General features: G+C 47.7%; 45 protein-coding genes and 1 pseudogene (1 of these 46 only partly in view). 40 read left to right on the top strand and 6 right to left on the bottom strand.

The window, feature by feature from the left end:
- The 10 genes from PSHG_RS02095 to PSHG_RS02050 all read left to right on the top strand — a co-directional run.
- Nucleotides 1–553: the 3' portion of an ABC transporter ATP-binding protein gene (locus PSHG_RS02095; protein ID WP_010268733.1), read on the top strand. It extends 74 nt beyond the left edge of the window; only the last 553 of its 627 coding nucleotides appear in the window; its start codon lies beyond the left edge, outside the window; its stop codon occupies nt 551–553.
- A gap of 94 nt (nt 554–647) precedes the next feature.
- Nucleotides 648–2,060, top strand: a complete 1,413-nt coding sequence (locus tag PSHG_RS02090; RefSeq protein WP_010268731.1) for an extracellular solute-binding protein — start codon at nt 648–650, stop codon at nt 2,058–2,060.
- A 455-nt stretch (nt 2,061–2,515) separates the two neighbouring features.
- Nucleotides 2,516–4,171 carry an extracellular solute-binding protein gene (locus tag PSHG_RS02085; RefSeq protein WP_010268728.1) on the top strand — a complete coding sequence of 552 codons (1,656 nt, stop codon included), beginning with the start codon at nt 2,516–2,518 and terminating at the stop codon, nt 4,169–4,171.
- Between the two features lie 97 nt (nt 4,172–4,268).
- Nucleotides 4,269–5,237 (top strand): ABC transporter permease, encoded by a 969-nt coding sequence (locus tag PSHG_RS02080; RefSeq protein WP_010268725.1) that lies wholly within the window; start codon nt 4,269–4,271, stop codon nt 5,235–5,237.
- Nucleotides 5,238–5,252: 15 nt separating this feature from the next.
- Entirely contained in the window at nt 5,253–6,131 is an 879-nt protein-coding gene (locus PSHG_RS02075; RefSeq protein ID WP_010268723.1) for a carbohydrate ABC transporter permease, read from the top strand.
- A gap of 129 nt (nt 6,132–6,260) precedes the next feature.
- Nucleotides 6,261–7,316: a zinc-dependent alcohol dehydrogenase gene (locus tag PSHG_RS02070; protein WP_010268721.1), complete on the top strand. Its 1,056-nt coding sequence runs from the start codon at nt 6,261–6,263 to the stop codon at nt 7,314–7,316.
- A 7-nt stretch (nt 7,317–7,323) separates the two neighbouring features.
- Complete coding sequence (locus tag PSHG_RS02065) at nt 7,324–9,237, top strand: WD40 repeat domain-containing protein (RefSeq protein WP_010268720.1); 1,914 nt, start codon at nt 7,324–7,326, stop codon at nt 9,235–9,237.
- 244 nt (nt 9,238–9,481) lie between these two features.
- Nucleotides 9,482–10,639 (top strand): mandelate racemase/muconate lactonizing enzyme family protein, encoded by a 1,158-nt coding sequence (locus PSHG_RS02060; protein ID WP_010268718.1) that lies wholly within the window; start codon nt 9,482–9,484, stop codon nt 10,637–10,639.
- 623 nt (nt 10,640–11,262) lie between these two features.
- On the top strand, nt 11,263–12,213 hold the full coding sequence (locus tag PSHG_RS02055) for a coiled-coil domain-containing protein (protein ID WP_010268717.1): 951 nt from the start codon (nt 11,263–11,265) through the stop codon (nt 12,211–12,213).
- Between the two features lie 167 nt (nt 12,214–12,380).
- A complete protein-coding gene (locus PSHG_RS02050) occupies nt 12,381–13,157 on the top strand; it encodes a WecB/TagA/CpsF family glycosyltransferase (protein ID WP_010268715.1) in 777 nt (258 codons plus the stop codon).
- 332 nt (nt 13,158–13,489) lie between these two features.
- Here PSHG_RS02050 and PSHG_RS02045 read toward each other — a convergent pair whose 3' ends face one another.
- A complete protein-coding gene (locus PSHG_RS02045; RefSeq protein WP_010268713.1) occupies nt 13,490–13,894 on the bottom strand; it encodes a VOC family protein in 405 nt (134 codons plus the stop codon).
- A gap of 522 nt (nt 13,895–14,416) precedes the next feature.
- Between PSHG_RS02045 and PSHG_RS26380 the strand changes: the two are divergent.
- The 3 genes and pseudogenes from PSHG_RS26380 to hisA form a co-directional block, all read left to right on the top strand.
- Nucleotides 14,417–15,273, top strand: a pseudogene (locus PSHG_RS26380) (cation diffusion facilitator family transporter); the annotation flags it as partial.
- A gap of 393 nt (nt 15,274–15,666) precedes the next feature.
- Complete coding sequence (locus PSHG_RS02035; protein ID WP_010268705.1) at nt 15,667–17,463, top strand: hypothetical protein; 1,797 nt, start codon at nt 15,667–15,669, stop codon at nt 17,461–17,463.
- A gap of 102 nt (nt 17,464–17,565) precedes the next feature.
- On the top strand, nt 17,566–18,327 hold the full coding sequence (gene hisA, locus PSHG_RS02030) for a phosphoribosylformimino-5-aminoimidazole carboxamide ribotide isomerase (protein ID WP_026021140.1): 762 nt from the start codon (nt 17,566–17,568) through the stop codon (nt 18,325–18,327).
- Between the two features lie 156 nt (nt 18,328–18,483).
- Here hisA and PSHG_RS02025 read toward each other — a convergent pair whose 3' ends face one another.
- Nucleotides 18,484–20,661 (bottom strand): heavy metal translocating P-type ATPase, encoded by a 2,178-nt coding sequence (locus PSHG_RS02025; RefSeq protein ID WP_010268698.1) that lies wholly within the window; start codon nt 20,659–20,661, stop codon nt 18,484–18,486.
- 248 nt (nt 20,662–20,909) lie between these two features.
- Nucleotides 20,910–21,275, bottom strand: coding sequence for an ArsR/SmtB family transcription factor (locus PSHG_RS02020; RefSeq protein ID WP_010268694.1), 366 nt, complete (start codon nt 21,273–21,275; stop codon nt 20,910–20,912).
- A gap of 303 nt (nt 21,276–21,578) precedes the next feature.
- On the opposite strand from PSHG_RS02020, the gene PSHG_RS02015 reads away from it, so the two are divergent.
- From PSHG_RS02015 to PSHG_RS01990, 6 genes are all read left to right on the top strand, one after another.
- A complete protein-coding gene (locus PSHG_RS02015) occupies nt 21,579–22,400 on the top strand; it encodes an NUDIX domain-containing protein (RefSeq protein WP_010268692.1) in 822 nt (273 codons plus the stop codon).
- Nucleotides 22,401–22,447: 47 nt separating this feature from the next.
- On the top strand, nt 22,448–22,993 hold the full coding sequence (locus PSHG_RS02010; RefSeq protein WP_010268689.1) for a cysteine hydrolase family protein: 546 nt from the start codon (nt 22,448–22,450) through the stop codon (nt 22,991–22,993).
- Nucleotides 22,994–23,030: 37 nt separating this feature from the next.
- Nucleotides 23,031–24,716 (top strand): nicotinate phosphoribosyltransferase, encoded by a 1,686-nt coding sequence (locus PSHG_RS02005; protein WP_010268685.1) that lies wholly within the window; start codon nt 23,031–23,033, stop codon nt 24,714–24,716.
- Between the two features lie 288 nt (nt 24,717–25,004).
- On the top strand, nt 25,005–25,838 hold the full coding sequence (nadE, locus tag PSHG_RS02000; protein ID WP_010268679.1) for an ammonia-dependent NAD(+) synthetase: 834 nt from the start codon (nt 25,005–25,007) through the stop codon (nt 25,836–25,838).
- 26 nt (nt 25,839–25,864) lie between these two features.
- Nucleotides 25,865–26,647, top strand: coding sequence for an alpha/beta hydrolase (locus PSHG_RS01995; protein WP_010268676.1), 783 nt, complete (start codon nt 25,865–25,867; stop codon nt 26,645–26,647).
- The gene (locus PSHG_RS01990) at nt 26,634–27,245 is read left to right on the top strand and encodes an NUDIX domain-containing protein (RefSeq protein WP_010268673.1); all 612 of its coding nucleotides are present in this window, start codon (nt 26,634–26,636) and stop codon (nt 27,243–27,245) included. The genes PSHG_RS01995 and PSHG_RS01990 overlap by 14 nt, the downstream gene beginning before the upstream one ends.
- A gap of 292 nt (nt 27,246–27,537) precedes the next feature.
- Here the strand turns inward: PSHG_RS01990 and PSHG_RS01985 are convergent, their stop codons facing one another.
- On the bottom strand, nt 27,538–29,103 hold the full coding sequence (locus PSHG_RS01985) for a family 10 glycosylhydrolase (RefSeq protein ID WP_010268669.1): 1,566 nt from the start codon (nt 29,101–29,103) through the stop codon (nt 27,538–27,540).
- A 1,027-nt stretch (nt 29,104–30,130) separates the two neighbouring features.
- On the opposite strand from PSHG_RS01985, the gene nrdI reads away from it, so the two are divergent.
- From nrdI to PSHG_RS01955, 6 genes are all read left to right on the top strand, one after another.
- Entirely contained in the window at nt 30,131–30,490 is a 360-nt protein-coding gene (nrdI, locus tag PSHG_RS01980; RefSeq protein WP_010268667.1) for a class Ib ribonucleoside-diphosphate reductase assembly flavoprotein NrdI, read from the top strand.
- Entirely contained in the window at nt 30,477–32,561 is a 2,085-nt protein-coding gene (gene nrdE, locus PSHG_RS01975; RefSeq protein WP_010268665.1) for a class 1b ribonucleoside-diphosphate reductase subunit alpha, read from the top strand. Before nrdI ends, nrdE begins: the two co-directional genes overlap by 14 nt.
- Before the next feature lie 173 nt (nt 32,562–32,734).
- Entirely contained in the window at nt 32,735–33,712 is a 978-nt protein-coding gene (nrdF, locus tag PSHG_RS01970; RefSeq protein WP_026021139.1) for a class 1b ribonucleoside-diphosphate reductase subunit beta, read from the top strand.
- Between the two features lie 238 nt (nt 33,713–33,950).
- Nucleotides 33,951–34,160: a hypothetical protein gene (locus tag PSHG_RS01965; protein ID WP_026021138.1), complete on the top strand. Its 210-nt coding sequence runs from the start codon at nt 33,951–33,953 to the stop codon at nt 34,158–34,160.
- A gap of 226 nt (nt 34,161–34,386) precedes the next feature.
- Nucleotides 34,387–35,313 carry a bifunctional helix-turn-helix transcriptional regulator/GNAT family N-acetyltransferase gene (locus tag PSHG_RS01960; protein ID WP_010268658.1) on the top strand — a complete coding sequence of 309 codons (927 nt, stop codon included), beginning with the start codon at nt 34,387–34,389 and terminating at the stop codon, nt 35,311–35,313.
- Nucleotides 35,314–35,491: 178 nt separating this feature from the next.
- Nucleotides 35,492–36,064, top strand: a complete 573-nt coding sequence (locus tag PSHG_RS01955) for a GrpB family protein (protein ID WP_026021137.1) — start codon at nt 35,492–35,494, stop codon at nt 36,062–36,064.
- Nucleotides 36,065–36,108: 44 nt separating this feature from the next.
- On the opposite strand, the gene PSHG_RS01950 is transcribed toward PSHG_RS01955, so the two are convergent.
- Together PSHG_RS01950 and PSHG_RS01945 are read right to left on the bottom strand one after the other, a co-directional pair.
- Nucleotides 36,109–37,248: an AI-2E family transporter gene (locus PSHG_RS01950; protein ID WP_010268650.1), complete on the bottom strand. Its 1,140-nt coding sequence runs from the start codon at nt 37,246–37,248 to the stop codon at nt 36,109–36,111.
- A gap of 259 nt (nt 37,249–37,507) precedes the next feature.
- Nucleotides 37,508–38,689 carry a MalY/PatB family protein gene (locus PSHG_RS01945; RefSeq protein ID WP_010268646.1) on the bottom strand — a complete coding sequence of 394 codons (1,182 nt, stop codon included), beginning with the start codon at nt 38,687–38,689 and terminating at the stop codon, nt 37,508–37,510.
- Between the two features lie 187 nt (nt 38,690–38,876).
- Between PSHG_RS01945 and PSHG_RS29130 the strand changes: the two genes are divergently transcribed.
- The 15 genes from PSHG_RS29130 to PSHG_RS01870 all read left to right on the top strand — a co-directional run bounded on the left by PSHG_RS29130 (nt 38,877) and on the right by PSHG_RS01870 (nt 57,291).
- Nucleotides 38,877–40,085 carry a sensor histidine kinase gene (locus tag PSHG_RS29130; RefSeq protein WP_010268644.1) on the top strand — a complete coding sequence of 403 codons (1,209 nt, stop codon included), beginning with the start codon at nt 38,877–38,879 and terminating at the stop codon, nt 40,083–40,085.
- Nucleotides 40,021–40,659, top strand: coding sequence for a response regulator transcription factor (locus PSHG_RS01935; protein ID WP_010268642.1), 639 nt, complete (start codon nt 40,021–40,023; stop codon nt 40,657–40,659). The genes PSHG_RS29130 and PSHG_RS01935 overlap by 65 nt, the downstream gene beginning before the upstream one ends.
- 154 nt (nt 40,660–40,813) lie before the next feature.
- A complete protein-coding gene (locus PSHG_RS01930) occupies nt 40,814–41,746 on the top strand; it encodes an ABC transporter ATP-binding protein (RefSeq protein WP_010268641.1) in 933 nt (310 codons plus the stop codon).
- Nucleotides 41,747–41,757: 11 nt separating this feature from the next.
- Nucleotides 41,758–43,074 (top strand): ABC transporter permease, encoded by a 1,317-nt coding sequence (locus PSHG_RS01925; protein WP_010268639.1) that lies wholly within the window; start codon nt 41,758–41,760, stop codon nt 43,072–43,074.
- Nucleotide 43,075: 1 nt separating this feature from the next.
- A complete protein-coding gene (locus PSHG_RS01920; RefSeq protein WP_010268636.1) occupies nt 43,076–44,179 on the top strand; it encodes an ABC transporter permease in 1,104 nt (367 codons plus the stop codon).
- A gap of 344 nt (nt 44,180–44,523) precedes the next feature.
- Nucleotides 44,524–46,131 (top strand): MDR family MFS transporter, encoded by a 1,608-nt coding sequence (locus PSHG_RS26370; protein ID WP_042121060.1) that lies wholly within the window; start codon nt 44,524–44,526, stop codon nt 46,129–46,131.
- A 138-nt stretch (nt 46,132–46,269) separates the two neighbouring features.
- Complete coding sequence (locus PSHG_RS01910; protein ID WP_026021136.1) at nt 46,270–47,148, top strand: YitT family protein; 879 nt, start codon at nt 46,270–46,272, stop codon at nt 47,146–47,148.
- A gap of 79 nt (nt 47,149–47,227) precedes the next feature.
- On the top strand, nt 47,228–48,043 hold the full coding sequence (locus tag PSHG_RS01905) for a helix-turn-helix domain-containing protein (RefSeq protein WP_010268628.1): 816 nt from the start codon (nt 47,228–47,230) through the stop codon (nt 48,041–48,043).
- A 322-nt stretch (nt 48,044–48,365) separates the two neighbouring features.
- Entirely contained in the window at nt 48,366–49,337 is a 972-nt protein-coding gene (locus tag PSHG_RS01900) for a Gfo/Idh/MocA family protein (protein ID WP_010268625.1), read from the top strand.
- A 16-nt stretch (nt 49,338–49,353) separates the two neighbouring features.
- Entirely contained in the window at nt 49,354–50,172 is an 819-nt protein-coding gene (locus PSHG_RS01895) for a sugar phosphate isomerase/epimerase family protein (RefSeq protein ID WP_010268623.1), read from the top strand.
- A gap of 184 nt (nt 50,173–50,356) precedes the next feature.
- Nucleotides 50,357–51,778 carry an MFS transporter gene (locus PSHG_RS26365; RefSeq protein WP_010268621.1) on the top strand — a complete coding sequence of 474 codons (1,422 nt, stop codon included), beginning with the start codon at nt 50,357–50,359 and terminating at the stop codon, nt 51,776–51,778.
- Nucleotides 51,779–52,008: 230 nt separating this feature from the next.
- A complete protein-coding gene (locus tag PSHG_RS01885) occupies nt 52,009–52,722 on the top strand; it encodes an HAD family hydrolase (RefSeq protein ID WP_010268619.1) in 714 nt (237 codons plus the stop codon).
- 92 nt (nt 52,723–52,814) lie between these two features.
- Nucleotides 52,815–53,474: a carbohydrate-binding family 9-like protein gene (locus tag PSHG_RS01880; protein ID WP_010268618.1), complete on the top strand. Its 660-nt coding sequence runs from the start codon at nt 52,815–52,817 to the stop codon at nt 53,472–53,474.
- 256 nt (nt 53,475–53,730) lie between these two features.
- Nucleotides 53,731–54,777, top strand: coding sequence for an aldo/keto reductase (locus tag PSHG_RS01875; protein WP_010268616.1), 1,047 nt, complete (start codon nt 53,731–53,733; stop codon nt 54,775–54,777).
- A gap of 282 nt (nt 54,778–55,059) precedes the next feature.
- A complete protein-coding gene (locus tag PSHG_RS01870; RefSeq protein WP_010268614.1) occupies nt 55,060–57,291 on the top strand; it encodes a helix-turn-helix domain-containing protein in 2,232 nt (743 codons plus the stop codon).
- Nucleotides 57,292–57,671 lie beyond the last annotated feature (380 nt).

Genomic DNA, 57,671 nt, shown 5'->3' with positions numbered 1-57,671 from the left:
GCGGCGGGGACAAATCTTAGGACTTACAGGACCTAGCGGAACGGGAAAAACTACACTGGCCCGACTGCTGGCCGGCTACGGCCACCCTCATGAAGGGGAGGTTCTGCTGAATGGCCAAAGCTTGCCCGCGGGGGGATATCATCCGGTCCAGCTTGTTTTTCAGCACCCGGAAACAACACTTAATCCGCGCTGGCTTTTGTCTCAATCGGCAAGTGAGGGCCATGCGATGGATGAATCTCTCCTCGATGCGCTCGGAATTGAAAGAGAGTGGCTGCGGCGCTGGCCCAGCGAGCTTTCGGGAGGGGAATTGCAGCGAATTGCGATCTTGAGGGCCCTAGGTCCCGAGACCCGATTTCTCATTGCAGATGAAATGACTGCTATGCTGGATGCCTTGTCTCAAGCGCAGATTTGGCATGCGGTGCTTACTCTGGCCGAACAGCGCAAGCTGGGTCTGCTCGTGATCAGCCATGACCATGCATTGCTGCACCGGATTTGTCATCAGGTCATTCACCTTGAGCCAATCAATGCTTCCCGCCATAAAGTGGAAAAATAAGAATTAAGTGCCTTGATTAAGTTGACAGGGGAGAACGTATCGTGGAAAATAGAGATGCTGATGTAAATCGACTTAATAATTAGGGGTTTTGTACATGAATAATAAATCAGGGCGACGATCGTTCCAGGAACGTCTCGAGAGCTTTGTCAGTAAAATACGTACCGATATTTTAAACGGGTCGCGTCAAGCGGGCAGCTATCTGCCGTCCGAAAGCACGCTGGCCAAGCAGTTTCAGCTTAGCAACAAATCTGTCCGGAAAGGGCTGGAACAGCTGGTGGAGGAAGGGCTAATCGTTAAAATAGACCGTGTAGGCAGCATGGTCACAGATGCGGTGCAAGAGAAAATCCGCATCAACTTCGGCTGCAACCCGACTTTAAGCAGCGATTTTTTGCTTGATGATCTGCTGACTGAGTTCCATAGGTTAAATCCGGGCATCCATGTTAATCCGATCTCGCTAAACAATTTTGAGCATGTACAGTCTGCTTTGGAAATGATGGAGAGCGGGTTTCTCGACGTTGTAACTTTTAACAGTCTGCAATTTCAGGAGATGGTGGAGCGGGGAATCCACCAGATGCTGGATCCGCTTGAGAATCATGAGGAGCTGTACCCGATTACGTTAGAGGCGTTTCGGCATGAGGAACAGCTATATGCGTACCCGATCTCATTTTCTCCGGTTGTGCTGTGTTACAATCGGGCTCATTTCGAAGAAGCCAATCTAACAGAACCGGACAGCTACTGGACATGGAATGATCTGATTCATGCAGCGGAAAAATTGTCGGAAGCGCGGGGCCGTCATTCCGTCTATTTTGTTCCGGCCTCCGAGAACCGCTATTCCGTCTTTTTACTGCAGGGAGGGCTCCACATCGTGGAGGACGATCTCAAGCGGCGCACACTCGGCCCGCAAACCGCCCATAGCTTGAAAGTGTACAGCAAGCTCGTTAATAATCATACCATCTTCCCGAAATATTTGGCCGGTGATCATGATGATGCCACGATTCCGCTGTTTAAGCAGGGTCAGGTATCCATGGTGCTGACCTCTTATTTTAACTTGAATCAGTTAAGACATTCCCCTCTCGATTATGATGTATCCCCACTGCCGACATTGGAAAGAAGGGATCCGCAAAAGTCCCTGCTGATCACGATCGGAACAGGTATCGTAGCCAGCTCCAAGGTGAAGGATGCAGCCCGCAAGCTGGTGGAGTTTCTTGTCTCTACGGAAGCTCAAACCGTCATTCGCCAACGCACCGTAAGCATACCGGCGAAGAAACAAATAGCGGAGATGCAGGTGACAAACGAGCTGAATCGTCCATCCCGCTATTTGATGTACAGGGAGCTGCTGCCGACCTTCTTCTATCATCGCGAGCTTGGCATTCCGATCAAAGTGCTGCGAAGGTTTAACCGCAGCCTAAACGCATATTGGTCTAATATGATTGATGAGCAGACGCTTCTGGATGAACTCGGCAAATGGTATTCCGAAGCTAACGCTCCGGCGCAAGTTTTTAATTAAAATTCTACATGAACCCGAAGCTGATTTCACGCTTTTGAAAAATCCGGGATGCAATTAATGTAAATCTAGTTGATGGAGTTGTTATTTGGACTTAATTTGGACATCAGATTTGAAATGCTGACCGCATGCAGGTTTCGGGCTGTGTGCGGTTTTTTGCATGCATATTTCGACAAAAATTTCATTGACAACGCTTACAGCTAATCATATAATCGAAATACATCAGTTGTATATCAGATAAAGGGTTTATATTGCATTTATTAAACGGGTTGTGAATCAATTAGGGCAGCAATATAACTCTCTTCTGGCTATCAACGGCAGATTTTTAAAAGGAAAGGAAGTGGGTCAGTTAACAAGCTCCTAGTGATTGGTGATGTACATGTGCTGGGAGTAATGATTGTTCTGATGTATATGTGGTGATGGTTAACTTTATTCCTAATGGGGAGGTCAAGCAATCAATGAGTGCAGTCAACAATAAAAAGAATTATGTCATTGTCTCTTTAACATTGGCTTTACTATTATCGGCATGCAGCAGCAGCAATAATGGAGGATCAGCTCCTAGCAGTTCCCCGAGCGGTGAATCTGCTCCGCCGTCATCATCCGCAGAGAAAAGAGACGTCGGCGGCTTGCAGGTGCCGATCGTGGATGAGAAGCTCACCTTGTCGCTGTGGTCTCCAGCTGGAGGTAACTTCAGAGGGACGAACTTTAACGAGAAGCTCTCCTTTCAGAAGATGGAAGAAAACACAAATATTCATATTGATTTCCAGCATGCCTCCGAGGCGAGTGAAGAAGCTTTTAACTTGCTGATGTCATCCGGGCGATTGCCTGACATAATTTATCACTCTGCCTGGGATAAAGAAGCTGCCAAGTATGGGAATCAAGGGGCTCTGCTTCCGCTGGAAGATTTGATTGATGAGCATGCACCTAACCTGAAAAGAATTTTGGATGAGAATCCGGAGATTCGCGGACAAATTACATCTCCCGAAGGTCATATCTATTATCTGCCGAACATCATGCTTAACAGCGATAACTTGACGCAGATGTTTCCGCAAGTCAGGCAGGACTGGCTGGATAAGCTTGGACTGGATGCGCCGGAGACTACTGAAGATTGGTACGAAATGCTGAAAGCTTTCAGAGAAGGCGATCCTAATGAAAACGGTTCGCAAGATGAGATCCCATTGGTTACGGTTTCACTCAGAAATATCATGTATCTGTTTGCTCCGGCATTCGGCGTCGATATGGATTTCTTTGTGGAAAACGGTGAAGTGAAGTACGGTCCTTATGATCCCCGCTTCCAGGAAGTAGTTGAGTATTTGAATCGACTTTACGAAGAGCGCTTGCTGGATACGAATTATCTGGTCGATACCACCTTCCAAAGCTTGACGGAAAAAGTAACGACAGACGTGGCGGGCGCCTGGTTTGGCTGGGCCGGCTCGTACATGGGTAACTTTACAACTCTGATGGAAGGCAAGCACGACACATTTAAAATTGTACCGGTTGCTCCTCCTAAAGGACCGCGCGGCGATCAGCGTCATGTTTCCTTCCGTTATCCGGCTGCTGCCTTGGGACTCGCCGTCTCTTCCCAAACCAATCATCCGGAAGAAGTGATTAAGTGGCTCGATTATCAATATTCCGAAGAAGGAATTATCTTGAACAACTTCGGTGTTGAAGGAGTTTCCTACGATCTTGTGGATGGAGAGCCCGTGTATAAAGATGAAGTGCTGTATCCGCAAGATGGATTAACGAATACGCAAGTTCTGCTTAACCATACGATTGGCGGCGGAAGCTGGGCTACCGTTGAAGATCCGCGTTATTCCAGACAAATTCAAACAGCTAATGGACAAACCGAAAATCCATTAATTAACTTTGCTGATTATCTGGACTTTGATTTCAAACTGCCGCCTATTCAATTCACATCAGAGGAAAGCGATATCGCCGTATCGGGAATGGCGGACATCCAGACTTATGTAGACGAAACGATCAATGCGATCATTATGGGTCGTACCCCTGTAGAACAGTACCCTTCCGTAATCGAGCGTTTGGAAAGCATGGGTATTGAGAGAGTGTTGGAGCAGTATCAAGCCGCTTACGATCGTTTTGTGGATAGTCAATAAGTTAACGTTTTGCTGAAGAGGCGCCTTCCGAGGAAAGTAACGGGAGGCTGCCTCCTCCTTCTATCAAGAGAAAGTCCTCCCGGAAAGGAGATAACTCATGGCTTCGTCAACCAATCTAGGTCCGAGCAATCCCGCCAGTCCAAGCAAGAAGTCGTCTTTTTCCAGAAAGCTGAAGCCGATTATCGCTAACCGCTATCTGTATCTGATGCTTGTACCGGTCATTATATATTTTATTTTGTTTGAATATAAACCGATGTATGGCGCCATTATCGCCTTCAAAGATTTCAATCCTTTTCGCGGAATATGGGACAGCCCATGGGTCGGATTTAAACATTTTGAACGCTTCTTCGAAAGTTATTATTTCTGGAGATTGCTGCGCAATACGTTTTTGATCAGCTTCTACTCTCTGATCATTATTTTCCCGGCTTCGATCGGGTTCGCGTTATTATTGAACGAATTGCGGGTTAAAGCTTTTAAATCTGTAGTTCAAACGATTTCTTACCTTCCGCATTTTATTTCTTTGATCGTTATTTGCGGAATGATTATCGACTTTACTAAGCCAACGGGCATCATTAACAGTCTTCTGATGAATATTGGCTTGGTGAAGGAACCGCTATCGTTTTTGATTTTGCCGGAATGGTTCCGTACTATTTACGTGGGTTCGGGATTATGGCAGAGCATCGGCTGGAATTCGATTATTTATTTGGCTGCTTTATCCGGCATTAACCCAAGCTTGTATGAAGCAGCAGTAATGGACGGCGCAGGCCGTTTCAAGCAGCTTATTCATATTACACTGCCAGGAATTCTGCCTACGATTATGATTTTGTTTATTCTCAACATCGGGCAATTACTTAACGTGGGCTGGGATAAAATTATCCTGCTGTATAACCCTGCAACTTATGATACAGCTGATGTCATTTCTACATTCGTATATCGCAGGGGGATCATGGAGGCGGACTATAGCTTTTCGGCAGCTGTAGGTTTATTTAACTCCGTCATTAATTTCACCTTGCTGGTGATTGCTAACCGCATCAGCCGAAAAACAACCGAGAGCAGCTTATGGTAAAGGAGGGGAAAGAGCATGGTCGTTAAACGGAGTATAGGTGAGATTATATTCGACACTTTCAATGTTATATTTCTTGCCGTATGTTCATTCTTGTTTTTATATCCGATGTGGTATGTGCTGGTTTCCTCCTTTAGTGACCCGTACGCGATTGCCTCGGGACAGGTAACCTTCTGGCCAGTCGATTTTTCACTAAGCTCTTACAAGCTGGTATTCAATGATAAAGATATTTGGAATGCATATGGGAACACGCTGATCTATGTAGTGGTAGGGACCGCCATTAACCTCGTAGTCACCACATTGGGAGCTTATCCGCTTTCCCGGAGAGGACTGCAGGGCAGAGGATTCATTATGGCTTTCATCGTCTTTACAATGTTTTTCAGCGGTGGTCTGATTCCAGCCTATTTGAACATCCGCGATCTTGGCTTGTATGATACCCGCTGGGCGATATTGCTGCCTGGTGCGATCAGTGCCTTTAACCTAATCGTGATGAGAACGTTTTTCCAGTCGATCCCAGATAGTCTGATTGAGTCGGCGAAAATTGACGGGGCTCACGATTTCCGCGTACTGTGGACGATTGTGCTTCCTTTGTCGATGCCGGTTATCGCCGTTATGACTTTGTTCTATGCTGTAGGCCATTGGAACAGCTGGTTTAACGCGATGATTTATTTGCAGGATCGTTCCTTATTCCCGCTGCAGCTTAAGCTCAGGGAAATACTGATTCAATCCTCTGCGCAAAACATGCTTACCGGAACCGGTATAGATGAAGCGCAGCGCATCAGTGAGTCGCTCAAGTATGCAACGATTATCATTGCTACCGTGCCTATTTTGGTGATCTATCCTTTCCTGCAAAGGTTTTTCGTCAAAGGTGTCATGATTGGCGCGATAAAAGAATAAAGAGTGAGCTGGCCTGAACAACCGTTGAAGAAAGATTGGTCAACAGGGGGCTTTGCTTGCAATAAACAACCTTGAAAATACTCCTAACTTTCAGGATTGTACAGTAGTTGGGACAGGAAGGAGAAGGATATGAAAGCCGTTGTATCTTATCAAGGAAACATCAGCATGTCCAACGACATGCCGCAGCCGCAGCTGGAAGACGGCTTCCTTCTGGTGCAAACTGCTTATTCAGCTATAAGTCCCGGAACGGAAATGATGATGAATGGACATTATTACTCCAAACCCTTTATACTGGGCTACAGTGCCGCGGGAATTGTAAAGGAAACTAAGGGAGATTCTGTCACGTTAAAAAAAGGACAGAGGGTAGCCTGCTACGGGGCCCCTTATGTCAAACACGCCGAGCTGTTGGCCGTACCCCGGCATCTCGCTGTTCCGATACCGGACCATGTATCACTGGAGGAAGCTTCGACGGTAGGGCTTGGAGCAATCGCTATCCATTCCTTGCGGCAAGCCAATCTTCAGTTTGGTGAATTACTGTTATTGATAGGAGCCGGCATCCTGGGACAAATCACGGCGCAAATCGCTCAAGCAGCTGGCTATCAGGTCATTCTGTACGATTTGCTCGAGGAACGCTGCCGCATAGCTAAGGAGCTTGGTATACGCCATGTATGCAGTTCGGCGAAGCAAGTGGATGAAACGATCAAGCTGCTTTCTGACGGAGAAGGCGTGGATGCTTCATTGATCTGTGCAAGTGACAAAACGGGAAGCCTTATGGACCATTCGCTTGAACGGCTCCGGGATCGCGGCAAAGTTATCGTGGTCGGCGATATGAAAATGGAGTTCAAGCGAGAGCTGATGTTTACCAAAGAAGCGCAAATTTTAATCTCTAGAGCGGGCGGCCCCGGACGTTATGATCCTATGTATGAAAAACAGGGCATTCCCTATCCGGTCGGCTATATCCGCTGGACGGAAGGGCGGAACATGGCTGAGTACATCCGGCTTCTAGCGGAAGGCGCTATTCAGGTGGCCCCGCTATTAACGAATGTACATCCGGTAGATGAGTGTGCCCAAGTGTATGAGCAATACCGGGAAAACCCGCATTCTATTCTCGGCGCTGTTTTACAATACCCTCTGGCGACTGAACTGAAGACCGGGCAGGAAGTAGAAACGACATTAGGGAGATGATTCGAACATGCCGGCAACCCGTATCGGTATGCCACTCGACGGTTTAGCTATCTGGGCTTCTGCCTACGGCAAGGAAGACGGTCAGGATCGCATTTATGCTGTGTCCTCGGGCAAGCCTTGCGTTCTGTTAGTTATCGATCCCCATAATGAAACTTTGGTGGAGCGTTTCCCGCTAGAAGGCTCCGACCATTGTTGGGGAGTCGTTAACACCCCGACAGGCGTATACATTGGAGGCAGCGGGATTTTGTACCGCTACACTCCCGCGAAGGGAGTCGAGGATCTGGGGACGATGATCGAAGGAGAGTATTATACTTGGCGATTAGCCGCAGATGAGGACGGTAATGTGTATGGGGGATGCTTTCCCGGCGGAAAGGTGTTCCAATATAACCCTCATACCGGGCTGTTCCGGGATTATGGAGCTATTGTCGAAGGCGAGCAGTATGCCCGTTCGATGGCGCCTCATGGTAAAACGCTGTATGTGGGAATGGGAACGAAAGCCCCTCATCTGATCGCCTTGGATACTGTCAGCGGGGAGAAACGCTCTATTCCGTTGCCTGAACGCTGCAAGGGGGAGCAGGTGATTTACGATTTGGACATTGTATATCCGAAGCTGTTAGCCCGAGTTACCCCATCCAGTGTGCTGCACGTATACGATCTTGAACAAGAACAATGGGTGGACGAATTGGAGAACGCTAGCGGATTAAGTGTGTCACCGCCAGATCCTGATGGCCGCGTTTATTTTATAAAGGATGATTATTTGCACCGGTATGATCCGCAAACTGGAGAATTGAAGGCTACATCCTGCAGGCAGCCGAGCCCGGCTGGAGATTACGGGTGGCTCGATGGTCACTCTCTGAATCGTCATTACCCTTGTCTTGTCGGAGTAAACCGGGATGGCAGCTACTGGGTATTCGATCCCGAGCATGAAAGCTACCAGCATTACGATTTACAGCTTACCGGGCAGCCCGTGGCGATTCAGTCATTGACGCCAGGACCGGATCACGATATCTATATTGGAGGTTATTTCACCGGAGGACTGGCAAGATATGATGTCCGCAGCGGGGAGCTGCAGCAGTTCAAAGGAATAGGACAGACGGAAGGCCTGATTTCCGGACAAGGGAAGCTGTACCTCGGCGTCTACCCTAAGGCGATTGTATATGAATACGATCCGAAGCAGCCGTGGGTGAAGGAGCAAAATCCGAAACGTTTATTTTCCCTGCAAAAGGAAGAGCAGGATCGTCCGTTTGCCTTGGCCTGGGCTGGCAAAGAGCTCGCGATCGGCACCGTAAGCGGCTATGGCCGGCTGGGCGGAGCGTTGACATTGTATGATCCGGAGAGCGGCCAGTATGAAGTGTATCGCAACGTCATCGATCAGCAAAGCCTCATTTCACTTGCGGTTCATGACGGCATTCTGTATGCCGGCAGCTCCGTATTTGGGGGGCTTGGAGGAGCGCCTTCGCAGAAGGAAGCGATGATAATGATGTGGGATATCGCGGCGAAGAAACCAATCTGGCGCGGAGTTCCTGTTCCGGGTGAGAAAGCCATTTCAGCGTTGGCAGTAGATGACCAGGGATATATGTGGGGATTGACAGCCGGCAAGCTGTTTCAATTCGATCTCCGAACCCGTGAGACCGTAATGGTTAAGGAGATTGCCCCTTTTGACTGGGCGGATGTAGGGCATTTTTGGCGTGGAGGAAGATTGAACTGCAAGCAAGGAAATGTCTACGGGTACAGCCTCCACACTTTATTCCGCTACAATCCGGCAGAGGATCATCTTGATGTTTTGGATGAGGATGCCCATCTCTTTGCTGAGGATGAATACGGCAGATATTACTTCGCAAGAGATACCGAGCTGTATCAGTATGAGGACGAGATAACGAAACAGACAGGCTCCGGGCCGGATGCTGCGGAGATGGAGTGAACGGAAGCAGTTTGACCGAAGAGTGATAGGGATGGAGAGAAGCTATGTTGGGACCTGCTGACCGAAAATGTTCAAAAGCTATGCGAAGAGGCCATTGAGAATACTTCTGGAGGTTCATTTCACAATCTGCAGCTGCTGGAAGGATTTCTCATCGGAATGCAGAAATTAGTATGTAGAACATCTTAAGAAGCATTCGGATCTCGGTCTAAATCGTAGAAGCTTACTTCTAAATGGAGGCAGCAGGATGAAAATTACCGATGTCAAAACCTACATTGTCGGCAACGAATGGAAGAACTGGGTATTCACTCAAGTGGAGACGGATGAAGGCGTTACCGGATTAGGGGAGGCTACGGTTAACGGCTTCGCCAAAACGACGGAAGCGGCCATTCATGAGTTGAAGCGGTTCGTTATCGGTATGGACCCTTTCGACGTGGAGCAAATCTCGCTGAAGCTGTTCCGCGACTATTATTCTGACGGGGGCCAAATCCAGGGCGCTGCCCTGGCGGGGATCGAGTACGCTTGCTGGGATATTATGGGCAAGGCGCTTAAAGTGCCGGTCTACAAGCTGATCGGCGGCAAATGCCATGACCGTCTGCGGGTATATGCCAATGGGTGGTACCGGGGAGCGAGAACGCCGGAGATGTTTTACGAAAAAGCGAAGCAGGTAGCAGCCAAAGGCTACACGGCTCTAAAATTTGATCCGTTCGGGGCTGCCTGGAGAGCAGTGGACCGGAGTGATTTCCAACTTGCTATTGAAATCATCGCGGCAGTTCGCGATGCCGTAGGACCTGAACGGGACATCTTGATCGAAGGGCATAACCGATTCAGTGTGCATACGGCTCTGCAATTTGCCGAAGCCATGAAGAAATACGAGCCCACATGGTTTGAGGCACCGGTGCCTCCACAAAAAATCTCGTCCATGATCGAGGTAGCCAAACGCAGTCCGGTACCGATCGCCTGCGGAGAGGATTACTACTGCCGGGAGCAGTTCTCTGAGCTGCTGATGCATAACGCAGTTCATATCATCCAACTGGAGCCGCAGTACCTGGGGCTGACCGCTGCCAAGCAAATCAGTGCTATGGTTCATGCACACAATGGAGTCATTGCTCCGCACAGTGCGCAAGGCCCGTTATGCTCGCTGGTATGTGCGCATTTGAATACGGCTACGCCTAATTTCTTCATCCATGAAATTTTCGATGATTTCAACAATGACTGGACTCAGCACATTATTACTAACCCGGTGCAGGTCAAGGACGGCTATATCGAGCTAAGCGACCGTCCGGGCTGGGGAGCTGAGCTTAACGTAGAACTTGCCCGGCAGCATCCTTATCATCCGGGACATTTCCTGCCCTTGTTCCGGGAAGGCTGGGAGACAAGGCTGGTAGTTCCGGACGAGGGGTAAAAAGTCGCTTCGCCATACGTGAAACCGGCAGCTTTCATTATGCAACTAGATAGGCTCTTGAACGAGAGACGGACAGGATCTGATCTCTCGCTCAAGGGCCTGTTTTTTATTGGACGAAAAACAGCATAGGCATGTATGCCGTAATGGAAAACCAGCTGCCTTGGCGTGCCCGATATGACTAAAGGCGTAGCGTGATGGAAACCGAAGCCGTTTCCTGCCGTAGTACTTAATTAATGGCGCTTAACTAACAGTACTTAACAACTAATGCTCAACAAACAGTACTTAACTTAATTGATAGTACGAAACTAACAGTACTTCACAGACTAGTCGTGCTGAACAAGGTGGAAATCGGTGCAATGAGCCGTAGCATTTTACAGAAGCAGAGATATTAATCATCAAATTGGGCTCACTCTAATAATTAGAGGTTGTCAGTTAAGATAGCAAAAGCGGAGGGGAAAAGGGAGTCCAAGCTTTCCGAAGGAAAGCAACTTCGGGAGCATATGCTAACAGCGATCGGAGGCCCCTCATTCCCCGTAATGATATCCTCCTTTGTTGTCAACCACTAGTTTAAGTTTTGAGCCTCAAATTGGGTAATTTATTTTTTGCTAAGAGGTGAAATTGAGATGCCTTATATAGATTGGGAACGGCGATATGAGGAGTGGGCGGAAGCCAGCCAGCTAGAAAGAAAGTGGCGGAACGAGCTGCAATCGCTGGAAAAGGAGATTGAACAGCAAAAAGAGGAAGAGGCCTACTGGAGACGAAAATTAAGGGAGTACAGTCATGAGCGGGATAAGCTCGACAAGCTGTCCTGGAGCAATTTATTTCATACCCTGACTTTGAAGAAACGAGAGCAGATTAATGAGTGGGATGAAGCGGTTGTTCGAGCCAAGCTGAAGTACGAGGAGACCGCAGCCACCGTCCGGGATATGGAGCAGGAAATTCAGGAGAAACGGCAATCCATCCTGCAGCTAGGTGATCTTGAGCGTAAATACAACCGGCTGTTAGAGGAAAAAAAGCAGCTAATTGAAGACCACAATTCGATCATGAATGAAAAGCTGTATACTATGCTGCAGGAAAAAGAAGTGCTGCGGGCTTATCTCAAGGAGCTCCGGGAAGCGATTCATGTTGGAGAAACGGTCATATCGGCATTGCAGCAAGCGGAAAGAAGCATGGGATCTGCAAGAAACTGGGGGACCTATGATATGCTGGGCGGAGGAATGATTGCTACGGCGATCAAGCGTTCGAAGATGAATGATGGCAACAGCTATATTCACGAAGCGCAAAAGCGAATGCGGCGATTCGAGAAAGAATTGCAGGATGTTCAGCATTATTCGCAGGATTTCAAAGCGGAAACGGGCTCGCTTTTAACCTTTGCCGATTACTTTTTTGACGGCTTAATTGTCGATTGGCTGGTACAAAACAAAATCGTAAATTCTCTTAATGAAGTCAACAGGCAGATCCGTAATGTCAGCTCGATTTTGAACCAGCTTCGCCAGCAGGAGAGAGTTGGTCAGTCAGAGCTTGAAGGAAAGCAAGCGGCATACAAATCTATGATTATCAAGGCGGGCTCCTAGTGCTTGTTTGAGTTAGGAAAGACATGGTGAAAAAAAGCAGCTTGCTCAAGCGGTAGCTGGTGACATAAGCGGTAGCCGGTGGCTCAATAGCGTCCTACCCAATCCTTATGGAGTATGGTATAGTAAACCGTGTTTGTCATGTTTTCTTGAGTATGGAGGGAGAAAAAGTGGCTGCGAATTCGGTAGATTCAAAGAAAATTCAAGTGCTTGGCGTCCCAATAGCGAAATATACGCTGCAGGAGACCGTGGATTTGCTGCTTACTGAAATTGTGGCGAGAAGACAATCGCGCCTTTCTTTATTTCATGTTATTACGGCAAACCCGGAAATTGTGATGAAGTGCCAGAGTGATGTGGAACTGAGGACTATTGTACATGACGCTGATCTGGTTACCGCAGACGGAATAGGCATTGTCCTGGCAGCACGCTGGAATAAGACCCCGATCCAGGAAAGGGTAACCGGCTACGATCTGCTGATATCGTTGTTGGACCAAGGGGAGCGGATCGGGCTGTCGTTGTATTTTCTCGGTGCGGATGAACATACGAACCGGACTGCGGTGGAGAAAATCGCTAAGAAGCATCCGGGGCTAAGGATCGCGGGCAGACATCACGGCTTTTTCACTGATGATGAGGAAGCTCAATTGATTGAAGACATCAGAGCTAAGCAGCCGGATCTTCTCATTGTTGCATTGGGGGCGCCCAAAGCAGAGAAGTGGATAAAGCGCCACAAGGACTCGTTAAATACCTTGGCTGCCGTAGGGGTTGGCGGAAGTCTCGATGTCATTGCCGGTAAAGTAAAAGAAACACCGCAGCTATGGAAAAAGCTGAATGTGGAGTGGCTGCACCGCTTGCTTACCCAGCCCTCACGTTGGAGAAGACAGCTCGTACTGCCTGTTTTTGCTATGAAGGCATTTTGGTCGGCGAGGCTGAGCCGTTCTACTCGTTGAATAATGGCCGCATACTCGTTGAATTGCGCTGCATTCTCGATAAATAATGGCTGTATTCTTGTTGAATAAATGATGCATATGGGCATCCCAATTTGTGTTGTCAAGTGTACATAAGATTGCTTGAAAATAGTCAGATGTTAGAGAAGGATTACAGAAGGGGCAGAGTAGAATCAATATCGGATTAAAAAATGCAATTGGATGCAGCATCGTGCAAAATTTCGCACCGCGCGCAGATCCCAGCGCCGCTGCAGACGCTCGACCACGCCTGCAGCGGGCAGCAATGGCCTGCAAGTTGCAAAAAGGCTTTTTACCCGTTGTCCCAATTGCTGAAATCATGCTTCAAGGTTGAACTGCCATCCAATACCAAACTTGTCCGTTAAGTAACCGTAGCACTTGCTCCAGGAGGTTTCCTGCAGCTCCATCTTTACATCGCCGCCTTCACTAAGCTTATGGAATGCATCCCTGATAGCTTGTTCGTCTTTGCTGACAAAAGCTAGCGAAATATTGTTGCCCTGTTGATAAGGCATTCCGGGAAACGTATCAGAGAACATCAAGTCGCTTCCGGCTATCGTTAGTTTTGCATGCATAACTAAATTTTCGCTGCCTGGCGGAAGTTCATCTCCATGCTGTGAGCCAAAAGTTATAATTTCAGGCTCCTCCAGTCCAAATACGCTTGCATAGTACAAAACAACCTCGCGGGTATTTCCATCAAAGTTTAGATACGGGTTTAACGGCATCGTGTTCACTCCTCAGCTTAGTATAAGGATACTATTTCCACCCACATTGTAGCATGTCCTTCCCTAAAATCCTATTCTTCCAGAGCTAGAATGACTTATTCAGCGTTTTCGGTATTTTGCATAAAACTCAGCTAAAGCTTTGCAAACCCAACAAGTGATCGCCTCTCAACGGTTTATTTTGTTAGGCGTTTTATTAGGCGGTTTGTTAGGTTATTTTGTTATGCTTTAACCTCGACTTTAATTGCTTATAAGGAAATAATTGCTGCCAATAGGGGAATAATAAGGCAGGCTGTTCCCGGTGTCGTTTTGCTCTGCGTAACCCTGCCTATAGCGGCAACCTGTAAGCTGCAATCGCTCAGCCATAATGCACACCGCAGTAATTCTAGCACGAAGCGGTGATTTCCTAACAAGCGCGGCCAGCCGGACAGCGTTTGAATGACTAGAGGCTCCCGTGTTTCCAGAATGGCCCTAATTGCAGCAGCTGGTCCGTCTGGTACAAGCTGAAAAGAAAGTGGGTAACCGATGCATCCATCCAGAACCGCATTTCTTTCCGTAATGAGCAATACATTCGTAGTCTCGCTGAAATTTATTATTGGCCTGGTCACAGGTTCTGTAGCTATTTTGTCGGAAGCCATTCATTCTTTTCTTGATTTGGCTGCCTCTATAATCGCTTTTTTTCCGTACGCTTCTCAGCCAGGTCCGCTGACCGGGGTCATCCTTACGGCCATGGCAAAATTGAAAATATTTCTGGAACAATTGAAACACTGCTCATTTTCGTGGCGGGTTTATGGATTATATATGAGTGCATCCATAAACTGCTGCAGCCGGAGCCTATTCACCTCCCTTGGCTAGGGATCGGAGTCATGCTGTTAGGAGCGGTTATTAATTTTATCGTGTCCCGAAAAGTATCCAGAGCGGCGGAAGAGACGCACTCGATGGCGATGAAGTCTAATGCCCTGCATTTGCTGACCGATGTATATACCTCGTTAGGTGTAGCGCTAAGCTTGGTCTTGGTGACCTATACCGGCTGGTATGTGCTCGATCCTTTAATCGGAATTGTACTTGCCTTATATATCATGAAGGAAGCTTTTCATTTGACAAAGGAATCGTTCCCGCCGCTGTTAGACGCGAGCTTGACCGAAGAGGAAGAAATGCAAATTACAGAAATCGTTAAACAATTTTGCGACCGTTATTTAGAGGTGCATGACCTGCGTACCCGCCGCTCCGGACCTAACGAATTTATTGACTTCCACCTGGTGCTTGCTTCCGGCACCTCGATTGAGGAGGCGCACCATTTATGTGACGATATTGAACAAGCAATCAAGAATGTTTTTAACCGGGCACAAGTGTTTATTCACGTCGAGCCTGAGCATGAAAAAATCCATGACTCGGATGATGCACCATCACCCCTTTTATTCGGGGATGAAATCGGGCATGGCCACCCGGAGACGGAGAGGCGATCTGAGCCTGCCAGGGAACGATAATCTTTGTACCGCAAGTTAATAGTGAATTTAAAAGTTAATTTGAGCCCTCGGCTCACCTTAAAGATCATTCAATGCAGCAGGACGAATGATCTTTTTTTGTCATTGATCTTTTTTTGTACCATTATTGGACAGTATCTAGGGATAGGCAGCGGATGGGGAGGGTGGTATACTGATCGCGAATAGCTTCAATAGAATGATTTTTTTCGTAAGGGCAAGGAAAGGCTTCGTTTTCGGCTTTCGTGAGTAAAAGGCAGTGACCACCCTATAGATAGAAGGGAAGAAGAAAAGATGACAATACCATCCTTGCTTACTGATATGCAGAAAATGCTGAAGGCGTATGAAAAGATTATTGGCACGTGGGTAAGCGCAGAAGGCTCACTGGATGATCCTTACGAGACGGAGTACCGTGAAAATTATGCGCCCGCCAACGCAGCGGTTATCCTGGCCTACTTGTGCCGCTTCAGCAATACTCCCGGCAATGACAATGCCAAGCAGTTGCAGGAGCTGCTGAGGAAGATGATAGCTAGATCGTTAGAGCTGCTTCAGGACAGAAACCAGGTGAATCCGTTCTGTCGGGTATTTTTATATCATTATAGTCTGATGGCTATGCTGGTAGCGCCGGAGCATGAACGGGAGTTGTTATTATCGGAGTATTCGGATGCATTCGCTAAATATGTAGATGATTGTGATGTTATCAATACGAACTGCTCAGCTTTGCAGTGGGCGATGGAGCTTTTTACGGAACTATTGGACATTCGCAAAGCCGATCGGTCCTTATTGGATCACCGGTTGGCTTTTATTTCTTCCGCCCAGCTATCCTCAGGCTTTATTAATGACGAAGTAGACTCTAGTGGAGCCAAAGACGGGATGCCGATTGCTTATCACGCCTTTACTTTGTTTATTTTAAATTCCGCCCTTTCTTTAATTCGTCACTGGCCGCAGGCTTTGCTCGAACAAAAGCAAAAAGCCGAGTCGATTGTCGACCGCGGGATGGGCTGGCTGGAGCATGCGGTTAGTTTGGATGGAACGATGGCGATGGTGGGCCGCAGCAGTCATCAAATGTTTACCTGGGGCGCTTTAGTTGCACTGGTTGCCGGTCGCCTTGTTCGCCAGGAGAAGAAACAGTCAAAGGAAGGAGGACATCATTTGTATACCAGCTCTTTGCTGGAAAAGGCCTTCACCTATTGGCTTCCGTTTAAACAAGCAGATGGGACCTATAGCTGTACGCCCAATCATTGGCCGCATGCCTTAAGAGTTGGATATGAGAGCTATACTCATTTAAATATGTACAATTTGCTAGGGTTAACCGGCATTGTTATTGCGGCCGAAGCGCTGGGCGAACATGCAGGCAACGGGGGCTCTTCCCTGGAGGAGCTAGCAGAGCTGCCAGCTGGTGATCCGTCAGAGGTTTGGATGGACACCGAAAGCGGTTACGCTTTTTATCGCAGCGGGGGGCAATTTTTCGGCTGTACTCTCCGCATGCATCATCGCCAGTATGCGCCAGCTATGCAGGTGTTTCATGTGCGATTGGAAAATCAATCACTTCCCTTGGCCGAAGCCCGGTTGCCTGGGCTAGGGACAACGGCGGTCAGCGCTAATGAGGATGGCATATGGGAAGGATTTGTTGTAGAGGACTCCACTGGACAGCTGTACTATCCCGATAGCAGAAGCAATGTTGAAGCGGTGCCGCTTCCGGACGGGTTGGAGCTGTCGGTGGAAACAAATATCCTTCAATGTGTCAAAGCGATAAGGATAACAAAACAGGGGATCGAGTGGACGTATACCCTCAAGACCAATATAGCGCTAAATCGGGTCGAGCAAGTCGTGCCGCTCATCGTTCATAATGGGCGTCATGCATTGACCTATTCTAAGGCAGAGAAGACATACCTTGAATGTATATATGCCGGTAAACGCTATTCCCTATACAGTGAAGGTGCCGCAGAAATTCAGGTGGATCTTAAGCGATCCATCTTGTCCCCGAGCGGCGTCTCGTCGAAAGCGCGGATTAAGATGAGTGCGCCGTTGGCTGCAGGGGAAGCCGTGAAGTGGACGACAAAATTGGAGATAGTTAGGGCAACATCCTGAGAATAGCAAACTATCCGTACATTCTTCCCGGCGCCGGGGTGTCAACTTGAAGACACTGTGATAAAGTAGAGACAGGCTATGGGGAAGGGGAAAGCAGAAAGCATGCAATTTAGACCTTGTATTGACCTGCATGAGGGAAAAGTTAAACAAATTGTCGGCGAGACGTTAACGGACAAGAATGAAGAAGTAGTCGAAAATTTCGTGTCGGAGTTTGATTCTGCCTATTATGCAGAATTATTTAAGCGGGACGGGCTAAAAGGCGGGCATGTTATTATGCTTGGTCCGGGTAACGAAGCTGCCGCTTTGCGGGCGCTGGAAGCCTATCCCGGGGGACTGCAAATCGGCGGGGGCATTCACGCGGAGAATGCAGCATTTTACCTGGAGCGTGGAGCTTCTCATGTCATCGTCACCTCCTATATTTTTCGCGATGGCCAGCTGAACGAGGAGCACCTGGAAAGGATTGTATCCGAGGTTGGCAAGGAGAAGCTCGTTATCGATTTAAGCTGTAAAGCCAAGAACAGCAAATGGTATGTAGTGACCAACCAGTGGAAGCAGTTCAGCGATTTTGAGGTCAATCCGGAAAATATACGCTATCTCGAGAACCGCTGCAGTGAATTTTTGATACATGCGGTAGACGTCGAGGGTAAGCAGCAGGGAATTCAGAGTGAGCTGGCCAAAGCGTTGGCCGATTGGGTTCAATTGCCGACTACTTATGCCGGAGGAGCCCGCTCTTTAGCGGATGTGCAGCACTTTTATGAGCTGACGGCAGGGAAGCTGGATATAACGATCGGAAGTGCGCTTGATATATTTGGCGGCAAACAGTCCTATCGTGAGGTCCTCGATTACTTTGCTGCATTAACCTGAGTCAAGGCAATGTTCCTTGCATTAACTGGCGAGCTATGTAAAAGCTGCTTGTTTGGAGGTTTGGGCGCCAGCGCAAAGCCGCTGCCCGTTATCCACTTATGGATACGGACAGCGGCTTTTTGTATTGAGCATTTTGCCTAAAAAATGGACTTTGTATTAATGGGCAGCAGGCAAAGCTTTGGACCGCGGCTTGCGTTCAAGCAGAATCGTCAGGCTAATGAGAGTTACCAAAATAGTGGCTCCCATATCTGAAAGAATTGCAATCCAGAGCGTAAGCCAGCCCGGGATGGTCAGAAGCAGGGCAATTAGCTTCAAGCCAAGAGATATCGCAATATTAAAGCGGATAATGCGATTGACCTTTTTGGCCGTCTGCACGGCTTCTGGCAGTTTGCCGAGATGATCCTGCATGAGCACGATATCCGCGGTTTCGATTGCGCTGTCGGTGCCTTTGCCCATGGCGATACCGAGCTGTGCCGCAGCCAAGGCGGGAGCATCATTAATCCCGTCACCGATCATAGCGACCTTGCCTTGTCCAGAGAGCTCGCGGATGTGCTCGACCTTTTGCTCCGGCAGCAAGCTGCTGTAGTAGGCACGGACGCCTACCGCCGAAGCAACCTTCTCTGCAGTTGCCCTGTGGTCGCCAGTCAGCATCACGGTTTGGCGAATGCCCTGGCGGTGAAGCTCTGTCACAACCTCGCGGCTCTCTTCCCGGATCTCATCTGCAATACCGAACATGCCAAGTACTTTCGCTTCATCCGCGACAATTACAAGGGTAAGCCCTTTTTCCTTCAGCTCGCTAATCTTCTGGCGGACCGGCTGCGGCAGCGTCAGATGCTGGACAGCTTTTTCATTGCCCAGCGAGTAGGACTTGCCTTGAATTACAGCGCGAATTCCTTGGCCGCTTATCGTTGTGAACTCTTCAGGAGCTTCGGCCTCCAGCTGCAGATCCCGGAGCTTCCGCACGATCGCTTTGGCTAATGGGTGCGATGACGAATGCTCAATGGCATAAGCTGCGCGGTAAAATTCCTCTTCCTCATAAGCGGCCACCTCTTCCACGTAAGGCTGGCCTTTGGTCAAGGTGCCGGTTTTGTCGAAAGCGATCGTATCGATTTTACCTAATTGCTCCAGGAAGGCGCCGCCTTTCACCAAAATTCCGTTTCGCGCACTGCGGGTAATGCCTGAAACGATGGCGATAGGCGAGGAAAGAATCAATGCGCAAGGGCAGCCGACTATAAGTACGGCCAAGCCTTGATACAGCCAGTGTCCCCATTCTCCGTTGAACAGCAAAGGGGGGACGAGCATGATCATGACGGACAATAACAGAATCATTGGCGTATAATATTTGGCGAAACGGTTAATGAACAGCTCTGTTGGGGTTTTTGTATCCTGGGCTTCTTTAACCAAATGCAATATTTTGGCGAGTGAAGAGTCCTCATACGCTTTTTCAATGCGAATCTGGAGAACGCCCTCGTTGTTGAGACTGCCCCCGAAAACTTTGGCGCCGGCTGCTTTGTCTACCGGTAAGGATTCCCCTGTAATCGCAGCCTCATTTACAGAGCTTTTGCCTTCCGTAATTACCCCATCAGAGGGGATTTTTTCGCCAGGCTTAACCTTGACGATCATTCCGGGAGCCAGTGACGCGATGGGAACGATGCGTTCCACACCTTGTTCCACCACGACAGCTTCTTTAGGTGCGACTTCCAGCAAGCTTGCCATGGAGCGGCGGGCCTTCTCCATCCCCATCCCTTCCAGCATCTCATTCAGCCCGAACAGGATGGCAACCAGGGTAGCTTCCTTCCATTCACCGATAGCAACAGCGCCAATTAGAGCAATGGTCATCAACGTATCCATTGTGAATTTTAACTTGAACAGGTTCCTCAAGCCGCGTAAAAAGGTAGTATATCCGCTAATCGCCATAGCTGCCAAGAAGATGAACGTGACCGCAGGGGCGGCTATCTGATTCTCCAGCATCAATGCCAGGGCATAAAGCAGGGAAGCGCCAATAACTAAATTTCTCATCTTTATGGTTTGATGGTTGTGATCATCATGCGCTTGTTCAGAGTGGAGATGTCCATGCGAGTGACCTGATTGGCTGCGGCTGCCGGTTTGTTCCAGGTTATTGGAATGCGCCGTATTCGCTTCTTTCACCAGCCAGGCTCCGTCAGATTTCAATATTTGTTCGACTTTTTGTAAGGAAACTCTTGAATCTACCCTCAGTACACCGGAATTATAGCTTAAAACAGCATTATCGCCATGCTCTAATTGCTGAATTTGCTGTTCAAGTGAAGCTGCACAGCTGGGACAAGATAAGCCTTTCACTCGATGTTCATTCATATCAATGACCTCGCTTTATAAACCAACATATGATTATATATTCATATGTTAATTAATCCCGCTTTTTTTGTCAATGCTATCTTTCCCTGCTGAATGCCTATTTTATCATTCGATTACATGCCGGTTACCGATTCTGTCCTGTCTTGCTTGGCTAGCAGCTTGTTTGCTCGACAAACCCCCGCTGCGATTGATGCGAGAAGCGCTGGCCAATAAAAAAAATCGCGTCTCAGCAAGCTGAAGCGCGACTTTTACCGGTGTTTTAAATGCTGCAAGGTTTGGGAAAAGATTTGCTCAATATGGTTATCATCCAAGGAATAAAAGACGGTGCGTCCTACTTTTCTGCGTTTGACGATGCGGGTATTTCGTAAAAAACGAAGCTGGTGGGACACAGCAGACTGGTTCATCTTCAATACTTCGGTTAAGTCATGAACACACATCTCGCTTTTTTGCAGGGCATGGATCATTTTAACCCGGGTCGGGTCGCCGAGCGCTTTAAAAAAGTCTGCCAGTTCAACCGCATCGCTCTCATCCAGCAGCAGGTCTTCAACCTTGTGCAATTCATCGGCGCTACCTTGACATGTCTCCTCGCAAATCTCATGGTCTACTTTGGCCATATGATCACCCGTCCTCAATCAAAGAGCTGTTACAAGTGAAGTCATTATACCATTGTTGGCCAAGTTCTACAAATCAGGAGCTTGCTTCAAGAATGCAGAATTTGATCTGCAGAGGCATTTTGGTAATGATAGCCGTTAAGAAAAGGGCAAAATGGTTATTTTAACGAGAGGGAGTCGTTAAGAGAGGAAATTTGGGATTGATTTTATAATAAGAAGGCTCTATAATTTAAATAAGTAATTCGGAAATAACTAATTAATATCTAGAAAATGATTTCTGATTCAAATACTGTTGGAGGTGAGGCGATGGCACCATCCCATTCCGGTAAATTTACAACAGAGGAAGAAGTTTTGAAGCATTACGATCCGGGGCGTTACCGGACACCGGATGGTTATACATCCGATATAGCCGTATTTACCATCCGCCAGGATAAACAGATCGAGAAAGGCGAGGAGATCTGGAAGCCAGTCTTGATGCTTATGCTGATCAAGCGGGCCGCAACCGATGCTGAAGGAAATCCCAACATTGAGGGAGGGAAATGGGCACTGCCAGGCGGGTTCGGCTCGGATAAGGAAACAGCATTGCAAACGGCCTACCGGGAGCTGTCGGAGGAAACCGGGATCAGCGGCATTCATGTGAAACATTTCGCCGTTTATGATCGGCCCGGACGCGATCCAAGAGGTTGGATCATTTCCAATGCTCATTATGCGATTGTACCACCGGATTATTTGGAAAAACGAAAGGCGGCTGATGACGCGGAGCAGTGCGAATTGTTTAGCGTGGAAGAAGCTCTAGCTTTACCGCTTGCATTCGATCACAAGGAAATGATTGAAGCGGCGATAGCAGTAGTCGAACGGGAAATGGTACAAACAACTTTAGCGAAGCATTTTCTGCCGGAAGAATTTACATTGTCTGAACTAAGGGACGTGTTAATGACCGTGGTGAAGGACGACCCGAAAATTGTCATTAAGTCAACGTTTTGGGAAAAAGCGCCGAGGCTTCCTTTTCTAGAGCTTGCGACTGATCAATCCGGGAATATAAAAACGACCAGGCGCAACGGGGCGATGCGCAGGACCCGGCTTTACCGTTTCAACGAGGTGGAGCCTGTAGCCTCTATTTATGGTTAGAACAGGCTCATGGCAAGACTGAGAATGAATCCAAGGAGTGATCACTAATGAAGGCATTGATAAATATTGATTACACCCATGATTTTATTGCGGATAAAGGGGCGCTAACCGTAGGGAAGCCAGGGCAGGCGATTGAAGGGGAAATTGTGAGACTAACCCGGGAGTTTGCTGATGCAGGGGACTTCGTAGTTTTCGCAGTCGATGTCCATGACGCTGGAGATCAGCTCCATCCGGAAACTGCATTATTTCCGCCGCACAATATAAGAGGGACAGAAGGCCGCGGCCTTTATGGAGAGCTGGGAGAGCTTTACGAGCAGATTAAAGATCGCCCGAATGTGTACTTTATGGATAAAACGAGATATTCGGCATTTGTCGGTACGGACTTGGATTTGAAGCTGCGGGAAAGAGGGATTACGGAGGTTCATTTGGTGGGTGATGTAACGGATATTTGTGTTCTGCATACAGCCGTCTACGCCTACTCGCTTAATTACAAAATTGTTGTCCATAAGGAAGCGGTCGCGAGCTTTGATCCGGTCGGTCATGAGTGGGCTTTGAACCATTTCCGCAATTGCTTGGGAGCCACAGTCATTTAAGTGTTTATACGGATAGAGATCGGAAGAGGTGGAGTCCATGATTATAAATAGAGCTAGAAAGCAGCTGTTTAATCTTATCGATCCGCAGCAGTACCGGTTTGTGCATGTATGCCGGCAGTGCGGGCAGCCCCATTTTCGCCAAGACAGCAGGACGGATTTCGCTTGTACACAGTGTGCTGCTGCCGATGCCTATGATACGGCGCCGTTTTACAATCCGCAGCATGACTATGCTCTCGATGCAGATTTTTACGCGATTACGATGATGTATGCATTATGGAAGCAAAACCTTCATCGCACCAAGGTGGTGTTTGACGATTTTTACCGCAAGACGCCTTTTGTTAAAAGAGTAGGGGATTATTCCGGGGAACTGGGAGGCTATGTAGCATTCGGCGGACTCGGGCATTTAATAGAAATCATCGAGAATTTGTACTTCAACGAGGACGATCTGGCCTATCTTCGTGAGCGGGAGGAGCATTTTGATGAGGCTTTTCTTGACGAGCTGCGCGAGCTGCGATTCAGTGGTGACTTATATGCGATAGAGGAAGGAAATCTCGTGTTTCCGAATACTCCTTTCATCCGTATAGAAGCCCCGATTTGGGAGTGTGTCTGGATTGAAGCCATGCTGTTAAATACAATTAATTCGGAATCGCTCCTGCTCACGAAAGCGTCACGTATTGTAACCGCTGCGGGAGAGGATCCTTTGCTGGAAATGGGCAAACGGAGAGCCCAAGGCAGAGACGCCAGCGTGTATGGTGCCAAGATGGCCTACATTGCCGGATTTCAGGCAACCAGTAATGTAAAGGCCGGCAAGCAGTTCGGGTTGCCCATAACCGGTACCCAGGCTCATCTTTACATTATGTTTCATCCATCTGAACTGGAGGCGTTCCTGTCCTATGCTAACGTATTTCCCGAGAAAACGATGCTGCTGCTGGATACTACAGACACCTTGGGAAGCGGGCTGCCGCATGCGATTGAAACGGCAAAAGCATTGGAGAAAAGGGGCTACCGGCTTATCGGAGTACGTTTGGATAGCGGGGATTTGGCCTATTTGTCCAAAGAGGTTCGCAAAAGACTTGATGAGGAAGGGCTTGATTACGTTAAAATTGCAGCAACTAACGATCTGGACGAATACACCATTACGTCTCTTAAGCAGCAAGGTGCCCGCATTGATATATGGGGCGTTGGTACGAAATTGATTACAGCTTATGACCAGCCTGCATTAGGAGGAGTTCACAAAATTGTAGCCCGCAAGCCGTTCCAAGATGAAGAGATGGCGGACGGGACACGATATACGTATGATGATTGGGTTGCGCTTATCAAAATATCAGAGAATCTGGAAAAAGTGCTTAATCCCGGCCGGAAAAAGGTATACCGGCTCTATGATCAGCAAGGAAAGGCCAAAGGCGATTATATTTGCCTCGAGCATGAGAGCTTAGACGGGAAAACGGAAATTGTCCTTCGCCATCCTACTAACCCGTTGAAGTCCAAGCGAGTCCGAGATTTCACGAGTGTGGAGCTGCTGGTTCCAATCTACGAGCAGGGTGAGCTTGTCTACAAAGTCCCTGATTTGGACACTGCACGGGAATATCATCAAAAGCAAAAGAAAACATTCTGGGACGAGTACCTGCGTCTAGAAGTACCCGAAGTATATCCAGTTGCTTTATCGGATGAGCTTCGGAGGCTAAAGGAGAGCTTAATCCTAGAACATAGTAAAGAAAGGTAGGCACGGGCACTGTAACTGTTTAAATTATGCCGGCTCCCTTCAGATCTAGACTATTTGGCACGCCTTAGCATGATGTATGGTGTAAGATTACTTAACGTATAATCTATAAACTGTATATATTTTTTCCGAAAACCGAAAAACTAATGAGTTTTTGGCAGGTTTAGGCGTTATAATAGAAGTGGAGTATGTCTGGTAATCTCACATTAACTATGGAACTCATTGCTTTGAATGTTGGAGGCGTATCATGAGAGTTCAGTGCAGTGACAAAATAGTAGGAGGGGAACAAGTATGGCAACAGAAATTCAAAAAAAGATTATTGAAGAGCTTAAGGTGCAGCCGGAAATTAACCCTATGGCCGAATTTCGGCGTAGTGTCGACTTTCTGAAGGAGTACCTGCTGAAGCATCCCGATATTAAATCCCTGGTACTGGGCTTGTCTTTAGGACAGGACTCTACGCTGACCGGCAAAATTGCTCAGACGGCGTGCGATGAGCTAAACGAAGAACTCGGAAATAGCGTTTACCGTTTCATTGGGGTTAGACTCCCTTACGGGGTGCAGGCTGACGAGCATGATGCAGAAGCCGTATTGAATTTTATTAAGCCAAGTGTGCTGCTTACCGTAAATATTAAGGAATCGGTAGATGCCAGTACGAAGGCGGTGGAGGAGGCTACCGGCCAATCGCTCAGCTCTTTCCTTCAAGGGAACATTAAAGCCAGACACCGTATGGAGGTTCAGTATTCCATTGCCGGACTCTACCAAGGAGTTGTGCTGGGAACTGATCACTCCGCGGAAGCGGTCACGGGTTTTTATACCAAGTTTGGAGATGGGGCAGCTGATTTGACTCCCATATTTCGCCTAAACAAGCGTCAGGGCCGGGCGATTTTGAAGGCATTGGGCTGTCCGAGCGAGCTTTATTTAAAGACCCCGACAGCCGATCTGGAGAATGATCGTCCGCAATTGCCCGATGAGGTCGCTCTGGGAGTAACGTATGATGAAATCGATGATTACCTGGAAGGCAAAGAGGTTAATGAAGCGGCCAGAGAGAAGATTGAAGGCTTTTACTTTAAAACGATGCACAAGCGGAATGAGCCAATCAATGTTTTTCATGACTGGTGGAAATAAAATAAAAAATTAGGGAGGGAAGTCGTTTGCAGAAAATTGAGTTTTACAACAACCGCTCGCAAAAGCTGGCCGGTCACTTGTATTCCCGGCGATCCGCGAAGCTTATCATTGCTGTCCACGGGCTTGCCTCGGACAAAACCGCAGGCGGCAGAACTCCGCTTATAGCAGAAGCGCTGGGGAATGCAGGCTATGACGTGCTGGCCTTTGACTTCAGCGGGTGTGGCGAGAGTGATGATGACAAGGTCTCGGTTGCCAGACAGGTGGAGGATTTAAAGGCGGCTATCGCTTATGGCCAATCCCTGGGCTATCGACAAATAGGTCTGCTAGGACACAGCCTGGGAAGTCTGGTCAGCTTGAAAGCGTACAGCGATGATATCGAGGCTATGGTGCTGTATGGAGCATTGACTCATCCATTGGATTATTCGTGGGCGGATTATTTCAGCAAAGAACAGCAGCAACAAATGGAAACCTACGGTTACGCAATTGTTCCTAAAGAAGCCGGTCCGCGTGCAGAGGTTCTTATTGACCGCTGTTTAGGAGAGGAATTAACGGGTATTGATCCGGAAGAGGTGCTGCGCCCTGTACAATGTCCGGTTCTTATTATTCACGGCAACCATGAACAGGATGCTCTGGAGCTCGCTTTTTTGGCAGGCTCTAAAAAAGCCTTGGCCTATCTGCCCGAAGGCTCTCGGGTTGAGGTCATTGAGGGGGCCAATCATCATTTTAAGGAGCATGTCGATCAATTAACCTCGTTAATTATTAATTGGTTTAATGAACGGATGAAGGAGCAAGCTGATGATAGCTTATAACCTTTGTTTGACTCGGCAAGGGGACAAAATATTGCTGCTCAATCGTGAAAAGGCGGCATGGATGGGCCGCTGGAACGGAGTCGGGGGCAAGGTGATGAGAAATGAGAGCCCGCGGGAGTCGATGGTTCGGGAGCTGGAGGAAGAGACAGGAATTACCTCATATGAGCTAACATTCAAAGGGCTCGTTACCTGGTCACTGGAAGGCAGCGGCTACGGCGGCATGTTTCTTTATCTGGCCGATATTGATTCCGAAATTGATTATCCTACTCCAATTAAGACACGGGAGGGGATCCTGGACTGGAAATCGGTTGAGTGGATTGTTCATCCAGATAATCAGGGAATCGCTTCAAACCTGCCTTACATATTCCGCTATCTATTTCAAAACGAGCGCTGCTATATCCATCACGGATTTTTTGCATCCAAGCAGCTGCTTGAGGTCCTAACAGAAGAGCTGCATCCTGCTTGCGAGGATGATCCGAGCTTGCGCGAACGCTTCCTCCAGGAGCATCGGCACCGAATGAGCCAGATGTATAGAGAGCAATTAGCCGCAAGAGTAAGCCGCATAATAGAGAGTGAAAGCCGCCAGCTTAATGCTTGACGGCTTCTTTGCATTAACGATTCAGCGGCAGTCAGCGCCCGCTAGGGACTGCAATCCCCGCGTCAAGCCCCACCAGGTCCTGCCAGGCTCTGCTAGCCCCCGCATGCTGCAGCGTTTAGGGTGATGCGGGGCAAGCTACACAGATCTATACGGAGTTACATTAGCTATACTAAGTTACTTGAACTACTCTGAGTTGCTCCGAGCAATACTAAGTTACTCTAATTACACAGAGCTACTCTGAAACTACTAGAACTACTCTTAGCTAAACTACTGCTTGCACTAACTGTACTATTTACTCCACTCCACTTTCTACGTAATACCCGCGCAGCAATTCAACAATCCCTAGCGGATTGCGGCGCAAATCTTTGGCGCTAAAGAAGACGTCGCCCTTAATTTGCGGGTATTGCTTATTATACTCCAACTGGTTAATGATCTCCTGTGCGGTGTGCCAACCGCTCTCCTTGGTTCCGATTTTGTAAGGAGAGTGCCCGATATACAGATCAACGTTCGTGCCGGCGACCTCTTGGACCCACCAATCTACGAGCTTGTCATAGCGGGCTACTTCGAAAGACATGCTCCAATACAGCTGCGGCATTACGTAATCGATCCATTCCTGCTGAACCCAGGTGCGGACATCGGCAAACATATGATCATAGGTGCTGACTCCCGCTCGGGTTGCGGAGCCAGTTGGATCGACGTTGTGGTTTCTCCATACGCCAAAAGGACTAACACCGAACTCCACTTGAGGCTTCGCTTCTTTTATCGAAACTCCTAATTGCTGAACAAAATCATTGATGTTGCTGCGTCTCCAGCTTGCACGATCCAAGCCGTTTGGATTATAGGAGGAATAGGACGTATCATCTGGAAACGCTACGTTGGAAGGATAAAAGTAATCGTCCAGATGCACACCGTCAATATCATACCGAGTGACTACTTCCATAATAGCAGAGATTATATGTTGGCGGGCCTCCGGAATTCCCGGGTTTATGAACAGTTTCTTGTCCGCTTCGACAATCCACTCGGGATGAGTGTTGACGACATGCTGCGGTGCCAAGCCTTCCCGCTTGTTGTCTGTATTGGCACGGAAGGGATTAAACCAGGCGTGGAATTCCATTCCCCGTTCATGAGCCGCCTCAATCATGAAAGCCAGGGGGTCGTAGCCCGGGTCTTGCCCTTGGGTGCCGGTTAAGTATTTGGACCAGGGAACCAGAGTAGAAGGATAAAGGGCGTCTCCCGACGGTCTGACTTGCACGAATACCGTATTCAAGCCCATCACAAGCAGATCATCGAGAAGCTTTTCAAACTGCTGCTGCTGTTCAGAGGCATTGCCATAGCTGCTGGCAGAAGGCCAGTCGAGGTTATATACGGTGGAAATCCAAGCGCCTCTCATTTCAGCATCGGCTCCTGTATCTGCCTGATCTTTTGTCCACATTAGAACACTGCGTGTTGATTGATTCCAGAAAACTTGAATACCGAGTTCTTCGGCAATAAATCTTACCGGAACCATCGTCGTATTTTGGTATAGCTGGACAGAAGCTTCCAACTCTACGAGACGGCCGTCGACTCTGGCATAATGATTATCAACAGACATGGAAATATGAGAATCTTCCCGATAAATGTCAACCGTACGAGAATGCTGAGTCCACTTCACTTCAGCGCCTAAACTCTCGCTGATAACTCGCAAGGGAACCATAGTGACTTCAGCTTCAGGATCTATGTATGGAGCGACCTCGGCGGGGAGTTTCTTGCCATTGAGATACAGGCTGATTTCATTTAATGGTTCGGCGAAGGACACGGGTGCCAGCATCGTTGTTGTTAAAAATATCATTAGGAACAAAAGCATAGAACGGCGTTTCATGAAGTAAAATTCCTCCAAACGGATTAGGGTTTAAATCTCTATCTCTTATGTTTAGACGCCGCCATTTCCTGTTTTGTTTCGGTAAAAGGAAAAGTTTGCTATACTAAGACCTGGCAAGGCAGGAAGGGGAGGTTTAGCTATGAGCCTGTTAGAGAAGGAATTGTCGAATCAATTCCTATCCTGATCCCTCACATAGTTTGGACTAATTAACTATTCACACCCAAAGCTGCTTTCCTGCAGAAAGCGTTGAACAGAATCCTTCCACACTTTATCCTGAAGCTTGCCTTTCTTTTCTATAGTTCCCTTCTTATATTGCTTACAAGAAACAAGACAAATACTTTGGAAGATATATTATGAATAGCCAGCGGCGGTCCTCTAGGACGGCCGTTTTTGTATGGAGGAAGGCAAAGGGGTCCCGGTCCATGATAGGTTACCAGATTTATATACACTAATTAATGTTGTTAATCATCAAAGTGATTAATTAATTAATTAATTATAGATAAATAGCTTAGTAGTCGGTCCAAGAGGCATCAAGCTGTAAACCGCAAAGAAGCCAAAGCTAATTAATTGCCCGTGTTATCCACATAAATGTTATCCGCATAAATCTGAAGAATCGATATATTGGGAATTCTATTATTTTCAATATTATTTTATTTTGGGTATACATAGGACTAAGGGACTGAATTTCTAGCAAATCCTGTCGTATTATTTTAGAACATAGAATTCAATGACCATCGCAAACTGCCCATCTCTAAAGCAAAGTCACAATTTGCGAGGCGAAATTGAAGGGGATTAATAAGAATTTTTTGATAATTCAGCCGAGCTTCTCGTCCTTGACATATACAATATCTTGAGGTAGATTTAAGTCCAGCAACTATATATAGTTTTTGCGGCCGTTTTTCACCCTAATAGAACTAGTCTGACAAGATAAAGAAAACAAACCGTTTTTTAGCAAAATCGCAATTGTCAAAAAAACGAACCATGAATAAATACAAGGATAGAAAAGAGTGCAAGGAGTGGAGCTGGCATGCTGGTCGCTTATGTTTCCCGAACCGGTAATGTTGAAAAGTTTGTACAAAAACTTAATATGAGATCAGTTCGTATAACAGAAGGTCTTACTATTAACGAGCCTTATGTTTTGATTACATATACTACCGGGTTCGGACAAGTGCCGGAGACGGTTATGAGTTTTCTGAAAAGAAATCATGCCCAACTTATGGGTGTATCAGCCAGCGGAAACCGTAATTGGGGTGAAAGCTTTGCCAAAAGTGCGGATCGTATTTCCCAATGGCTAAAGGTACCTATTCTATCCAAGTTTGAACTATCTGGTACGGCCCGTGATGTAGAACTATTTAAGAGGGAGGTAAGTGCTGTTGCGGTACATTGAATTGAATAATATGCTGCTGCAAAAAAATAAAGACGGTTTTTTCCAGTTGGAGAAGGACCAGGAAGCAGTTGCGGCGTTTATGGAGGAAGTTCATAACAAGAGCGTTCATTTTTCCAATACGAAGGAAAAGATCGACTATATGATAGAGAATGACTACTATGAAAATCTGTATCAGCAGTATACCTTCGAAGAGATGGAGGAAGTATACGACTTAACTCATCAATATAATTTCCGTTTCCCGTCCTATATGTCAGCCTCGAAGTTCTATACGGATTATGCGGTAAAAAGCAATGATCGCTCGCTATATCTGGAGCATTACCCTGACCGGGTGGCGGTCACGGCACTGCACCTGGGACGTGGTGATGTGAGCACCGCCAAAGAGCTCGCCGCGGCTATGATGGAACAGCGCCTGCAGCCGGCCACTCCTACTTTTTTGAATGCCGGAAAAAGCCGTAGAGGGGAAATGGTTTCCTGTTTCCTGCTGGAGATGGACGATTCCTTAAATTCTATCAATTTTGTTCTTGGTACCTGTATGCAGTTGTCCAAAATTGGCGGAGGCGTAGCAGTTAACTTGTCGAAGCTGCGCGGCAGAGGAGAGCCTATTAAAGGTGTAGAAGGTGCGGCAAAGGGGATAATGCCGGTAATGAAGCTGATGGAGGATGCGTTCTCTTACGCGGATCAGATGGGACAGCGCAAAGGCTCCGGAGCAGCCTATTATCATATTTTTGGCTGGGATGTGCTGGAATTTCTGGACAGCAAAAAAATCAATGCTGACGAGAAAAGCAGAATCAAAACTTTGTCCATCGGGCTGATTGTCCCGGATAAATTCTATCAATTGGCCGAACAGAATGAACCGCTTCACGTATTCGCGCCATATTCCGTCTATAAGGCTTACGGACAGCACTTGGATGAAATGGACCTCGATGACATGTACGATCAGCTGCTGGCGGATGACCGGGTTAAGAAGAAGAAAGTGATGAGCGCCCGGGACATGCTCGTCAAAATTGCTACAATTCAGCTGGAATCCGGGTACCCTTATATTATGAATAAAACCAACGCTAACCGGTCCCACGCACTTAAAGATATTGGAACCGTGAAAATGTCCAACCTGTGTACGGAAATTTTCCAGCTGCAAGAAGTATCGGTTATCAATGACTTCGGCTTGGAGCATCAGATCCGCCGGGATATCTCCTGTAATCTGGCTTCGCTCAACATTGTTAATGTGATGGAGCATCGCAAAATTCGCGAGTCGGTACATCAAGGCATGGTCGGCTTAACCGCAGTCAGTGACATGACGAAGGTGTCCAACGCACCCGGGGTGGTCAAGGCTAACTCTGAGCTGCACTCGGTAGGTCTTGGCGCCATGAATCTGCACGGGTTCCTGGCCAAAAACAAGATAGCGTATGAAAGCGAAGAGGCTAAAGATTTTGCCCGTACCTTCTTCATGATGATGAATTATTATTCTTTAGAAAAAAGCATGCTGATCGCCAAGGAAAGAGGCATTGTTTTCAAAGATTTTGAGAGGTCTGAATATGCCAAGGGCACTTACTTCGCTCCTTACTTGGAGACGGATTACCGGCCGCAGACGGAGAAGGGGAAATCACTATTTGAAGGGATCGACATTCCCGCTCCGGAAGACTGGGGACGTCTCAAAGCGGAAGTTCAGCAGCATGGCCTTTACCATGCATATCGGCTGGCCATCGCACCGACCCAAAGCATCTCTTATGTGCAAAATTCAACTTCTAGCGTAATGCCGATTGTAGAGCCGATCGAGACGCGGACCTATGCGAATTCAACGACTTATTATCCAATGCCTTACTTGTCGCAGGACAATTTCTTTTATTATAAATCGGCCTATATGATGGATCAGTTCAAAATTATAGATTTGATTGCGGAAATTGCCGTACATATCGATCAAGGCATTTCGACCGTCCTCCATGTGAACAGCAATGTGACCACGCGCGAATTGGCACGCTATTATTTGTACGCGGCCAAAAAAGGGCTGAAATCGCTGTATTACACGCGGACCAACCGGCTGGATGTGGAGGAGTGCATAGCTTGTGCAGTCTAAGTGATAGGACTTTCCAAGCTTGACAGCCTACCTGAACTATAATTAAAGGAATGAGCGTATTGACTATAAATTCAACGAGCATTACCCCGGCTAGCCCCCAGGCAGCTACTTGGCACTCGACCGAAGAAAACGGCCGGCCCGGGCTGGAGTTCGTCAATGATACTAGTACACAAATTTCGGACAAGCAGGCAGCCCGTACATTCAAAGCCGTCAACTGGAACCGGCCGGATGATGATTTTACGAGCACCTTCTGGAGCCAAAATATTATGCAGTTTTGGACTGACGAAGAAATACCTCTGTCCGATGATAAGATGAGCTGGATTCAATTAAGCTATGAAGAACAGCAGCTGTATATGAAGGTGCTTGGCGGACTTACCCTGCTTGATACGGTGCAGGGCGGGGTAGGCATGCCGCAAATTCTTGACCATGTTGAGGGACTCCAGCGCAAAGCAGTGCTGGGCTTCATGGCAATGATGGAACAAATCCATGCCAAATCCTACAGCAGCATTTTTACGACGCTCGCTAGCACGGAAGAGATCGACAGCTTGTTCCAATGGGTGGAAATGAACAAGCATTTGCAATTTAAAGCAGAACAAATTTCCCGGTACTATCGCTCGATTGAGACGAAGAAAGACCTGTATTTGGCCATGGCTTCTTCTGTGCTGCTGGAGAGCTATCTGTTTTACAGCGGATTTTTCTACCCGCTCTATTTGGCCGGTCAAGGCAAGATGACGAGCAGCGGGGAAATTATCGATCTTATTTTACGGGATGAAAGCATTCACGGTTTATATGTCGGTGTGCTGGCGCAGGAGGTTTATCGGGAGTTATCTGTAGAGGAACAGAAAGAAGCTTCCGCCAGTTTAATGGAGCTGTTCGAGAAGCTGCACCGCAACGAGGAAGCTTATACGGACGACTTGTACACACCAATTGGGCTGCAGGAAGAAGTTAAAGCTTTTATTCGGTATAATGCGAACAAAGCGATGATGAACCTGGGCCGAGAATCGTTGTTCCCGGAAGAAGACGTTAATCCGATTATATTGAACGGGATCAGCACGAAAACGAAGCAGCATGACTTTTTCTCCAAAAAGGGAAACGGATATGTCCGCACTATTCATGTAGAGCCGCTGCGTGATGAAGATTTTCAATTTTGATGCTTGCTTTCCACTAAGAGCTTGCGGATAAGCATTCTTTTTAATTCGAATCATCCACAAGTGCCTTGTTTAGAATCTCCTCCAGACAGGTAAGGATACCATATACCAGATATGGAGGGATGATTCAATGACGGAGAAACGATCAAGCACCGGCCAGGCAGACTCGGCGGCCAGGAAGAAAGCGGCTGAACGGAGGGACAGGGCGAACAGAGTACCGGCAGCCCTAGAACAGCCGGATATTAAACGCAGTGAATACCGGGATCATCCAGAGCAATACCCTACTGAGAAGGAAAGCTTGTTCGATCTGCACGAAAGCGGGCAGAATGTCGATCCTTTACCGATGGAAGACATTAAGCTGGAGCTGCGTGAAGAGAAACGAAAGCATCAGACTAAACGCTCTTCGTCCAGTGACCGTAAATACAATTCGGGATTTCAGAAGAAGGATTAACGTTTTGGTTACTTTTTATGAATAGATAGATTATCCCTTATATGAATTCAAGACTGTCGACATATTGATGTCGGCAGTTTGTTTTTTGTAAACAGGTAATAATGAATAACCAAGTTATATATATAAAATTGACCAAGTCAATTATATAGTTGACTTAGTCAACTATAATTGATAATTTAATTAATACAAACATTAAACATTCAGATTTAATTGGAGGTTATTTTTAATGAGTGCCAGAACAGACATAATACCGGTAATCCGGCAATTCAACCGTTTTTACACCAATATTCTCGGGTTGTTGGATCAGCACTTATTAAACAGTGACTTTTCGCTATCTGAGGCAAGGGTACTGTATGAGATTGAAAACACTAATAACTGTACAGCCAAAATACTGATAGAAAAAATTCGCATTGACGCCGGCTATCTTAGCAGAATCATTAAGCGCTTTGCTAAGCTTGGTCTTATTTACAAGACACCATCCAGCGATGACGGCCGGTCTTACTTTATTCGTCTCACAAAGAGTGGGCAGGAGACATTATCCAGGCTCGACTCTTTGTCTAGAGAACAAATCAGCCAGATAATTAGTCCATTAACGGAAAGCGAGCAAGTCAATGTGGCCCAGAGTATGATCACAATTGAGGCGGCATTGTCAGATCATGCCAGTCCTGCGCGAAGTGTATGTGTCCGAACAGATCTGAAGCCTGGTGATGTTGGCAGATTGATTCATTTACATGGCTGGATCTATGCCCAGGAATGCGGATACAATCATGTGTTTGAGGGCTATGTCTGCAGGACGTTTTCTGATTTTCTTGCTAATTACAGCCCAGATAAGGACCGGCTGTGGCTTGCGGAAGCGGGAGGGGAGCTGGCTGGGGCCATTGCAATAGCAGGCCGCACAGCTGAGAAGGCGCAGCTAAGGTGGTTTATTATTCATCCGGATTACAGAGGAAAGGGCATCGGGGGCACCTTGCTGAATGAAGCTATCCAATTCTGCACGCAAGCAGGGTATAAGTCCGTTTTTCTGGAGACAACAGAAGATCAGAAAACTGCAATTCAAATGTATAAGAAAGCCGGCTTCACTAAAATAGCGGAACACAGGAACAGCGCCTGGGGTGTAAACCATGTGGAGGAGACTTATGAGCTATTACTATAGAAGAACTTTAGCGATACGGATAGTATGGATAGGCGTTAGTTTTAGTAGGGGTTAAGAGTTTAAACACAAGCCTTGGCTTGCATACGTACTTGTGGTATGTTAAAGAGCTCGGCAATTTCATATCATATCTGAAAGAAAGAGGGTGGAGTATTTGACAGCGAATCATGATCATTCCATTATGGCATCTACCAGTGAGGAAAGGCTTCAGAAATCAACAGTTGGTGAACTGAAGCCTCACAACACATCCATTACTCTCCTGGATTATGACCCGCTCTGGCCTAAGCTTTTTAAGCGAGAGGCCGAACGAATTCGTTCAATACTTGGAAGCAAGGTCCTGCAATTGGAGCATGTTGGCTCTACTTCGGTGCCGGGATTATGTGCTAAACCAATCATCGATATGTTGCTGGTAGTAGAGAATTCTGCTGACGAAACGGCCTACGTATCTGACTTGGAGAAAGAAGGGTACACGCTGCGCATACGGGAACCCGATTGGTTCGAACACCGTTTATTCAAAGGTCCCGATACGGCTATTAATCTTCATGTATTTAGCCAAGGGGCGTCTGAAATCGACCGAATGCTGCTTTTCCGCAATTGGCTGAGAACGAACGAATCCGATCGGGACGCGTATGCCCAAGTGAAGCGAAGCCTGGCACGACATCAATGGCGTCACGTACAAGATTATGCAGATGCAAAAGATTCAATTGTAAAAGAGATTATGGAAAGAGCGAAGGCCGTTAAGCGAAACGATTAAGGTTCGCAGATACTATAGGCTATTGCACTTGTTCTGCGTCATAATCAAGTTTGCGGCGACTCTTTGATCTGTTCCTCCTCGTACAGCTTCGAGCGTACCTTAAACCAGCGGAAGAGATGGGAAACTACTACCTTCAACACAGCATAGCCAGGGACAGCCATCAGAACTCCAGCAACACCGAATAGATTTCCGGCCGTCAAAATAACAAAGATGATAGTAATAGGGTGTACCTGCAAGGTTTTGCCCATGATTTGCGGAGAGATAAATTTTCCCTCCACCAGCTGGACAATGGTCCAAACCACGATCATTTTGATAAGCATAATTGGTGAAGTTACCAGCGCTACGATAAGCGCGGGAGTAATGGCAATGGCCGGACCCAGGTAGGGCACAACTGCCGTAAAAGCGGCAATCGAAGCCAGTACAAGAGAATATTCCAACCCGATTATCTGATAGCCGATAAAGAGGAGAAAGCCTATACAGAAGCTGACAATAATTTGTCCTCTTATATACGAGCTGATTTGATGATTCATCTCTGTCATAACGGTATAGAGCTGGCCGCGCAGGTTAACAGGCATGAATTTCAGGAAGTAAGAGGGCAGCTTTTTTCCGTCTTTAAGCAGATAAAAGAGAATGAAGGGAAGCGTGACAATAGCCAGTATAATTTCCGTCACGACTCCGAGAAAGCCGCCAATTCCTGACCAGGCATTGTTCAGTATTGTAGTGGCTTGCTCAGAAAGGCTGCTGACAATGTCGGAGGGACTCAAGTTAATCGACTGCTGGAGCTGATGAACAAACTGGCTGCCTACGAACTGTTCAAACTGCCACACCAGCTGCTCGCTATAGGTAGGAAAATTATTGATAAGACCAGTGATTTGCTGACGGACAAGCGGGATCACGGTTACGATTAGCAAGCTCAGTAGTCCGATCATGAGCAAGTAGAGGATGAGGATCGCATAGCCTCTCTTTATGTAACGCTCAAGCAGATTCACCAAAGGATTTAACAGATAATAGAAAACTCCTGCTAAAATGATAGGCAGCAGTACGGTTCTTATTAACACGGTCAACGGGTTAAAAATGAACGATATTTTGTTAAAAACAAATATATTTAATCCGATTAGCAGCAGGACAAGCATAAAAATGACAAATTTGTTATTGAGAAAAAAAAGTTTGAATCTCTCCAGCATAGAACCGTTATCCTCTCCTCGTAAGATGACCGCCTTTTTCTAACGTATTGTTCAGGCCGGAAGCATGCTGCTAACGATACAACAGCAATGGGCAGCTTTGTTTGTTTGGTCCGACTGTCCAATATGCAGCAAGATAAATAAGGATAGGGGCAGCGTTTCTGCCGAGACCGCCCCTCTGATCCAGTTATCTTTTCAACCAGTATAACCTGATCCGCTAACGCTAAGTCTTTCATTCGTACAAAAACCTATTAGAAGGTAATTATGAATGGATTGCCCGTGCGAATCGCTCCAACGCTTCTTGCAGTGTCGTCCGTGGACAAGCGAGGTTGATCCGGACAAAGCCTTGTCCCGTCGCCGATCCAAAAGTAGAGCCCTCGTTGAAAGCGACCTTGGCGCGATTATGCATTAAATCTTTGATGCCGGCCGTATCCAGGTTCAGCTTGCGGCAGTCGACCCACAGCAAATAGCTGCCCTCAGGCCGCATCGCAGATAGCTGCGGAAGGCGCTCTTCGATAAACTTGATGGCATAGTCAGCATTTGCGGCGACGTAGCTGATCATTTGCTCGAGCCATTCCTCACTCTCGTTATAGCAGGCTTCAACAATGGCCGGGGCAAAGAAATTCACCATATGGATAGAAAGTGTCTTTAATTTATGGTCAAAGCTTCTTTTCAGCTTAGGATTTGGAGTGACGATAAAGGATATCGGAATCCCCGGGATATTGAAGGTTTTGGTTGGTGCAACACAGGTCAAGGAGATCTGTGCAAATTCTTCCGAAATCGATGCAAACGGGATATGCTTGTGGCCTTTATGAACGATATCGCAATGGATTTCGTCAGATACGACTGTAACGTCGTATTTCTGGCACAGCTCCCCTATGCGGATGAGCTCTTCACGTTTCCATACCCTGCCACCAGGGTTGTGGGGGCTGCATAAGAGCATGAGCTTGGCTCCGGCCTGCATTTGTTCTTCCAAATGCCCGTAATCGATCGTGTAGTAAGAATCCTGTAATATTAGCGGATTATCGGCGATTTCACGGCCATTCATTCGAATGACATCATAAAAGGGATAATACACCGGGGACTGGAGAATAACCGGACTTCCCGGCTTACTAAACTGGTCCACAGCGATGCTGAGAGCAGGAACGATGCCAGGGCAGTCGGTCAGCCATTCCGGCTGAATTTCCCAGCCGTGTCTACGCTTAAACCACCCGGTTATGGCCTCTGTGTAGCTTTCATTCTTAACGGTATAGCCATATATACCTTCGGCTGCTCTTTTGGTGATTGCCTCGACAACGGCCGGTGGGCATTGAAAATCCATGTCTGCAACCCACAATGGCAAAATGTCCTTATCCCCGAACAGCTTTTCCGATTGATCCCATTTGTAGGAGTTGGTTCCCCTGCGATTATGCTGCTGATCAAAATTGTATAGTTGTTTGCTCATTTGATATATCCATCTCCTTTAAGCAAAAGTATACTCTTTGTAATCCTGTACGACAACTGGCCCGCGGCCGGAAGCTCTAGAAAAATCGCACTTCCCGGGTCGATCTATGTTAGCGCACGTATTTATGGCAACGCCGTGAAGGGTTTGATATGATTAGTACATCAGTTGAGAAGGGAACAAACGGTGTATGATCTATCGGTCTTTTTGGTTTTGGCTGCTGGTGTTGGCAGCTATGTGGACAGCAGCTGCCATTGAGGGAGGGGCGTATAACTTTCCGCTCCTGTATTGGTGCTGCTCGGCTTTTTTTACATGCTATTTCTTGACCTCACTTACATCGGCCCGCCCTTTTTTATTCGGGCTGCTGCTTGCTGGCTGCCTGCTCGCCCTAGCTGCCGCCGGCAATTGGGTTCCGTTTACAGAGCAAGGTTACGGGTATTTACTTCTCGTTTCCTTATTTGTAGTTGGATATGCTTTTCATCAGCTGCCGGTTCGTTCGGCTGCAATTATCGGTATTGCTGCTTTGGTAACTGTTATAGCAGTTTTGTCCTATCGCGATATTCGGTACACTCCCTTTTTTCTGCTGCTTACCGGTTTTACCTTCGGCGCAGCAGCGCTGGCTTACCGGCAGCGGGACATGCAGTTGAGGCAGGCCAAGGAAAGCATGGATATGCAGCTTAGTGAATATAGAGAGCTTAAACGGCTGCGCGCGCAGGGGGAAGAGGCCGCCCGCCATCAGGAGCGGACCCGGATCGCGCGGGATATGCACGATTCGGTAGGCCACAAGCTGACCGCACTGCTGATGCAATTAGAGGTATTTCGCCTGCAGCAGGCTGCCAATGAACCGGTTGCGAAACAGGCAGAGGAATTAAAAAAGCTCGCGCAGGAAAGCTTGAAAGAAACCAGGGCAGCGGTTATGGCGTTAAATGACAAGGAAGTAACAGGCATGCAGGCAATTTTGCAGCTGATACGCAAATGGGAGAATGATTATTTGCTGCAGACGCATTTTACAGTCCGCCAGGGCGTCTTGTCCCTCGCACTAAGTAATGAGCAATCCATTGTCATTTATCGTACCTTGCAGGAAGCGCTAACGAATGCAATGCGGCACGGGCAGAGGGGCACTATTGAGATCATATTCGAGGTGCTCGGAGGCAAGCTTTTTCGCTGTGAAGTAATCAACCCGGTCGCAAGCTCAGGAGCATATGAGCCCGGATTTGGTCTGAAAGTAATGGGAGAGCGGCTGGAGCATATCGGCGGTACGCTGGAATATACCTTAACCGGGCGCCAATTTATATTAAGAGCCAGCTTTCCTGTAGAAGAGAGGGGGAAAGAAGATGATCCGAATATTGCTGGCCGAGGACCAGAAGCTGGTGCGGCAGGGGCTGAAAATGATGATTGAAACCGACCCCGAAATGAAGGTAACCGGTGAAGCAGGGGACGGACTGGAGGCAATCCAGCTTTGTGAGACCCATTTATTCGATCTTGTGCTGATGGATATCCGTATGCCGGGAATGGATGGACTGGAGGCTACCGCGAAGATATGCGAAAGATGGCCTAACATAAAGGTGCTGATTCTCACTACCTTCAACGATGATGATTATGCGCTTGAAGCTCTGAAACGGGGAGCGAGCGGCTACATGTTAAAGGATGCCGATGCGGAGCTGTTAATCCGCTCGATCCGCAGCTGCATGTCAGGCGGGCTGTCGCTGGAAGAACAGGTAGCCGCCAAGATAGTCCCGCGGCTTCTAAAACATGCGGACAAAAAGCCGGGGCGTGCGGATCCCTCGTTAACTTCCAGAGAACTCGACATCATCCGTGAAGTAGGCAAGGGCAAGAGCAATCAGGAAATTGCAGATGAACTTTGCTTGTCTTTGGGAACGATAAAGAACCATATGACGACCATTCTTGATAAGCTTCAGCTAAGAGATCGGACGCAGTTAGCTATTTACGCTATCCATCATGGAATTGTATAAGCCGCAGGAGTCTATGGGTGTCTGCGGGTCACCTTCAAGTTATGACTTAAGTCATTTCAGCATATAAAACTCAGGACGCAAGGCAGTGGGAGCACTGTCTTTTCTTTATGTATACTTTCCATAATAGACGATACAGAACTTAAGGAGGGAGACCATGCTCGAAACGGTAGATTTGACTAAGCAATTCAAAAAACATTTGGCCGTAGATCGCGTCAGTATCCATTTGCTGGAGGGGGAGTCTGTAGGCTTGCTTGGTCCCAACGGAGCCGGCAAGTCCACACTGATTTCTCTGATCTCTTCGTTGACAAAGCCGACCTCCGGTACAGTGAGGTTATTTGGCAAGTCGATTCAAGACAATTTATCCGAATTGCGGAAAGTGCTGGGCGTAGTCCCGCAGGATATTGCGCTCTATGAAGAATTAAGCGCTTATGAGAACCTGCAGTTTTTTGGCAGGATTTATAAGCTGAAAGGCCGTGAGCTGGAAGAGCGTATTGCTCATAACCTGGGGATTATGGGGCTCGATGATCGTAAAAACGATCTGATTAGCACTTATTCCGGAGGGATGAAGAGACGAATCAATATTGCTGCAGCCCTGCTCCATAATCCAAAAATATTGATCATGGATGAACCGACCGTCGGCATTGATCCTCAGTCCAGAAATCATATTCTTGAATCGGTGCGGATGCTTAACCGTGAAAAAGGGATCAGTGTGCTGTACACCAGTCATTACATGGAAGAAGTGGAGCAGCTTTGCGACCGCTTGTACATTATGGATCATGGCAAAATTGTTGCCTCCGGCACCAAGGAAGAGCTGAAGGCTATTTTATCCGGCGATGATACGCTCATTTTGGAGATGGACCGTCCTAATTCCGCATTTGCCGCTGAGCTTAGAGAGATGACCAATGTAAGACAAGTCGTGGAGACCGAGAAAGGGCTCAAGCTGATTGTGCCCAAGCAGTCCCGGCTGCTGCATGACATCCTGCATACCGCGGAAAGCCATCAGGTGGATGTCGTTCATTTTCATGTGCAGAATCCAACCCTGGAGGACGTATTTTTGCATTTGACCGGCCGGAAATTAAGGGACTAGGAGGGGAATGAATGGGTGCTTTTCTCAAAAAAGACCTGCTCTTAATTTGGCGGGATCGAAATGAATTGCTGCTTTTGCTGCTCATGCCGTTCATCCTCATCGCTATTCTCGGCTTCTCCCTGTCTTCTATGATGGAGAATGAAAATGAACATCTGCACATGAAGGTGGCTATCGTTAATGACGACTCGTTGGATCAGGGCTGGGAGCAATTCCAGCGGGATTTGGCGACTGAGAGCGGGATGCCTGCCGTAAATGAGCAAGCTGTTAACGAGAGGAAGGAGCAGTTTGCGGAGACTCACCCGCTGGCTGTCTTGGACCAGATGCTTCAGCAAGAAGAAGTGCTGGAACTGGTCGAGAGCATGGAAATGAACAGGGAAGCTGCTTATGAAGCTCTCTATAATGAAGAGATCGAAGCGGTGCTCCATATTCCCGCTGATTTTACCTACCATTACCTAAGCCGCAACTGGAGTGGGGCGGGAGAAGTGCCGCTGCTGCAAATTCAAATTCGCGAAGAGCCTACTTTAAGGGCGCGGATTTTTACCGAGCTTATTGCTACGTTTATTGCCCGATACAACCTGGAGGCGGCTATTTATGCCGCAGAATCAGCCGATTTGCGGGACCAGCCACAGCCCTCGGCAGCGGAGAGAGTTAATACGGGCAGCGAGCTCCCGCCGATTGGAGGGAAAGAGTCTCTGGAACGGCTGGATCCGGTTTCTTCCTTTCAGTATTACACGATAGCTATATCGGCCATGTTTGTCTTGTTTGTAGCTTCTTCTATAGCCGGTAAAGCTTACTTGGAGAAAAGACAGCACATTTTTGAACGGATTATCATTTCAGGAGCCCAGACAGGCAAATACCTGGCAGGCAAGATGGCTTCAGGCGTGATGATTACCTGGACGCAGATCATGGTGCTATTTGTTTTCAGCCAACTCGTATTCGGGGTGTTTTCCGGGAAAGACGCTGTATTTTGGGCAGGCATTGCTTTTTTTGCTCTTGTCTTCTCCCTGGTAATCGCAGCTTTAGGTTCGCTGTTAACCTCCGTCAACTTTCTGTTAGACAGCCAATCATTCAGTCAATTTTTTGGGATGGCCCTTGTCAGTCTGCTTGCTTTCATCGGTGGAAGCTTTGCCCCAAAATCCATGCTTCCTGACTGGATTAACAAGCTTTCTCTATGGACGCCTAACGGCTTGTATATGTCGGTGTTTTTTCAATGGATGCAGGGAGCGGATATTAGTCAGTTAGCGGGAATTCTGATAAATATGATTGTTTTATCGGCGGTGCTGCTTGCTCTAGCCGTCCTTATCTTTCCGAAAAGGAGGAGGGCTTAGTATGATAACGATAATGTTAACCCAATGGACAAAACTTAGGCGGGCTCCAATCTGGTTTCTCGCGATGCTGTTTATGACCTTCATGTTTACCCTGATTCTCGGAGGCCAATCCAGCAGCAAACTTGAGCTCCCTGTCATCCTGGACTCCTCCATGGACAAAGCAAATAGCGAGCTGTGGCTGGAGCGATTAAATGATTCTGAGGTGTATGCTTTTAGAGTAAGGGAAGAAGAGGATGCGCTGACGATGGTCCGGGAGGGGCAGGCTGAATTGGCCGTAAGGCTGTTTGATGAGGATTATCGAATTATAGCTGCTGCGGATAACCCGAATGTCAATCTAGTAGAACAGCATATCCACTCACAATTTTTGGAAGAGCTGCGTATTCGTCAAGCTGCGTTGAACGCGGAGGATCCGCAGGCTTTTCGTTCGGAGGTGGAACAGAAGCTGTTGAATCCGGCGCTTGGCACCACGATTCAATCCATCGAATCCGAGGTCAACTTCCGCTACAATGAGCAGCTGCAATTTTTATTCGGCTTCACTTTGTTTTTTGTCATTTATTCCATAGCCTATTCCGTCATCGCCATTATGGAAGAAAAGCAGTCGGGAATCTGGGACCGGATTATTTTGTCTCCCACATCAAAAACCGAAATGTATCTCGGTCATTTGGTTTACAGCTTTTTAGTAGGCTGTGCCCACATAGGTTTAATGTTTGTTGTGTTTCATTATATATTCGGATTTGATCTGGGTGAACAGTACGGCATGATTATATTGACCTCTGTCATTTATGTACTGTCGATTGTTGCGCTTTGTATCATGTTGGTGTCCTTGATCAAGACATCCCAGCAGTATTCTGCCATTATTCCATTGGTCGCTGTCAGTATGGCTATGCTAGGCGGCGCCTATTGGCCGATTGAGCTGGTTAGCAATTCTATTGTCACGGCTACAAGCAAGTTCATTCCGCTGACGTATGGCATGGAAGCCCTGAAGGGAATAACCCTTTATCAATATGGCTGGACGGAGCTGCTCAAGCCGCTAGGAGTGCTTGCGCTGATGAGCGTGATGTTTATGGGAATCGGCATTAATCTTATGGAGCGGCGATTGCGTTAAGCTTTATCTGCTGCCTGCAAAATAAAGCCTGGGGGCTGGTTAGATCCGTTAAAACGGATATCTGACCGCCTCTTTTTTTGTGCTAAAAAGCATGCATTTCGTCTTTGCCAACGCTTCTGCGATCCATTCTTGACAAAATCAAATCAGCAGGCGTATAGTGGTAACTGTCGTTTTAATTTAATAAATAAAATATTATTTTATTAAAATTATATAGCAAACAAGGTGTGGATAGCATACATCCAATTTATATAGAGCATTTTACCATAAAGGGGATTGTGCAAAATGCTGTAGGAAATGGATGCCCTATCACTCGCAGATTTTTTAAAAGATTGGGGTAATGCGCGTTGGAACATTTATCACATAAAAGAAAATTAACTATTATGATAGCGATCATTTCTGCAATGTTTTTCTCGGCGATCAACCAAACCATTGTCAGTACGGCTATGCCAAGAATTATTGCGATTCTGGGCGGGATGGATTATTACACGTGGGTCATCACTATCTATATGCTGACCTCTACGATCTCTACCGTACTAGTGGGCAAGCTTTCTGATATATACGGGCGCAAGCCTTTTATCCTGTCAGGGATTGTGCTGTTTATTATTGGCGCTTTTTTAACCGGATTTTCACAAAATATTATTCAATTAATTGTTTACAGAGGGATTCAAGGTCTCGGCGCGGGTATAATCATGGCCTCTGCCTTTACGGCTGTGGGTGATCTGTTTTCTCCAAGGGAGAGAGGGAAATGGACTGGAGTCATGATGGCGGTATTCGGATTTTCCAGCGTAATCGGCCCTGCGCTTGGCGGCTGGATCGTCGACCACATGGATTGGGAATGGGTGTTCTGGATTTTTCTGCCTCTCGGGATTGTAGCATTCTTTATGATTTTGGCACTTTTTCCTAAGACAGAACGACGGCCTTCCGAAACGATTGATTACTGGGGATCCTTGTTTCTTACTGTAGCGATTGTAACTCTCCTGCTGGGCTTTACACTTGTAGGCAAAACGATGGGGGATGTAACCTATTCTTGGGGATCACCGATGATCATCGGCTTATTTGCGGCCGCGGCCGTTTCCGCCTTCATCTTTGTTCTGGTAGAAGCCAAGGCGAAAAGCCCGGTGCTCCCGCTTCACTTATTCCGTAATGATATTGTTACAATTTCTAATTTGTCAGGCTTTCTGATGAATGCGGGGATGCTCGGAGCACTTATTTACATTCCTTTCTTCGTTCAAGGGGTCCAAGGTGTTTCGCCAACGTATTCAGGCTACATTACTATGCCGATGTCGATTGCTATGGTCGTATTGAGTTCTATTACAGGCCGCTGGATTACAAAAACCGGGAAATACAAAAAATTTGCTTTATCCGGTATCTTCATTATGTGTGCGGGCATGGTTATGATGGCTTTCATGTCGAATTTAACGATTGCTGTATTCAGCATGATCGTATTCGGTCTAGGCTTAGGGCTCGGGATGCCGGTCTTCAGTTTGACTGTGCAAAACGCAGTCCGTCCGTCTGAGCTGGGTGTAGCTACCGCTTCATCGCAATTGTTTCGTAATCTTGGCGGCACGATCGGGATTGCCATTATGGGAACAGTTATGTCCAGCTCGCTTGTCAAAAATTTGGAGACAGCAACTGCACAAGCCGGGGGCTATGATTTGTCCCAGATGAATCCCGAGCTTGCTTCGCAGCTTGACGATCTGCACAATCCGGAGCTGCTGCTCAATCAACCGGCGATTGAGGAAATTCAGGCATCTCTGCCTGCCAATGTTCAAGAGATCTTTGCGCAAATGATGGAGACCCTTCGCGAAGCTCTGAGCGCTTCTTTGACAACGGTTTTTTTATCTGGAGCGGCGGCGTTGCTAATCGCCCTGCTGCTGGTTGTCTTTTTACGCGAAATTCCGCTGCGCACGACTAATCGGGAAGCTCCTGCGGATGCTTCCGACTCTGAATAAATTAGACAGCATAAGATTAAAGGATGAGGGAATACTAATTTTTGGCAGACGTCTAAAGCTATCGCTTAGACGTCTTTCCCTTTCCCGGCCAAGGATGGTTTTCGTTTTACCCCATGAGCAATAATCGGAGGTTTTACAATGGCAGCTATTCAATCAGACAAACCATTAAGCGTGACTCAGTGGATTCTCCGCCTCATTTTTATAACCCTAGGAGCGGTATTAATGGCAGTGGCACTGGAGCTGTTCCTGGTACCCAATACGGTTATCGATGGAGGAATTACCGGAATTTCTATTGTCCTATCTCAAATCACCCCCGTTTTTCTTGGTGTTTATTTGGTTGTCATCAATTTGCCCTTCCTGATAATAGGCCGCAAGCTGATCGGCAATATATTTGCCGTCCTTACCCTGTACGGAATTACAGTCATGTCTGTCTGCACGGTTCTGCTTCATCACACCCACGCCTTTACCGACGACAGGTTGTTAGCTGTACTGTTCGGAGGTATTACATTAGGGCTTGGTGTCGGTCTTGTGCTTCGTTTTGGTGGAGCTTTGGATGGCTCGGAAATTGTCGCGATCCTGATCTCCAAGAAAACGAAGTTTCCTGTAGGTCAAATCATTCTGATCATAAATGTGTTCATCTTTGCAATTGCCGGCTTCGTTCTTGGCTGGGATGCGGCCATGTATTCAATTGTGACGTATTATATAGCTTCTAAAGTAATGGATATCGTAGTAGAGGGAATGAATGAAACCAAATCCGTTACGATTGTATCGCGAAAGTACGAGGAGATCGCTCAAGCGATAAGTGACCGGCTTGGGCGGACGAGCACTATGATCTACGCCGAAGGGGGCTTCTCCAAAGAGGAAATCAAGATGATCTACTGTGTGGTCAGCCGTCTGGAACTATCCAAGCTAAAATCTGTTGTGCATGAGATTGACCGCGGAGCTTTTGTCGCCATTGAGACCGTCTCCGATGTTACAGAAGGAGCACTCGATAATAAATATACGTCATCAAACTGAGGAAGAAGGAGCATTGTTCATCTACTCTTGCTCCTCTCTTTTTGCTAAACTGGAGAGAGGATGATGGGAGTGATTTGTGGTGACGGAAACCAAAACGAGCTCAGTTTCCAACGATTTTCGTATTCGCAGTTTCATAGGCACCCATGACAAGGATTGGTCCGATAAAGGCTTTCACCAGCATCCTTCTCTGGAGATCAGTATTGTTCTTGAGGGGAGCGCTTTGGCTGAGCATGGGGAGCATCGCTGGCTTCTGGAAAGCGGGGAGGTCGTTATTATGCCTGCCTGGACGCCGCATCGATTCGAAGGCTACCGGAAAAACCGGCTCGGCTTGATTCATCTGGAGAATGTGCCGGAACGGCTGTTGCCGCTGCTTCGCAGCCTGACGCCTGACGGGAAGCCCGCCCGCATCGCCTTGTCCCGACTTGATAAAGAACGGTTTGAAAGATTATTTCGGGAATGGCTGCGCATCCTTTCCTCCCGGCTTAAAGAGCAGCAGCGCAGCTATACTGCTTGGATTGAAGTTTTGCTGTTGTTTTTTTTGGAGCATTCCTCTGCGGAGGATCAGGCGCTAACGATTACTAAGGCGGCTGATTATATCCGCGAGCATCTCGCAGAGGGAGTACAGATTGGGGATTTGGCCAGCTTGGCCGGATTGACCGAATCTGCATTTCGCAGACAATTTGAATGGACATATGGGCTAAGCCCGAAGCAGTACCAGCATCAATGCCGGATGGCGGAAGCGAAGTGGCTGCTTAGCTCATCGGATAAAGATATCCAGGAAATTGCCGAACAGATCGGTTTTCACCGGCTTCATTCCTTCTCGCAATGGTTTAAGCTGCAGGAAGGAATCTCACCTTCCGAATGGCGGAAAATGCAGCGGGATAACTTTATTTAGCCGAAATTATTGAAATACGGCTCATACCAGGAATGAGTGCCTGCCATCATAGCTGTGCAGAAGTGGAGGGGAAGAGGGAGACAGGAGAAGCGAAGCGCTCGCCTTTGTCGCCGGATTTCAACCGTTGAAGTGGCGGCATCTCTGATGGAAGTCAAGCGCTGATGTTTAGCTTAAGCCTTAAATACAGCATAACTTTTACGCCGGGAGCATCCTCCCGGCGTTTTGTGTAAATCTTTGGGCGTTTCCGGTAACGACATCGTTTCGCCGTTATACTATTCTAATCGTGAAAGGCATTCCAACACGAGAAGGAGTCGAACGATAAATGACGGTTAAAGTAGGCTTTATCGGAGCGGGAACGATAGCAGAGCTGCATTTGAAAGCGCTCGCCCAAGTGGAGCAGGCACAAATCAGCGCGATTTTTGATGTCAATACACAAAGAGCGCAGCAAGCTTCGGAGCAGTATGGCGCCAAGTCTTATGAAAGTGCGGAAGCGCTTCTGGATTCGGGCGAGGTGGACGCTGTTTTTATTTGCACCCCTCCGTTTGCCCGCGACGGTCTGGAAGAAGCGGCTGTTGCAAGGGGGATTCATTTGCTTGTAGAAAAGCCGGTCGGCCTGCAATTAGAGCAAGCAAAACGCAAAGAGCAGCTCATTCTGGAGTCAGGGCTGATTCACTCTTCCGGTTATTGCTTGCGCTATCTTGACATTGTACAGCAGGCGAAAGAATACCTTAAAGACAAGCAGGTCGATCTCGTGCTTGCTTATCGAATTGGCAGCGCCCCTCCTCTAACCTGGTGGAGCAAGCTGGAGCTGTCAGGCGGACAGCTGGTCGAGCAGTCTACTCATCAGTTAGATTTGATTCGTTACCTGGCCGGGGAATTCAAGGCTGTCCAGGCGATCCATGAGCTGAGATCCTCGATGCTGGCCATCGATCCTGACGCGACAGCTTATGATGTCGGGACAGTTGCCTTTGAGCTGCAATCCGGAGCGATTGGCAATATTACGAGCACAAGTGTCTCTAAATATGTTGGCAGGGGTGAGGTTGAGCTGTTCGGGGACGGCTTTTACGTCTCTCTGAAAGGGGCTGCCCTGCGTATTGTAGACGATTCTCAAGATATTACGATCAAGAGCAGAGACCAATATTACTTTAAGCAGGATCAGGCCTTCATTGAAGCGGTACGGCTTAATGACCAGAGCCTTGTGCTCGGCAGCTACTCTGAAGCGGTAGCAACTCTTGCGGTCACTTTGGCAGCCAATGAATCTGCCGCTTCGCGTTCCCGTGTAGAAATTTCTTGAGGAAGGGGAGAGGCAGATGTTGAAATCAGTTAATCAATGGTGCTTTCCTGCTAATACCTCCTTGGAAACAGTGCTGGAAGTGACCCGAAAAGCAGGCTTCGACGCGATTGAGCTTAACTTGTACGAAGCCGGCGGCATCGGTCTTACGGCAGATATGGGCAAGGAGGAAGTGCAGGAAATCGGGCGGTTAGTGGCAAGCTATGGCTTGCAGCTGCGCAGTCTATCCACTTCATTGCTATGGAAATCGCCGCTTTCTTCACCCGATGAGAAGACCAGGGCGGCGGGCAGGGCGGTTGTGGAAAAACAACTGCAGTTTGCCAATTGGCTGGAAGTCGACACAGTGCTCGTCGTTCCGGGTGTCGTTACACCTGAGGTAAACTATGCCGAATGCTACGAAAGGAGCCAGCAGGAGCTCGTCAAGCTAGCGGAGCGAGCCGAGCATTACGGAGTAAAAATAGGCGTTGAGAATGTGTGGAACAAGTTCCTGCTGTCCCCATTGGAGATGGCGCGTTACGTAGATGAGCTGAACAGCCCTTACATAGGCGTCTACTTTGATGTGGGCAATGTACTCCTTTACGCGTTCCCTGAGCAGTGGATCCGAATCCTCGGCTCCCGCATTTTCAAGGTTCATGTTAAGGATTTCAAGCCGGGTGTCGGGACGGGGCAGGGCTTCGTACCGTTATTAGCAGGTGATGTAAACTGGCAGGCGGTTAAGAGTGCGCTTACGGAAATAGGCTACAGCGATACGATAACGGCTGAGCTGAGTCCGTACGCGGCTGATCCGTACCAATTGATTTATGATACATCCCGGCATATGGATGTTATAATTGGATGAGCATTTCACTAAACATATAGGCTCAAGCAATATGATGGATATAATGGTTAAGCGGCAGTTCCCAAAGAAATCTTCCTTGGAGCTGCGGCAGAGGTAAATAGGCGCTTGGCCAACAAGCGCCTTCCTTGTTAAACTTAGCAAGTAAATTCAGGAACAGACCAACAACGAGGGTGGTGCCTTACCCGTGGAGCTGATCAACCATCGCTGGGCCAAGTTTCAAATTGTCAATTTGGGAACATTCATGTCTACATTAGATGTAGGAATCGTTAATGTCGTGTTACCCACTATGGCTGAGCAATTCGGTGTTTCTCTGTCGCAAATTCAATGGGTAGTCACGGCGTATTTGCTGACGATGGTCGCCTTGCTGCCGCTGCTGGGCAAGCTGAGCGACCGGCTCGATCGGAGCCAAGTATACAGTGCCGGATTCTTTGTGTTCGCGTTAGGCTCGTTATTGATCGGGTTATCCGGCAGCCTGGCGACGATTGTCGCTGCAAGAATTGTGCAGGGTGTAGGAGCAGCTATGATTATGGCAAACAGCCAGGCTATGGTCAGGAAGCTGTTTCCCAATCACGAAATTGGCAAAGCATTGTCCATGAATGCTGTGGTTATTTCCGTAGGGACCTTATCCGGTCCAGCCGTTGGCGGGCTTTTAATGGAGGCAGTAAGCTGGTCATGGCTGTTTTACATCAATGTTCCTCTGGGTCTTGCTGCCGTTTATTGCGGTTTGAAGTGGTTCCCCCATGATAAAAAAAGGGCATTCGAGCGGCTGGATTATATCGGCGCTTTGCTGCTCGCCTTAAGCACGATATTGCTTTTATTCGGGGCGGTAACCGGAGAAAGAGAAGGCTTTACACCGGCAGTGATTGCTCTGTACAGCTCAGGGGCGGTACTGTTATTGCTTCTATTTGCTTATGAGCGAAAAATTCCCCACCGTATTGTTGATAGCGACCTATATAAGATTAAAGCGATTGCCGTAGGCAATTCGGTATCGCTTCTGAACAATGTTATGCAAATGGCTACACTGCTTCCGCTTACTTTCTATATGCAGCAGGTGCTTGGCTACCCTACGAAAACGCTTGGCTTGGTGCTTGCGATTCAACCTGTATTTTTAGGCATTGCTTCTCCGGCAAGCGGCTGGTATCGCGATAAGTATGGGGCTTTTTTGCCTGCCGTAGCGGGTTCGCTGCTGTTTACGCTTTCTACCTTGTTTATTGTGTTGGGCAGCACGATTCAATTAACCGGAATTATATTATTCCTGGCTGTATCCGGCATCGGGATCGGGTTGTTCGTGGCCATTAACAATGCGGAAGTCATGTCCGCCGCACCGGCAGAGAAAATCAGCCTGGTCGGCAGTATGATAGCTTTAATCCGGTATTATGGAATGATAATCGGCATCGCCTTTGCTGTTTGGTTTGCGGGAGGCATGGGGACAGAGCTGACGGCTGCACCTAACCCGGCTCTGACTGCGCAAATCAAGCTGCTGTTCTTGTTTTGCATGGCTCTTGGCTTGCTGATGACCTTTTTATGCTATATCAGGCCGCGTCAAGCTCCAAGCAGCAGAATGACCCGAAAAGCCTCGGGCAAGCCGGCTTCAGCAGCGGATTGAGGACGGATTGTCATAACATAAACCAATCATCCAAACTACTCCTTTAGCCATTGCCTTTACAAGCTGCAGCGAACCGGGATTTCCGGGAACATGCTGGTAAAAGCAGGCGGCTGCCATTAAAATATATGTAATCGGCTTAAAATGGCTTGCGAGCAATAGAAGGAACACACTGACAAATGCTAGTTTTTCACTTCTATAGCTCTAATAGCCAGGAGGGAGTTACTCAAAGCATGACGAAATCGTTTGAGCTAATTTTATTCGATCTGGATGATACGCTGCTTTATTTTGAAGATTATTGGGAGCAGGGAACGAAAGAAGCATTTCGTCAATTTCCTATAACGGAAAGCTTAAATGCTGACCGGTTATTTGAAACCTACCAGGAATATTCCGCTTATTATGTAGAGAAATATCATCAGCAGGAGATTTCTATACAGCAGTTTCGCAACAACCGTTTTATCCGCACGTTGAACGATTGGGGGGTGAACGTTGATGAAGCGGCGGCTCACCGGTTCAATGAGCTCTATCATGAAGTCAGCACCCGGTTCATGATTGCGGCTCCCGAGCTTTCGCCCTTGCTTGATATGCTGCAAAGAAGCTATAAGCTGGGCATAGTTACGAATGGTACACGTGAGGTGCAGTTTGACAAGTTAAAGGCACTCGGCATTGAATCGTATTTCCCGCAGGGAGGCGTTATCATCTCTGATGATATAGGCTGGGAAAAACCGGACCCGCGTATATATGAAGCTGCTCTAAGTTTTTTTGCTGCCCAACCGGAAACGACATTGTTTGTCGGGGATTCCTGGAAAAACGATGTAGTAGGCCCGGGCTCGCTCGGCATTGCTTCTATCTGGCTTAACAAAAAAGGGGAGCCTGCGAAGCAGCATCCGACATTGTTCGCGACGATTGAACGGCTGGACGAGCTTGGGGAGAAGCTTACGAGTTAACAGGCGGCCTATCTTCATTTGAGCGAAATGTAACAAGCTTCGAAAATGCTTTGATAATGACGGTAAACATCAGACTCAAGGAGGGGTTAATAATGACGAGGCAAGTGCCCGTTTACTCGTGCATGCAGCGGGAAGTCAACGATATCCGGCTTCAGGACCTTCCCGCTGAAATATGGGAGGGGCTTCCGGAAATCAATCTTGTAGAGACGGTGAGCGGCAGCAGGCCCCGGCAAGCAACAAAGGTAAGGAGCTTCTGGAGCAAGCAGCGACCCAGCTTGTTTTTCCGTTTTGAAGGGGACGATGATCACATTGTGTCTACAATGACCAAGCATGACGATCCGATTTATTCGGAGGATGTGGTGGAGGTTTTTCTCAGCGAAACGGGGAGCTTGCAGCATTATAAGGAATTTGAGCTCAGCCCGGCGAATGTCAAGTTTGATGCGAAAATACAAAACAGCTTGGATGGAAACATCCAAATTAGGACGGAATGGCATGCTGAGGATTGGGTAACCGTGTTTAATAATGAACGGGAATCACAGCGCTTTGTGTGCCTTTGGGAACTCCCGTTTCACCATTTTACAGGCGGTCTTCCAGCCGCGGGCAGTGAATGGTTAATGAATGTATACCGGATAGACCGTCATCCCGTTCATGGAGATGAGTATTCCGCGTGGTCGCCAACTGGCGAAATCAATTTTCATCTACCGCATGTTTTTGGCCGCCTAGCCTTTAAAGAGATGGGAAGCAGCCTATAAGAGACGGTTCATTGAAGACGAGGCTGCTTCTCGCAGTAGAGATTCCTTTTTTAGGATAATCACGAAAAATTAGGTTGCCAGCAAGGCCAGCTTATGCAATATTGTTAATAAGACCGGCGAACAAAAAAATCGCTTTTTTCGTAAGCGGTTACACCATTTAGCATTTTGCTTTTCTCTTGAAGCCGGCGCTCTGAATGAGATGGATGAAAAATGAAAAGCATCCGCTCCAAAATGCAACACTGAAAGGAGATGCAGTATGGACTGGCAAAAGCCTGACCCGAAGCTCTACCATCTTCCTTTTCACCTTAGTGATTTCAACGGTATGCCGTATCGAAGCTTAGGTGCGAGTGGTCTGAAGGTGCCGAATATTGGACTTGGAACATGGAAAATCGGATTTCCGGAGACAGGGGACGGATCGCGTGTAAATCCCGAAGCTGCTTTCGCCATTTTTGATCGGGCTATCGAATTAGGGGTAACGTTCTGGGATACAGCGAATCGCTATAATGCTGCTTCTGGAAACTCCGAGCGGATAATCGGACAATGGCTGAGCAACAATCAGGACCAGAGAAGGAATGTCATTATTGCGACCAAGCTGTTCGGAGGAATGGACGGCAGAACACCGAATCATTGCGGCCTTTCCCGGGGAAACATCCTGGATTCCGTGCACGCAAGTCTCAAGAGAATGCAGCTCGAATATATTGATTTGTTATATTTCCATGGTTATGATCTATGGACCCCAATAGAAGAAAGCCTGGCTGCTATCGAGGATTTGGTGAGACAGGGCTATATACGTTATTTTGCAGTTTCCAATTTTACAGTGGATCAAATAAAAGCCTATCAGGCGGCAGCGAAGCATTTTTCTATTCGTTGCCACATTACGGCGGTGCAAAATCAGTATGATATTTTATTTGGCGAGCGTAATCAAGCAGGGGTGCTGGAAAGGGCGGTATCCTCCGGCTTTTCTTTCGTTCCCTGGAGTCCGATAGCCAAGGGGCTTCTGTCCGACCGCTATCTGGACAGTCAGAAGCTGAAAGCGGGGGACCGTCTTTATGATGAAAATGATCTTGAAGCGGTTCACAATCCGCTAATTCATAAAAAGCTTACACAGCTGGCTGCCCTTGCACATGACTGGAATATGGAATTAAGTCAATTGGCTATAGCGTATATGCTGACATTGCCCGGTATGGGGCCGATCATTGTTTCGTCATCCAATGTCGAGCAGCTGGAATCCAATGCCAAGGCAGGGAAGCTGCAATTGAATGATCAGCAGCAACAGGCCGTCAAACAGATCATAAGCATGTAACTACACGGATATAAGGGGCCCTAAATGGGACTGTCGTCCAAAAGTATTGGGCTCCTTGTGTCTTGTTCCGGTTTTGTTTATTATTTGCTAGCAATTGCAAAGAATCCGATTTTTCCCCTAATTTCATGTTCACCCTCACACGCGGATTCGTTCTCCGGGACCGCAGAAAAACATTCCGAAGAAATGTGTATCCGCGAAAAAATGTTGCTTTACAGCCTGCTTTGCGATTGGGTACGCTACCCAAGTAGAAATCAGGAATCATAACAGGGGTGGATTCTCCGAATGAAACGGAATTGGTTTTACCGTATGCTTCTCTCTTCTTTACCGGCTTTCATCATCATGATCATCCTGTTGGTAGCTATGGCGTTTTTTCAATTAAATCAGCTTTCCAGACACGAGGCGAAAAAGGCGAACCGCGCATTCCTTACCTATGTTAATCAGAGCCTGGACAGCGCGTTGGCCGCTGTGGACCAACAGGTTGTCGGGTTCCTTACATCTGCTTCTGTGAACGAATATTTTTATTCCGGCTTATCGTCTGATGAACGTCTGGTGGCTTACAATGTATCCAAAGAAATGTACCGCATCGTCAGTCAGACGGACCTGATCGATTCGATGTATTTATACCGTAAGCGTGACAGCGCGGTGTTAAGCAACGATATGCTGCTCAAAAAGGAACAGTTCGGGGACAGGGACTTTATCGATGCTCTGCTGGATGAAACATTTGCGAATTACTATTGGTCGGGTGTCCGTACCTATCGGATCCTGCCTAACCAGGCACAGCCGGAGAAAGTCGTTTCCCTTGTACGCAAGGTTCCGCTATTGACCGGAACGCACGGCCTTATGGTCATTAATATGCGCACCGATTCGCTGGAAGCTTTTATTTCTAACGTTTTTGGAGGAAATGAAAGCTACTATACCATTCACGATACGAAAGGTCAGTTGATTGCCGCGAATCTGGCTGGAGAGAGCAGCGGCCGAATTCCGCTCAGCGAATTGCATTCCGAATATAACCTCTGGAGCTACGAAAGCGGAATCCTTGCTGCTCAGTCGGCAGTCATTTTACCGGTGGCATCTTATGCCTGGTTCGCTATGCTGCTGTTGATCGTAATTTTGAGCATCGGGTGGATTGTCTACTCAACGCGCCGAAATTACAAGCCGTTAGAAACGATTATCGGGAAGATCCAATATTATTCCGAAAGACAGCGCGAGATGCTGAATGGAAAGACTGATGAATTCCATTTCATTCAGTCTGCGCTGGAAGAATTGGTGCGGCAGACGAACGACTATCGCAAGCAGCATACAGACGGACTCCTGCACCGGAGAAGAAACCTCTTCTTCGATATGCTGTACGGAACCGCAGGAGGCCAGAATCGGCTGTGGGAAGCGGAGGCGAAGGCGGTAGGGCTGCGTTCGCCGTTCGAGGGCCTGCAGGTGCTGGTTGTGGAAATCGATCAGTACCGGGAGTTCGAGTCGAAATATACGGCCACAGATCAAAGCTTGCTGAAATTCCTACTGTCGAGCGTTGTCAAGGAGATCGTCTCTGGACGGGAGATGCGGGTATGGCAGGAATGGATCGGTCCTTCGCAGCTAGCCGTCGTGCTGCAAGCGCCAAGCGGGCCAAATCTCCAGCATGCCGCAGACGATGGAGTCGATCTCAGTGAAGCAATCCACTCCTGGCTCAGTAAAAATCTCGATTTCTCTGTTACAATCGGTGTCGGTACGCAATCGGTAACGGTCGATCAACTGCCGGAGTCGTTCGACATGGCACTCGATATGTTAAAGTACAAGTCCGTTCTGGGCCGCAACAATGTCATCCATTCGCAGAAGGTCGGTTTGTTTCCGAAGTCGGATTTGTATCGTCCGGTACGGATTGTCCGGCTGCTCGTGCAGTCGGTGAGGACGGGGGACGAAGGCTGGCCGGACATGTTCGATTCTTTGTTTGCGGAGATCGCCGACGGAGTGCTGAACCGGGATGAAATCAAAAGTCTAATGCAATATTTGATGTTTCAAATTTATAAGGATCTCGCGCATTTGCCGGACAAGTTCAGCACGAGGTGGACAATGGAATGGAATGCCGCGGGAGAGCGGGTGCTGACGCAATTTGAGGTGCTGGATGAACTGCGGGAAGGGATGAAAGAACTGCTTGGAGACATATTTCTTGCTGTCCGCCAGCATCTGCACAGCAATTCGCGAGGGGAAATCGTGATGCAGGTGAAGGAGTATTTGGAGCAGCATTATGCTGACCCGAACTTGTCACTGAACCAGGTATCCGACCATTTCGGCATCAAATACGTCAGCCAGCTATTTAAAGACGAATTTGGAGAGAATTATTCCGACTATTTGGCCCGCATTCGCATCAGTCACGCCAAGCAGCAGCTGTTGACGACCAATGAGACGGTACAGAAAATTGCGGAACGCGTCGGATACCAGCATCCTTTCTCGTTCATTCGGCTGTTCAAAAAACTGACTGGCATGACGCCCGGCGACTATCGCAAGACGAATAGAGGGCTGTAGCTTGTTTAGTTGACGGTATTGAGCAGGGGCTGTTTCTGTCCGCATCTTCCTTATATAGCTCTAACCAATAGAGCAAAACGAAAACAGCAAGTGTCAGGGGGAATCCTTGCGCGCTTGCTGTTTTTTTCTTATACGGCAAAAGCCAAAAGGCCGCTCGATTTATTTCGTGTCGGTAGAAACCAGCTGCAGAAAGGCGCTTAAGCTCGCAATACTCCATTAATAATTGTGTATGGAAAGCCGCTTAAATCGCTTGCTGCTGCGGTTTTTGAATCGTGTGCATGCTTGAAATTGTGCTTATTTACCTCACAGCGATTTTTCCTATACGATAGTGACACGCAGGGGAAGGTCTTCTGCCTATACATCCAACCATCATTCGAGAT

Origin of the sequence: Paenibacillus senegalensis JC66 (assembly GCF_000285515.1) — a bacterium.
Taxonomy (GTDB): Bacteria; Bacillota; Bacilli; order Paenibacillales; family NBRC-103111; genus Paenibacillus_L; species Paenibacillus_L senegalensis.
Note: the sequence above shows the minus strand (reverse complement) of the source record. Positions and strands in the feature narration are given on the sequence as shown.

Excerpts from the sequence above, each read along its gene's own strand:
- PSHG_RS02090 (WP_010268731.1), top strand. The coding sequence starts at position 648 with ATGAATAATAAATCAGGGCGACGATCGTTCCAGGAACGTCTCGAGAGC.
- PSHG_RS02085 (WP_010268728.1), top strand. The coding sequence starts at position 2,516 with ATGAGTGCAGTCAACAATAAAAAGAATTATGTCATTGTCTCTTTAACA.
- PSHG_RS02080 (WP_010268725.1), top strand. The coding sequence starts at position 4,269 with ATGGCTTCGTCAACCAATCTAGGTCCGAGCAATCCCGCCAGTCCAAGC.
- PSHG_RS02075 (WP_010268723.1), top strand. The coding sequence starts at position 5,253 with ATGGTCGTTAAACGGAGTATAGGTGAGATTATATTCGACACTTTCAAT.
- PSHG_RS02070 (WP_010268721.1), top strand. The coding sequence starts at position 6,261 with ATGAAAGCCGTTGTATCTTATCAAGGAAACATCAGCATGTCCAACGAC.
- PSHG_RS02065 (WP_010268720.1), top strand. The coding sequence starts at position 7,324 with ATGCCGGCAACCCGTATCGGTATGCCACTCGACGGTTTAGCTATCTGG.
- PSHG_RS02060 (WP_010268718.1), top strand. The coding sequence starts at position 9,482 with ATGAAAATTACCGATGTCAAAACCTACATTGTCGGCAACGAATGGAAG.
- PSHG_RS02055 (WP_010268717.1), top strand. The coding sequence starts at position 11,263 with ATGCCTTATATAGATTGGGAACGGCGATATGAGGAGTGGGCGGAAGCC.
- PSHG_RS02045 (WP_010268713.1), bottom strand. The coding sequence starts at position 13,894 with ATGCCGTTAAACCCGTATCTAAACTTTGATGGAAATACCCGCGAGGTT.
- PSHG_RS02035 (WP_010268705.1), top strand. The coding sequence starts at position 15,667 with ATGACAATACCATCCTTGCTTACTGATATGCAGAAAATGCTGAAGGCG.
- hisA (WP_026021140.1), top strand. The coding sequence starts at position 17,566 with ATGCAATTTAGACCTTGTATTGACCTGCATGAGGGAAAAGTTAAACAA.
- PSHG_RS02025 (WP_010268698.1), bottom strand. The coding sequence starts at position 20,661 with ATGAATGAACATCGAGTGAAAGGCTTATCTTGTCCCAGCTGTGCAGCT.
- PSHG_RS02020 (WP_010268694.1), bottom strand. The coding sequence starts at position 21,275 with ATGGCCAAAGTAGACCATGAGATTTGCGAGGAGACATGTCAAGGTAGC.
- PSHG_RS02015 (WP_010268692.1), top strand. The coding sequence starts at position 21,579 with ATGGCACCATCCCATTCCGGTAAATTTACAACAGAGGAAGAAGTTTTG.
- PSHG_RS02010 (WP_010268689.1), top strand. The coding sequence starts at position 22,448 with ATGAAGGCATTGATAAATATTGATTACACCCATGATTTTATTGCGGAT.
- PSHG_RS02005 (WP_010268685.1), top strand. The coding sequence starts at position 23,031 with ATGATTATAAATAGAGCTAGAAAGCAGCTGTTTAATCTTATCGATCCG.
- nadE (WP_010268679.1), top strand. The coding sequence starts at position 25,005 with ATGGCAACAGAAATTCAAAAAAAGATTATTGAAGAGCTTAAGGTGCAG.
- PSHG_RS01990 (WP_010268673.1), top strand. The coding sequence starts at position 26,634 with ATGATAGCTTATAACCTTTGTTTGACTCGGCAAGGGGACAAAATATTG.
- PSHG_RS01985 (WP_010268669.1), bottom strand. The coding sequence starts at position 29,103 with ATGAAACGCCGTTCTATGCTTTTGTTCCTAATGATATTTTTAACAACA.
- nrdI (WP_010268667.1), top strand. The coding sequence starts at position 30,131 with ATGCTGGTCGCTTATGTTTCCCGAACCGGTAATGTTGAAAAGTTTGTA.
- PSHG_RS01960 (WP_010268658.1), top strand. The coding sequence starts at position 34,387 with ATGAGTGCCAGAACAGACATAATACCGGTAATCCGGCAATTCAACCGT.
- PSHG_RS01955 (WP_026021137.1), top strand. The coding sequence starts at position 35,492 with ATGGCATCTACCAGTGAGGAAAGGCTTCAGAAATCAACAGTTGGTGAA.
- PSHG_RS01950 (WP_010268650.1), bottom strand. The coding sequence starts at position 37,248 with ATGCTGGAGAGATTCAAACTTTTTTTTCTCAATAACAAATTTGTCATT.
- PSHG_RS01945 (WP_010268646.1), bottom strand. The coding sequence starts at position 38,689 with ATGAGCAAACAACTATACAATTTTGATCAGCAGCATAATCGCAGGGGA.
- PSHG_RS29130 (WP_010268644.1), top strand. The coding sequence starts at position 38,877 with ATGATCTATCGGTCTTTTTGGTTTTGGCTGCTGGTGTTGGCAGCTATG.
- PSHG_RS01935 (WP_010268642.1), top strand. The coding sequence starts at position 40,021 with ATGATCCGAATATTGCTGGCCGAGGACCAGAAGCTGGTGCGGCAGGGG.
- PSHG_RS01930 (WP_010268641.1), top strand. The coding sequence starts at position 40,814 with ATGCTCGAAACGGTAGATTTGACTAAGCAATTCAAAAAACATTTGGCC.
- PSHG_RS01925 (WP_010268639.1), top strand. The coding sequence starts at position 41,758 with ATGGGTGCTTTTCTCAAAAAAGACCTGCTCTTAATTTGGCGGGATCGA.
- PSHG_RS01920 (WP_010268636.1), top strand. The coding sequence starts at position 43,076 with ATGATAACGATAATGTTAACCCAATGGACAAAACTTAGGCGGGCTCCA.
- PSHG_RS01910 (WP_026021136.1), top strand. The coding sequence starts at position 46,270 with ATGGCAGCTATTCAATCAGACAAACCATTAAGCGTGACTCAGTGGATT.
- PSHG_RS01900 (WP_010268625.1), top strand. The coding sequence starts at position 48,366 with ATGACGGTTAAAGTAGGCTTTATCGGAGCGGGAACGATAGCAGAGCTG.
- PSHG_RS01895 (WP_010268623.1), top strand. The coding sequence starts at position 49,354 with ATGTTGAAATCAGTTAATCAATGGTGCTTTCCTGCTAATACCTCCTTG.
- PSHG_RS01885 (WP_010268619.1), top strand. The coding sequence starts at position 52,009 with ATGACGAAATCGTTTGAGCTAATTTTATTCGATCTGGATGATACGCTG.
- PSHG_RS01880 (WP_010268618.1), top strand. The coding sequence starts at position 52,815 with ATGACGAGGCAAGTGCCCGTTTACTCGTGCATGCAGCGGGAAGTCAAC.
- PSHG_RS01875 (WP_010268616.1), top strand. The coding sequence starts at position 53,731 with ATGGACTGGCAAAAGCCTGACCCGAAGCTCTACCATCTTCCTTTTCAC.
- PSHG_RS01870 (WP_010268614.1), top strand. The coding sequence starts at position 55,060 with ATGAAACGGAATTGGTTTTACCGTATGCTTCTCTCTTCTTTACCGGCT.